53 protein-coding genes (2 of these 53 running past the window's edge) are annotated in these 57,671 nt (G+C 44.1%); 23 read left to right on the top strand and 30 right to left on the bottom strand.

Going from position 1 to position 57,671, the window contains the following annotated elements:
• Positions 1-2,539 carry the 3' portion of an outer membrane lipoprotein-sorting protein gene (locus AAAA78_RS09335; RefSeq protein ID WP_445291978.1) on the top strand. Its footprint begins 344 nt before the window's first position, so the window shows 2,539 of its 2,883 coding nt (coding positions 345-2,883); the start codon falls outside the window, past its left edge; it ends in the stop codon at positions 2,537-2,539.
• On the opposite strand, the gene AAAA78_RS09330 is transcribed toward AAAA78_RS09335, so the two are convergent.
• Positions 2,536-3,033, bottom strand: coding sequence for a TetR/AcrR family transcriptional regulator (locus tag AAAA78_RS09330; RefSeq protein WP_295899243.1), 498 nt, complete (start codon positions 3,031-3,033; stop codon positions 2,536-2,538). The two genes, AAAA78_RS09335 and AAAA78_RS09330, sit on opposite strands and share 4 nt — an antisense overlap.
• Positions 3,034-3,176: 143 nt before the next feature.
• On the opposite strand from AAAA78_RS09330, the gene AAAA78_RS09325 reads away from it, so the two are divergent.
• Genes AAAA78_RS09325 through AAAA78_RS09315 form a run of 3 tightly spaced genes read left to right on the top strand, consistent with a single transcriptional unit; the run spans position 3,177 to position 7,254 of the window.
• Positions 3,177-4,697, top strand: coding sequence for a GH3 family domain-containing protein (locus tag AAAA78_RS09325; RefSeq protein ID WP_340591682.1), 1,521 nt, complete (start codon positions 3,177-3,179; stop codon positions 4,695-4,697).
• Entirely contained in the window at positions 4,694-5,281 is a 588-nt protein-coding gene (locus AAAA78_RS09320) for a LysE family transporter (protein WP_340591679.1), read from the top strand. The genes AAAA78_RS09325 and AAAA78_RS09320 overlap by 4 nt, the downstream gene beginning before the upstream one ends.
• On the top strand, positions 5,278-7,254 hold the full coding sequence (locus tag AAAA78_RS09315) for a C45 family autoproteolytic acyltransferase/hydolase (RefSeq protein WP_340591677.1): 1,977 nt from the start codon (positions 5,278-5,280) through the stop codon (positions 7,252-7,254). The genes AAAA78_RS09320 and AAAA78_RS09315 overlap by 4 nt, the downstream gene beginning before the upstream one ends.
• Before the next feature lie 5 nt (positions 7,255-7,259).
• Here the strand turns inward: AAAA78_RS09315 and AAAA78_RS09310 are convergent, their stop codons facing one another.
• Positions 7,260-7,961 carry a substrate-binding periplasmic protein gene (locus tag AAAA78_RS09310; RefSeq protein ID WP_340591675.1) on the bottom strand — a complete coding sequence of 234 codons (702 nt, stop codon included), beginning with the start codon at positions 7,959-7,961 and terminating at the stop codon, positions 7,260-7,262.
• A 56-nt stretch (positions 7,962-8,017) separates the two neighbouring features.
• Positions 8,018-8,785 carry an MnmC family methyltransferase gene (locus tag AAAA78_RS09305; protein WP_340591674.1) on the bottom strand — a complete coding sequence of 256 codons (768 nt, stop codon included), beginning with the start codon at positions 8,783-8,785 and terminating at the stop codon, positions 8,018-8,020.
• A gap of 40 nt (positions 8,786-8,825) precedes the next feature.
• On the opposite strand from AAAA78_RS09305, the gene AAAA78_RS09300 reads away from it, so the two are divergent.
• From AAAA78_RS09300 to AAAA78_RS09285, 4 genes are all read left to right on the top strand, one after another.
• Positions 8,826-9,833 (top strand): TIGR01212 family radical SAM protein, encoded by a 1,008-nt coding sequence (locus tag AAAA78_RS09300; RefSeq protein ID WP_340591672.1) that lies wholly within the window; start codon positions 8,826-8,828, stop codon positions 9,831-9,833.
• Positions 9,834-10,320: 487 nt separating this feature from the next.
• Positions 10,321-12,738: a ribonucleoside-diphosphate reductase subunit alpha gene (locus tag AAAA78_RS09295; protein ID WP_340591671.1), complete on the top strand. Its 2,418-nt coding sequence runs from the start codon at positions 10,321-10,323 to the stop codon at positions 12,736-12,738.
• 112 nt (positions 12,739-12,850) lie between these two features.
• A complete protein-coding gene (locus tag AAAA78_RS09290; protein WP_340591670.1) occupies positions 12,851-13,849 on the top strand; it encodes a ribonucleotide-diphosphate reductase subunit beta in 999 nt (332 codons plus the stop codon).
• Between the two features lie 48 nt (positions 13,850-13,897).
• Positions 13,898-14,818 (top strand): hypothetical protein, encoded by a 921-nt coding sequence (locus AAAA78_RS09285; protein ID WP_340591669.1) that lies wholly within the window; start codon positions 13,898-13,900, stop codon positions 14,816-14,818.
• A gap of 56 nt (positions 14,819-14,874) precedes the next feature.
• Here AAAA78_RS09285 and AAAA78_RS09280 read toward each other — a convergent pair whose 3' ends face one another.
• The 7 genes from AAAA78_RS09280 to AAAA78_RS09250 are packed head-to-tail and all read right to left on the bottom strand — an operon-like array spanning position 14,875 to position 21,019.
• Positions 14,875-15,363, bottom strand: coding sequence for a hypothetical protein (locus tag AAAA78_RS09280; protein WP_340591668.1), 489 nt, complete (start codon positions 15,361-15,363; stop codon positions 14,875-14,877).
• A 53-nt stretch (positions 15,364-15,416) separates the two neighbouring features.
• Positions 15,417-16,331: an HTTM domain-containing protein gene (locus tag AAAA78_RS09275; protein ID WP_340591666.1), complete on the bottom strand. Its 915-nt coding sequence runs from the start codon at positions 16,329-16,331 to the stop codon at positions 15,417-15,419.
• Positions 16,328-16,822: a hypothetical protein gene (locus AAAA78_RS09270; protein WP_340591665.1), complete on the bottom strand. Its 495-nt coding sequence runs from the start codon at positions 16,820-16,822 to the stop codon at positions 16,328-16,330. Before AAAA78_RS09270 ends, AAAA78_RS09275 begins: the two co-directional genes overlap by 4 nt.
• Positions 16,823-16,862: 40 nt before the next feature.
• Positions 16,863-18,269 carry an SMC-Scp complex subunit ScpB gene (scpB, locus tag AAAA78_RS09265; RefSeq protein WP_340591664.1) on the bottom strand — a complete coding sequence of 469 codons (1,407 nt, stop codon included), beginning with the start codon at positions 18,267-18,269 and terminating at the stop codon, positions 16,863-16,865.
• An 8-nt stretch (positions 18,270-18,277) separates the two neighbouring features.
• Positions 18,278-19,318, bottom strand: a complete 1,041-nt coding sequence (locus AAAA78_RS09260) for a segregation and condensation protein A (RefSeq protein ID WP_340591663.1) — start codon at positions 19,316-19,318, stop codon at positions 18,278-18,280.
• Positions 19,319-19,334: 16 nt separating this feature from the next.
• Positions 19,335-20,360: a tryptophan--tRNA ligase gene (trpS, locus tag AAAA78_RS09255; RefSeq protein ID WP_340591661.1), complete on the bottom strand. Its 1,026-nt coding sequence runs from the start codon at positions 20,358-20,360 to the stop codon at positions 19,335-19,337.
• Entirely contained in the window at positions 20,357-21,019 is a 663-nt protein-coding gene (locus tag AAAA78_RS09250; protein WP_340591660.1) for a site-2 protease family protein, read from the bottom strand. Before AAAA78_RS09250 ends, trpS begins: the two co-directional genes overlap by 4 nt.
• A 185-nt stretch (positions 21,020-21,204) precedes the next feature.
• On the opposite strand from AAAA78_RS09250, the gene AAAA78_RS09245 reads away from it, so the two are divergent.
• The 9 genes from AAAA78_RS09245 to AAAA78_RS09205 all read left to right on the top strand — a co-directional run bounded on the left by AAAA78_RS09245 (position 21,205) and on the right by AAAA78_RS09205 (position 29,136).
• The gene (locus AAAA78_RS09245; protein ID WP_295899193.1) at positions 21,205-22,371 is read left to right on the top strand and encodes an acyl-CoA dehydrogenase; all 1,167 of its coding nucleotides are present in this window, start codon (positions 21,205-21,207) and stop codon (positions 22,369-22,371) included.
• 73 nt (positions 22,372-22,444) lie between these two features.
• Positions 22,445-23,908, top strand: a complete 1,464-nt coding sequence (locus tag AAAA78_RS09240) for a peptide ABC transporter substrate-binding protein (RefSeq protein ID WP_340591657.1) — start codon at positions 22,445-22,447, stop codon at positions 23,906-23,908.
• 10 nt (positions 23,909-23,918) lie between these two features.
• Complete coding sequence (locus AAAA78_RS09235; RefSeq protein ID WP_340591655.1) at positions 23,919-25,121, top strand: EAL domain-containing protein; 1,203 nt, start codon at positions 23,919-23,921, stop codon at positions 25,119-25,121.
• A gap of 157 nt (positions 25,122-25,278) precedes the next feature.
• Complete coding sequence (locus tag AAAA78_RS09230) at positions 25,279-25,497, top strand: hypothetical protein (RefSeq protein ID WP_340591654.1); 219 nt, start codon at positions 25,279-25,281, stop codon at positions 25,495-25,497.
• Positions 25,498-25,711: 214 nt separating this feature from the next.
• Positions 25,712-26,458 (top strand): SDR family NAD(P)-dependent oxidoreductase, encoded by a 747-nt coding sequence (locus AAAA78_RS09225; protein ID WP_340591652.1) that lies wholly within the window; start codon positions 25,712-25,714, stop codon positions 26,456-26,458.
• The gene (locus AAAA78_RS09220; protein ID WP_340591651.1) at positions 26,455-26,844 is read left to right on the top strand and encodes a 6-carboxytetrahydropterin synthase; all 390 of its coding nucleotides are present in this window, start codon (positions 26,455-26,457) and stop codon (positions 26,842-26,844) included. The genes AAAA78_RS09225 and AAAA78_RS09220 overlap by 4 nt, the downstream gene beginning before the upstream one ends.
• Positions 26,841-27,575 (top strand): pseudouridine synthase, encoded by a 735-nt coding sequence (locus AAAA78_RS09215; protein ID WP_340591649.1) that lies wholly within the window; start codon positions 26,841-26,843, stop codon positions 27,573-27,575. The genes AAAA78_RS09220 and AAAA78_RS09215 overlap by 4 nt, the downstream gene beginning before the upstream one ends.
• A gap of 3 nt (positions 27,576-27,578) precedes the next feature.
• A complete protein-coding gene (locus AAAA78_RS09210) occupies positions 27,579-28,616 on the top strand; it encodes a lipid A deacylase LpxR family protein (RefSeq protein ID WP_340591647.1) in 1,038 nt (345 codons plus the stop codon).
• A 166-nt stretch (positions 28,617-28,782) separates the two neighbouring features.
• Positions 28,783-29,136, top strand: coding sequence for a hypothetical protein (locus tag AAAA78_RS09205; RefSeq protein WP_340591645.1), 354 nt, complete (start codon positions 28,783-28,785; stop codon positions 29,134-29,136).
• A gap of 38 nt (positions 29,137-29,174) precedes the next feature.
• On the opposite strand, the gene AAAA78_RS09200 is transcribed toward AAAA78_RS09205, so the two are convergent.
• Positions 29,175-29,954 carry a DUF455 family protein gene (locus AAAA78_RS09200; protein WP_340591643.1) on the bottom strand — a complete coding sequence of 260 codons (780 nt, stop codon included), beginning with the start codon at positions 29,952-29,954 and terminating at the stop codon, positions 29,175-29,177.
• An 85-nt stretch (positions 29,955-30,039) separates the two neighbouring features.
• Between AAAA78_RS09200 and AAAA78_RS09195 the strand changes: the two genes are divergently transcribed.
• Entirely contained in the window at positions 30,040-30,741 is a 702-nt protein-coding gene (locus AAAA78_RS09195; protein WP_340591642.1) for a YebC/PmpR family DNA-binding transcriptional regulator, read from the top strand.
• A gap of 53 nt (positions 30,742-30,794) precedes the next feature.
• Here the strand turns inward: AAAA78_RS09195 and AAAA78_RS09190 are convergent, their stop codons facing one another.
• The gene (locus AAAA78_RS09190; RefSeq protein ID WP_340591640.1) at positions 30,795-32,714 is read right to left on the bottom strand and encodes an acetyl-CoA hydrolase/transferase C-terminal domain-containing protein; all 1,920 of its coding nucleotides are present in this window, start codon (positions 32,712-32,714) and stop codon (positions 30,795-30,797) included.
• Between the two features lie 79 nt (positions 32,715-32,793).
• On the opposite strand from AAAA78_RS09190, the gene AAAA78_RS09185 reads away from it, so the two are divergent.
• Positions 32,794-33,150, top strand: coding sequence for a hypothetical protein (locus tag AAAA78_RS09185; protein ID WP_340591638.1), 357 nt, complete (start codon positions 32,794-32,796; stop codon positions 33,148-33,150).
• A 44-nt stretch (positions 33,151-33,194) separates the two neighbouring features.
• On the opposite strand, the gene AAAA78_RS09180 is transcribed toward AAAA78_RS09185, so the two are convergent.
• The 5 genes from AAAA78_RS09180 to AAAA78_RS09160 all read right to left on the bottom strand — a co-directional run bounded on the left by AAAA78_RS09180 (position 33,195) and on the right by AAAA78_RS09160 (position 36,754).
• Complete coding sequence (locus AAAA78_RS09180; protein ID WP_340591637.1) at positions 33,195-34,064, bottom strand: trypsin-like serine peptidase; 870 nt, start codon at positions 34,062-34,064, stop codon at positions 33,195-33,197.
• 74 nt (positions 34,065-34,138) lie between these two features.
• Positions 34,139-34,576 (bottom strand): SufE family protein, encoded by a 438-nt coding sequence (locus AAAA78_RS09175; RefSeq protein ID WP_340591636.1) that lies wholly within the window; start codon positions 34,574-34,576, stop codon positions 34,139-34,141.
• A gap of 2 nt (positions 34,577-34,578) precedes the next feature.
• The gene (locus tag AAAA78_RS09170) at positions 34,579-35,391 is read right to left on the bottom strand and encodes a hypothetical protein (RefSeq protein ID WP_340591635.1); all 813 of its coding nucleotides are present in this window, start codon (positions 35,389-35,391) and stop codon (positions 34,579-34,581) included.
• 9 nt (positions 35,392-35,400) lie between these two features.
• Complete coding sequence (locus AAAA78_RS09165; protein WP_340591633.1) at positions 35,401-36,204, bottom strand: phosphatase domain-containing protein; 804 nt, start codon at positions 36,202-36,204, stop codon at positions 35,401-35,403.
• Positions 36,205-36,283: 79 nt separating this feature from the next.
• The gene (locus AAAA78_RS09160; protein ID WP_340591632.1) at positions 36,284-36,754 is read right to left on the bottom strand and encodes a hypothetical protein; all 471 of its coding nucleotides are present in this window, start codon (positions 36,752-36,754) and stop codon (positions 36,284-36,286) included.
• A gap of 241 nt (positions 36,755-36,995) precedes the next feature.
• On the opposite strand from AAAA78_RS09160, the gene AAAA78_RS09155 reads away from it, so the two are divergent.
• Complete coding sequence (locus AAAA78_RS09155) at positions 36,996-37,259, top strand: hypothetical protein (protein WP_340591631.1); 264 nt, start codon at positions 36,996-36,998, stop codon at positions 37,257-37,259.
• A gap of 65 nt (positions 37,260-37,324) precedes the next feature.
• Positions 37,325-37,525, top strand: coding sequence for a hypothetical protein (locus AAAA78_RS09150; protein WP_295904034.1), 201 nt, complete (start codon positions 37,325-37,327; stop codon positions 37,523-37,525).
• Here the strand turns inward: AAAA78_RS09150 and AAAA78_RS09145 are convergent.
• The 11 genes from AAAA78_RS09145 to AAAA78_RS09095 all read right to left on the bottom strand — a co-directional run bounded on the left by AAAA78_RS09145 (position 37,522) and on the right by AAAA78_RS09095 (position 54,036).
• The gene (locus AAAA78_RS09145) at positions 37,522-39,834 is read right to left on the bottom strand and encodes an HD domain-containing protein (protein WP_340591628.1); all 2,313 of its coding nucleotides are present in this window, start codon (positions 39,832-39,834) and stop codon (positions 37,522-37,524) included. The genes AAAA78_RS09150 and AAAA78_RS09145 overlap by 4 nt on opposite strands.
• A gap of 5 nt (positions 39,835-39,839) precedes the next feature.
• On the bottom strand, positions 39,840-42,338 hold the full coding sequence (gene mutS / locus AAAA78_RS09140) for a DNA mismatch repair protein MutS (protein ID WP_340591627.1): 2,499 nt from the start codon (positions 42,336-42,338) through the stop codon (positions 39,840-39,842).
• Positions 42,339-42,496: 158 nt separating this feature from the next.
• Complete coding sequence (locus AAAA78_RS09135; RefSeq protein WP_340591625.1) at positions 42,497-43,777, bottom strand: hypothetical protein; 1,281 nt, start codon at positions 43,775-43,777, stop codon at positions 42,497-42,499.
• A gap of 12 nt (positions 43,778-43,789) precedes the next feature.
• Positions 43,790-45,205: a hypothetical protein gene (locus tag AAAA78_RS09130; protein WP_340591623.1), complete on the bottom strand. Its 1,416-nt coding sequence runs from the start codon at positions 45,203-45,205 to the stop codon at positions 43,790-43,792.
• Positions 45,206-45,231: 26 nt separating this feature from the next.
• Positions 45,232-45,909, bottom strand: coding sequence for a hypothetical protein (locus AAAA78_RS09125; RefSeq protein ID WP_340591621.1), 678 nt, complete (start codon positions 45,907-45,909; stop codon positions 45,232-45,234).
• A 3-nt stretch (positions 45,910-45,912) separates the two neighbouring features.
• Positions 45,913-47,769 carry a hypothetical protein gene (locus AAAA78_RS09120; protein ID WP_340591620.1) on the bottom strand — a complete coding sequence of 619 codons (1,857 nt, stop codon included), beginning with the start codon at positions 47,767-47,769 and terminating at the stop codon, positions 45,913-45,915.
• A 269-nt stretch (positions 47,770-48,038) separates the two neighbouring features.
• Positions 48,039-49,448 carry a UDP-N-acetylmuramate:L-alanyl-gamma-D-glutamyl-meso-diaminopimelate ligase gene (mpl, locus tag AAAA78_RS09115; RefSeq protein ID WP_340591618.1) on the bottom strand — a complete coding sequence of 470 codons (1,410 nt, stop codon included), beginning with the start codon at positions 49,446-49,448 and terminating at the stop codon, positions 48,039-48,041.
• A 13-nt stretch (positions 49,449-49,461) separates the two neighbouring features.
• The gene (locus AAAA78_RS09110) at positions 49,462-50,523 is read right to left on the bottom strand and encodes a serine hydrolase domain-containing protein (protein ID WP_340591616.1); all 1,062 of its coding nucleotides are present in this window, start codon (positions 50,521-50,523) and stop codon (positions 49,462-49,464) included.
• Positions 50,520-51,452 (bottom strand): S66 peptidase family protein, encoded by a 933-nt coding sequence (locus AAAA78_RS09105; RefSeq protein ID WP_340591615.1) that lies wholly within the window; start codon positions 51,450-51,452, stop codon positions 50,520-50,522. The genes AAAA78_RS09110 and AAAA78_RS09105 overlap by 4 nt, the downstream gene beginning before the upstream one ends.
• A 2-nt stretch (positions 51,453-51,454) precedes the next feature.
• Positions 51,455-52,738: an adenylosuccinate lyase gene (gene purB / locus AAAA78_RS09100; protein ID WP_413944817.1), complete on the bottom strand. Its 1,284-nt coding sequence runs from the start codon at positions 52,736-52,738 to the stop codon at positions 51,455-51,457.
• On the bottom strand, positions 52,735-54,036 hold the full coding sequence (locus tag AAAA78_RS09095; protein WP_340591613.1) for a hypothetical protein: 1,302 nt from the start codon (positions 54,034-54,036) through the stop codon (positions 52,735-52,737). The genes purB and AAAA78_RS09095 overlap by 4 nt, the downstream gene beginning before the upstream one ends.
• A 164-nt stretch (positions 54,037-54,200) precedes the next feature.
• Between AAAA78_RS09095 and AAAA78_RS09090 the strand changes: the two genes are divergently transcribed.
• Positions 54,201-54,758 carry a glutathione peroxidase gene (locus AAAA78_RS09090; RefSeq protein WP_340591611.1) on the top strand — a complete coding sequence of 186 codons (558 nt, stop codon included), beginning with the start codon at positions 54,201-54,203 and terminating at the stop codon, positions 54,756-54,758.
• A gap of 123 nt (positions 54,759-54,881) precedes the next feature.
• A complete protein-coding gene (locus AAAA78_RS09085; RefSeq protein ID WP_340591609.1) occupies positions 54,882-55,652 on the top strand; it encodes an outer membrane beta-barrel protein in 771 nt (256 codons plus the stop codon).
• Between the two features lie 2 nt (positions 55,653-55,654).
• Here the strand turns inward: AAAA78_RS09085 and AAAA78_RS09080 are convergent, their stop codons facing one another.
• Both AAAA78_RS09080 and der read right to left on the bottom strand, forming a co-directional pair.
• Positions 55,655-57,019 carry a sodium-dependent transporter gene (locus AAAA78_RS09080; RefSeq protein ID WP_340591606.1) on the bottom strand — a complete coding sequence of 455 codons (1,365 nt, stop codon included), beginning with the start codon at positions 57,017-57,019 and terminating at the stop codon, positions 55,655-55,657.
• Positions 57,012-57,671, bottom strand: partial view of a ribosome biogenesis GTPase Der gene (gene der, locus AAAA78_RS09075; RefSeq protein ID WP_340591604.1) — the 3' end only. 690 nt of this gene lie beyond the right edge of the window; only the last 660 of its 1,350 coding nucleotides appear in the window; the start codon falls outside the window, past its right edge; its stop codon occupies positions 57,012-57,014. Before der ends, AAAA78_RS09080 begins: the two co-directional genes overlap by 8 nt.

The following is a 57,671-nucleotide window of genomic DNA, read 5'->3' as shown; positions in this document are numbered from 1 at the left end:
CCAGCCTCTGAATACGCAAGAGCTCTTGCATCTTCGCCAAAACTTGGCTGTGACAGCCAGTGCCTCCGTGCCATTTTCTCACGTTGAAATCGGCGGAACTCCGGCTGTACAAACAGATGTCGGCGTTCTTTTGCAAACCGAAATTCGCAACTTCGTGGTTCTAGGGTTTATCGCATGCTTTTTAGTCTTAGGTCTTATCTTTGCGAACTGGTCGCCTCTGATCATTTCATTTATTGTGATTATTTGCGCGAACATCATGGTGCTTGCGGTGATGGCGCTTGCCGGATATCCGTTCTCAATTCTTTCCAGCACGATTCCTATTTTGACGACTGTGGATGTCGTGTCTTTATGTATTCACACGCTTTTAAGGTTTACGGAAGAAAGAAAAAATCAACCGCATCTAAGTCACCATCAATTGGTGAACTATACTTTTAAAACTCTGTTAGGGCCGAACTTCTTTGCCTCAACAACAACGATGATTGGTTTCTTGGCTTTGCTCACTGTGAAGGTACCCTTAATCCGCGATTACGGTTTAACGGCGGCCATGGCTATTATCATTGGTTGGATTGCAACGACAGCTCTTCTCTTTCCTCTTTTGCATTTCCTGCCTGGACCACGCGCACGCGAATGGGCGTGGAGTAAGGCGCGTTGGGCTTTGTATCTTTTTAGAAGATCCGGTGTGTGGGCGTTCTTAATTATTCTTGTGTGTTCAGGTTTAGCCTTGAAAGGACAAAGCCTTTCATGGTCTGCCCGTCTTTTTGATGATCTTCCAACAAATCATCAGGTGCGTTTATCGACGGAGACGATTGATAAAGAACTCGGTGGCATGATCCCGGTTGATATTGAAATCAAAGGGGCTGCCGATGTATGGAATGATCCAAAGCTTTTAGCAAAGCTTGATCAACTCTTAAGTGATATTCGCGCACTCAATGGTGTTGGCAGCGTCGTGGGCCTTCCGGACTTGGTGGCTGCCGCCAACCTCCATCACTCTCGTCTTCCGGCGAGCCGTTCTTCAACGGCGGAGATTTTCTTTTTGTATTCGCTTTCCAACAACAGTCCTTTAAAGAACTTTTTAAATACGGATTCTTCCAATACACGGGTTTCCGTGCGAACGCGCGATTTGCCAGCTAATGAGCTTCACTCATTGGTTGCGAACATCAAATCTATTACGCAAAACAGTTTTCCGCAGATGACAGTGGAAGTGACCGGAATGGGCTCAACCATTCATCATTTAAACAATGAACTTTCCCATGAATTGATCTTTGGTTTCTGGCAATCAATGGCAGCTATTTGTTTGGTTTTAGTTTTTGTCTTTAGATCTTTGCGCTGGGCCCTGGTGGCTTGTATTCCAAATTTAGTTCCCCCCGCAGCTCTTTTAGGGTTTCTTGCGATTTCACAGACACCGATTAAGCCGAGTGTTGCGATTATCTTTTCAATCGCCTTGGGATTGGCGTTTAACAACACGGTTTATCTTTTAGAGAGGCTGCGCCTGATCCAAAAGGCCTCGAAATCAAAAAATCTTGAGATCGAAAAAACATTGTGGCGTGAAGGAAATCCTTGTTTGATATCAAGCCTAACCCTTCTCGCAGGATTCTCCGTGTTTATGGCGTCTTATTTTGCCATGAATCGCATCTTTGGCTTCTACATGCTTTTGTCGATGCTGGCTGGTCTTGTCGGAGATTTGATTCTTCTCCCAACACTCTTGAAAAGTTGCCCGTGGCTCTTGACTTCAGTACCGTGGAAAAAGGAGAAAGTTATGGCTATAGCGTCTTCATTTGTTCTTGTTCTTGTGATTTCATTTGCACCGCGCTTTGTTCAAGCCGAAGCAACAGCAGCTCCTTCGGTGCAAAAAATTGGCGAGGAGATGAGCAGTCGCTTGCGTTCTCATGATGAAGAGTTCGTTGTGAATATGAAAATCATTGAAGCCGACGGTTCAAGCAAGGATCGTCAGATGCGTATTTGGAGGTTGAGTCCCGAAAAAAAAGAACACTATCTTTTGGTGCGCATGCAAAAGCCGCAAGATCTTAAAGGCACGGCCCTGCTTGCCACTCTGAAAGGCGAACAAGAAGACAAGTGGATTTATCTGCCATCTACTAAACAAACACGAAGATTGACTGGCGAAAGCGGCCAAGGCGGCATTCTTGGTTCTGAACTCAGTGTTGAGGATTTCGATTTTAACCGTGAGCAAGGTGCTCAGAATGCTTTAAAAAAAGAAATCGAAGTCAAAGGGAAGAAGTATTATTTGATTGAGAGCGATGTGAATTCCACATCGGCGAACTATTCAAAAATCGTAAGCTACGTTGCTGCGAGCGACTATCTTCCTGTAAAAGCTGAATGTTTTGATAAGCAAGGAAAACTTTTAAAAGTTCTAGATATCACGGGCTACAAAAAAGTATCCCCGACAAAATGGCGTGCGGGAAAAATTAAAATCCGCAACGTGCAAAACAAGCGCGGAACTGAAATTACTATTTCTCAGGTGAAAATTGATCAAAACATAAAATCCAGCCGCTTTACACCAAAGGCTTTGGCTGAAGACTAAAGATGATCTGCGAAAAGATCCTTCACGCGTTCCGGCGGAAGCTGGAACGTGATCGCTCCTAATTCTTTTAAATAGATTTCTAAGATTTGATTGTCGTTGAGCTTTGGAAATTCTTTTTTCAAAGCCTGCAGCAACATGCCTTCAGCCTCGCGGATCATCAATCCGATCTCCCCGCCTGTATTTCTTTCGAGATAATAAAGAACGAAAAGATAAGGCATCTTTTTTACGTCTTCGAGAACTTTTTTAAGACGTTCACGGATTCCCATGGATTTTGTGCGCTCGATATTAAAGAAATTTGAAAGCACAAATTTGTAAGCCTCTTGCAAGGCTGATTTCTTTTCTTTTCCGAAGTAATAATAAATCAACGATCGCGTGATCCCGGATTCGCGGGAGATATCCGTTAAAGTCCACTTCAAGTGGCCTTTTGCAACTTCCATCTTTAGAATCGCGTTACAGACAGCAAAATAAATATCTTCTTTAGACTGAGTTGCCATACCGCAATTTTGACAAAAACCCTGGAAAAGTGTCAATGGAAGATCGAGTTTTCGACAGATTTGCCCCTTTCCTGTCAACTCGATTCCGCGACATAGGACCTAAACTCAAATAGATTACCTTCATCAAAACAAAGGAGAGTTTTATGTTCGCAATGGATTCTGTCGTACAAAACTTGGGTCAAAAATACTTAAAGACTTATGCAAACTATATAAGCGTGAAGCGCGCCGATCTTTTAACGAAACAAGAAAAGAACTACGCAAGCCTGCGCAGAAATCTTTCAGGCACCCGTTTACACAAAGATCTTCGCCTGTCCCATATTCGCAGCTACGAAGAATTCGTGAACCACGTGCCCGTGCATGGTTATGACGACTATGCTCCTTATGTTGATATGATCGCAGCAGGACACAAGAACATCTTATTTAAAGACAGCGTTGAACACTGCGGTCTTTCATCAGGAACCTCAGGTAAGGACAGTAAACGCGTTCCTTATAACGAGCGAATGATTAAGATGTTCTTAAAATCCCAAAAGCGCATTGCGAGCAAACTCAGCACATTAGAACCTGATATTAATTTTCTTAAAGTCGGTCGCCTGACGTTTGGTTCTGATCCTTATTTGTACTCGCAAAACGGTATTAAATTTGGATATATTTCTGGAATCTTAAGCACGCGTGTTCCAAAGTCTTTGGCAAAAAATACTTTTCCTTCCAGCGAAGTATTGGCGATTTCCAATTGGGATCGCAAAATTGATATGCTTATCAAAGAATCCTTAGAACAAGACATTCAAGTCGTCAGCGGAATTCCAACTTATATCATCAGTATCCTTGAGGCGATCTTACAGAAAACCGGAAAACAACACATCAATGAGATCTGGCCTAATCTTAAAGTTTTTATTTATGCCGCAACACCCATTAAGCAATACCAAGAGCGCATCAACCGTCTTGTGGGTCATGAACTGAACTATTATGGCGTTTATGCCGCCACAGAAGCCGCTATTGGTCTTCCTTATGAAAAATATCAAAATGGTCGTCAACGGTATATTTTAAATCCCGATCTTCTTTACTCTTTTACGCCCGTTGTTGGTGAAAAAAAGAACTTAGGTCTTCATGAAATTGAAATGGGCGTTGCGTATTATATTAACATCGGTGCACCAAATGGGTTTATTCATTACTCCATGAAAGATGTGATCTGCTTTGAAGAATACCAAGGAGATTTGGTATTTGAATTCGTCGGCCGCAAAAGCACCGGAATGAATTTAGCCGCAGAAAAAGTCAGTGATGATGAGATTCTAGATTGTTATTTAGCGACAAAGAATCTCACAAACGTCGATCTTCGCCATTTCTTTTTATCTCCGATAATGAAAGACGGAAAAGCATCTTATCTTTGGACTTTGTTTGTGCCTGCGCACAGCGAAGTGAACACGGAACTTTTAGCGCACACTTTTGAGCAAGAAATGCAAAGACTGAATGGCGACTACAAAGACTGCCGTGATGTCGGAGTTCTAGGTCCTGCGCAAGTGACCCTCATGAGTGCTGATTACTTGCAAAAATACTTTGAACAAAACCGCAGCCGTGGCCAGTTCAAAATGAAAACGACTTTTGAAACGGCGGAAGAATATTTAAATTTCATCCGCGCTCACATCGGTCAGGGCGAGGTTCTCCAATGATTTTGTGGTTGATCCTTGTCGGATTTCTTTCCGCCTTTGCTTTGGGTCCTGCGAGTTTTAATATCATTCGCAGTCTTATTAACAAACGCACTTGGCCTTGGGGTTCTATCGCGGGATTTCTTTTAGGTGATATTTTTTATATCACCTTGGCTTTGCTTTTACTGCAAAGTCCGCTTTTGCAGCTTACTTGGCTTAAAACACTTTTAACGGGACTGACTGTCGCTTCTCTTGTTCTTTATTCCGGGAAAATTCTTTTTCCTTCACTGAAAGACAAAGATCAGGAAGTGAAACCTTTGCAGCAACAACAGCAAGGCTTTAAAAACAGTCTCCTTTTAACTCTTTCAAATTTCCATTTGGTTTTTATTTACGCAGGACTTTTCGTCAACATCAGCCACAGCAGGCATTTTTCTTTGTTTGCCGGAGTGATGGTTTACTTTATGGCCTTCCTTGTGACTTTCTTTGCGCTTCTTTGGGCACTTCGCTCTTTGCAGAGTTCTTTAAAGAATGTTCTTAGAAGAATCGAAATGGTCGCGGCTTTTGGATTTCTAACTTTTTCCGTCTATCTGTCTTTGGAGATATTATGAAACACATCCTTTTTATTTTTTTGCTTCTTCCGTCTTTGTCATGGGCTGACTGTATTCTTAAGCAAGAACTCCACGGGCAAAGGCATTTTATTTGCCAAGCCTCAGGGACCAGCAAAGCGATTCATGTGCTGGACCTGCAAGGCGGATTTGGAGAGACGGCTTACTATCATGGCTATTTTCTTCGCAATGAAATTGAGCAGGGCGTTCTTAAAGGCGTGCAAACTCGTGCAGATCAAGCCTTCGGTGAGCTGAGTGGCAAAGAGCGTGAACAGGTCATGCTTATCAAAAGATGCGTGATGGACAACTATCGCACCAGTGTCTCTGACGATTTCAAATCAGGTTTGCAGAATCTTTATAAGGGTCTTAAAGACGCCGGCAGTCCTGTCGATTGGAAAACTTTTGAAGAGACCAATTATATGGTTGAGTTTTCGATTTTCACAGATGCCATGCAAAGACAACTCAGTGAAAATCCACGCAAGGGAAAAATACAAGTGTTCGCCTCTTGCGCGCCTTATTTTATCGGACATTCACTTTTAAAACCCTTTAAGATTTTAGCAAAGGGCTTACGTTCTATTAAAATGGGATGCACAGGGATTAGTGCCTCTGCCAGCGGTTCCAAGGACGGAGCCCTCGTTCACGGAAGAAATTTTGATACCGGTCTTCTGGGCTTCTATGAGCCCGAACAAGTGGTCGTGATCAATAGACAAAGAAATGGCATTACTTCTGTAGGCTTAGGCTCTGCAGGCCTGCACTATGCCGGTGGCATCAGTGGATTTAATAACTATGGACTTTCCGTAAGTCTTCACGAGTTGCAAACGGAAGGCACAAAGATTCGTTATGAGTCTGGAACATCAGACATTGCTCCTTACCTTCTTCATTCAATCATTATGAAAGCCCACACTTTGGATGAGGCTATCTCCATGATTAAAACAAGAAAAGGCTTTGGCGCATGGACCTTCTTTATTTCAGATTCTAAAACAGATGAAGTCGCATCTATTGAATTAAGCGGAAACACCGTTGTCGTCGCTCGCCGTGCGAAAAATAAATTCTTAGGACAGAGTAATCACTTCTTAGGCGATGCGACCAGTCAAGAGGGCTATGAATACAGTTTGAATAAAACTTTAGAAACCAGAGCCCGCCTTGCTCATGTCTCGCGCACTTTACAAGAGGACTGGGGACACATTGATTATCAATGGGTGATCAATCGTCTTTCAGGACACCAAGATGAACTGGTAGGTCCGCGCAGCTTCGGTCGTACGACAACAAAAGTTTATACAGCAGCCACACACGTGATGGTTCCAGGTCGTCAAGAATGGTGGATGAGTTTGCCAGAAACTTACCCGACAAACCGTTCTCATTTTGTTGGTTTCAGACTGAGCCAAGGCGCCACACCTGTTGAAATCATCGGCGTCACAAAAGCTTGGGAAGATCCCAATAAAACGCGTTGGTATGATTCGATGAGTTCTTACATCCGCGCTTATCTCTCGAATGAAAACGACAGTAAAACAATTGCAGGTATTGATAGAACCTTGGGACTTTTAGAAAATGCGGCTCGCACAGCGGAAGAATCCCAGGTTTACGAGTTCCCTTATCACTTCATGTGGGCTCGTATTAAAGTGTATCGTGCGGCCCGCTTGATTATGCAGGGGCAAAAAGAGATGGCTTACCAGGACCTCGTCGAAGCCCAAGAAAAGTTCGCGGAAATTTCTACTAAGGTCAGTTCAACTTTACATCCTTACGAACAATTCCAATTAAATCTTTGGAACTTTCGCGCAGAGACCTTAAAGCCTCGAGCCAAACAAAACAAATCTTTCCAAGGTTCAGCGCAAGTCCGAGCTCAACAAGTGATTCTGAACTTGATTCAACAGTATCCTCGTCAAAGCGAACTTTATGATTTGCAGTGGAGTTTAGGCGAAAGTGCTCAGCTCTATATCGTGCTTGATGCGGAAATTCGCTTAGGCACCGTCGAATAAGTCCTCTACTCAGTCTCAGCCAAAACACGGCTGAGACTGCCGTCTTTTTTCATGCTTTCGATCGTTTTGGAAAAAATCTCTGCGAGCATTTTTCCTTCTTCGGTATTTTGAAAGGCGTAAAAGACGACTTGCTGGGAAAGAGGTTTATCCTTATCGAACTCAATGTCTTTTTCACCGCTGAGTTGCAAGGCTTTTAGGCCGGATCTTTGCTCGACAACGAAAGCATCAATTGTTCCGCGCCCCAATTTTTTCATATTCAAAACATCATCCGCTGCGAACTCGAATTTGATTTTTTTATTTTGCACAAGTTCCTGAGCATAAGGATAGCGGAACGTAAGCCCCACCTTGCGTCCTTCAAGATCTTTGATTGTTTTAAAAGGATGATTTTTTTTATAAAAAATATAATCGGTTTTATAATAAAAAGGTGCTGTCCTTGCTGAAAGCTTCGGGACATATACGTCGAGCGCCGGAAAAATTCCGTCCACTTTATTATTACTAAACTCCAAAAGAGTTTTTCCCGTAGGATAGACAACAATACTGATGTCACGATTGTTGCGCTTGGCGATTTCTTTGGTGAGATTAATGAAAAGACCTTTTTCCGTATTCTCTACCATTAAAGGAATAGGAAATGTTGCAAGAACCAAAGGCTTTGCAGAGACAAAGAAAGGAAATAGCAAAGCTGCGAAAACGTACCGAATTATTTGCATAACTAAGTAAATGTTTGTTGAAAAAATTAAGCAAGTCTTTTTTGCGGCAGTGAATGTTACAAATTAAGTGCAATATGCCTTACACCCAATGTGGAATTTCGTTTTCCTTGAAAACCCTCACGAACAAAAACTTCAAAACCTTCTCTGCGCAAAGCACGCTTTAAACTCCCCTTGCAGGCATATGTCGAAAGCACACTTTGTTCTGCACTGCCTTCATGAAGCAGCTGCACCAAGAATTCTTCTTCCCAAAGATAAGGAGAAGTCTTCGAGCTAAAAGCGTCATAGAGAATGCAGTGATATTTTGAGGTCAGTTTTACATCCGCCGATAGGGCGAGTTGAATGTCCGCTAAAGACAAGAAATGAAATCTTAAAAACTCTTGAAGCGATTCTTTACTTATATGTGTATCTTGAAGAACGGATTTTGCGACAGCGTCATAAGTCTCGACGACTTCTTTGTTTAAATTTTCAGTTTTTCCATGCAACCACTGATAAAAAAACTCGCGCAGCTCAGGAACGCTCTCATAACTTGTGATAAGTCCGATCTCCTTTGCCGTTTTCCCTAAAAGCAGAGCTTCACGAGCGATCGTCATCTCTATATATCCAAGTCCCAGGCCCACGATTAAAAAGTGAGGATTCTGAACTTTTTTAAGAACGTCATGAATAGGTTTTCCATAGATCAACAACGTCTCAGCACAAGCTCCACCAGAATGATGCATGGACTCACCGCGATCCTTCGTCGGATCCACGGATTCTAATAGGCGCAAGCTCGGGCTTTGGTCTCCTGTGATCTCAATTTCAAATCCAATGTCTTTCCAAGACTTCATTTGATTGACTTCCCGCAGTAAAAACTTGTACAAGCTTCCAATGGAAAAAGGTTGGTTAGGTCTTCCCTATCATACAATTAGTGAGCACTACAATAAGCTCTTTGGAGAAAAGGTCTACAAGGTCCCGGTCTCTGTTGTGGATGATTGCCCTAATCGCCGCGGCCTTAAAGGCATGCAGACTTGCGTGTTTTGCGACGTGTGGGGGTCTGCCGCCAATGCCGAAAGCCTTTCCATGGAGTTGCGTACGCAGATTGAGACTTATCAATCTAAAATCAGTGCGCGCTACAAAGCCAAAGCCTTTTTGATCTACTTCCAAGCTTACACAAACACGTTCACGAAAGTGTCTGCTCTTCGTCACAACTTTGATGTGGCTCTTTCTTATCCTTGGGTGAAGGGTTTCACCGTGGGAACTCGTCCTGACTGTTTGTCGAAAGCAGTTTTGGATTTGTGGCAGGAGTATCACGAAAAATCTTTTGTCGCCGTGGAACTGGGCGTGCAGAGTTTTTTTAATGATCAGCTGGAATTCATGCGCCGGGGTCACACAGCCGAAGCATCGATTGAAGCGGTTCACAAGATTGCTTCGAATACGAAAGTGGATTTAGGAATTCATCTGATCTTTGGAAATCCCGGTGAAACTGACGAGCATATTATTAAGACCGCTGAGATCGTGAACACTCTTCCGATCACGAATGTGAAACTTCACAACCTGCACGTCTTAAAACAGACGCCGCTGGAAGAAATGTATCATCGTGGAGAGTTTATGCCGATTGATCGTGATACCTACGCTCATCGCGTGGAACTCTTCTTACAGCATTTGTCTCCCCGTTTTGCTCTCCACAGGCTGGCGGCTTACTCTTCTCGTTGGGATGAGTTGGTGGCGCCGGAGTGGACAAAGGATAAAATGGGCACGCACCAGTACATCATTGATTATTTGCGCGCGCAAAAGTCGTATCAATCGCAGCATTTCCACGCCCAGAGCGAAGAAGATGTCCTGGCACAAACTGTTTTGCAGAAAAAATCGATTCCTTTGGCCTCAGACCTTGCTTAGTTTCTGCACAATTTAAGATCGTGTAAGATCAGTACAGGAAATTCCTCGTTTAAAACAGCCCTAGACAGACTTTTCAAGCTAGACTTTGGTTTTACGAGGTAAAATGACAAGCTCTTGCCAATTTTGTTTGCATTGGAACTGAGTCAAGCAGATCGCCCGATCTGCTTAATTGATGAGCAACGTCACAAAAAAGTTGGCGTTAATTGAAAAAATATTCTTGCAACTTCAAAGAAAGAATTACAGGATCAGAATTGAGATCGATACCCGCCTTATTGATGAGGCACCCACAAGAGACCCCTAGATATAGGGGTGAGACTTAAGGGAGGTTGACGAGCTACAACTCTGGACCAACAGCTAAGGATTAGCGATTCAGTCTCAAACAATACTTACATTTATATATTGAACCGTGATCTGAATTTTTGCGAGGGGCAAAAATCCGGGTCAGGGATTTTTTTGCCCAAATGGAACGGGGCAGAGGGGATACACCATGTTGGAAACAACAGCTCACATCATGAGAGTTAAAAAGAGAGATGGCACACTTGAGCCCGTCGACGTAACAAAGATCGTTGAACGCGTGACTCGTAACTGCCAAGGCCTGACACAAGTGGATCCACTTCGTGTAGCAACAAAGGCGATCAGCGGTCTTTATGATGGAGCAACAACAAACGAGCTTGATAATCTTTGTATTCAAACAGCGTCTTTGCTGATTGGCGAAGAGCCAGAATATTCTCGTTTGGCGGCCCGTCTTCTTTCTACATATATTGATGAAGAAGTTCGTTCTCAGAAAATTCAATCTTTCGCGGACTCTGTGGCTTTCGGTCACTCTGTAGGTCTATTGTCTGAGACGACTTATAAATTCGTAGAAGCTAACAAAGCAGCTCTTTGCGCGGCGATTGAGCCTTACCGCACAGACCGTTTTGAATACTTCGGTTTGAGAACTGTTTACGATCGTTATCTTTTGAAAAACCCAATGTCACGCCAAGTATTTGAGACTCCTCAATACTTCTTTATGCGTGTGGCTTGCGGTCTTGCTCAATCTGTTGAAGAAGCTATCGAATTCTATCGTTTGATTTCTTCTCACGATTACATGGCTTCCACTCCGACTCTTTTCAACTCTGGAACAACTCGTCCTCAGATGTCTTCTTGCTATCTTTTGGACTCTCCAGATGATGATTTGCAAGCGATCTACAATAAGTACACAGACATTGCTTTGCTTTCTAAATTCGCGGGCGGTATCGGTGTTGCTTACTCTCGCGTTCGTTCCCGCGGTTCTTTGATCAAAGGAACAAACGGTCACTCGAACGGTATCATTCCTTGGTTGAAAACAATGGATTCTTCTGTTGCGGCTGTAAACCAAGGTGGAAAACGTAAAGGGGCTGCCTGCGTTTATCTTGAAACATGGCACGCGGACATCGAGGAATTCCTTGAACTTCGCGACAACACAGGTGACGAAGCAAAACGCACTCACAACTTGAACTTGGCAAACTGGGTTCCAGATTTGTTCATGAAGCGCGTTGAGACAAATGGCATGTGGTCTTTGTTCGACCCACGCGTAGTGCCTCATTTCGTAGACACTTACGGTCCTGAATTCGAAAAAGCTTACGAAGAAGCTGAAGCGAAAAAACTTTATGTAAAACAAATCAAAGCTCAAGACTTGTATGCGCGCATGATGAAAACTTTGGCGCAAACAGGGAATGGCTGGATGACATTTAAAGACGCTGCCAACATGAAAGCCAACCAAACTGGCGAAGCTGGCAACGTGATCCACTTGTCTAACCTTTGTACTGAAATCCTTGAAGTGACTTCAAACAAAGAAACAGCGGTGTGCAACTTGGGTTCTGTGAACTTGGGTCGTCACGTTGAAAACGGTCAATTCAACTTCGAAAAACTGGCGAAATCTGTTCGCACAGCTGTGAAGTACCTCGACCGCGTTGTTGATATCAACTTCTACCCTATCGAAACTGCAAAGGATTCTAACCACAAATGGCGTCCGGTAGGCTTGGGTGTGATGGGTCTTCAAGATGCGTTCTTCCAATTGAAGCTTCCATTTGATTCAGCAGCGGCTCGTGATTTGTCTGCGAAAATCCAAGAAGAGATTTACTACAATGCTCTTTTAACTTCTTGTGAATTGGCTGAAAAACACGGAACTCACGGCGCTTATGAACAAACAAAAGCGGCTAAAGGTTTGTTGCAATACGACCTTTGGGGCGTGACTCCTTCTCAACCAGAGCGTTTCAACGCTTTGAAAGAAAAAATCAAAAAGCACGGTTTGCGCAACTCTTTGATGATCGCGATTGCTCCAACAGCAACTATCGCTTCTATCGTAGGTTGCTACGAAGCAATTGAGCCTCAAGTATCTAACTTGTTTAAACGTGAAACACTTTCTGGTGAGTTCATGCAAATCAACAGATACTTGGTGTCTGAATTGAAAGCGATCGGTCTTTGGAATGAAGACATCCGCAATGAGATCAAACTTCAAGATGGTTCTATCCAAGACGTGGCGGCAATTCCTCCACAATTGAAAGAGTTGTACCGCACAGTTTGGGAAATCCCAATGAAGTCCTTGATCGATATGGCGGCGGATCGTGGAGCTTACATCGACCAAGCTCAATCTTTGAACTTGTTCATGGAAAGCCCCACTATCGGTAAAGTTTCTTCTATGTATATGTATGCATGGAAAAAAGGTGTGAAAACGACTTACTACTTGCGCTCTCGTCCAGCGACAAAGATCGCAAAAACAACTGTGAAGTCTTCTTCTACAGGAGCAGATCTTTCAGCAGCCGCGGCGAATTCTATGGATGCAGCCCCCGTTGCTCAAGAAGCTGCCCCTAAAAAGACTTACACAGACGCTGAAGTGATCGCATGTTCTTTGGAAAACCCAGAGGCTTGTGAAGCTTGTCAGTAGGCGGCGGTAGCCGCGAAGAGTGAAGGCGTCCTTCGGGACGCCGGAACTGAATCAGCGACAGAGGTCGCGTAAATAGCTCCCATGGAGCAAACACTTTTTTTCGGAGTACGTTATGATTCTTGATCCAGGCTTTAACTTAACTTTGCGCCCAATGAAATACCCTGTTTTTTACGAAATGTACAAAAACGGTATTAAAAACACATGGACCGTAGACGAAGTTGACTTCTCTACAGACCTTGTCGACCTTCACTCAAAAATGACTCCGGCAGAGAAACATTTGATCTCTCGCTTGGTGGCATTCTTTGCAACAGGTGACTCTATTGTTGGGAACAATCTTGTATTGAACCTTTACAAGCATGTGAATTCTCCAGAAGGTCGCATGTACTTGTCTCGTCAGCTTTACGAAGAAGCTTTGCACGTTCAATTCTATCTGACTCTTTTGGATAACTATATTCCAAATCCAGATGAAAGAGCGGAAGCTTTCGCTGCCGTTGAAAACATTCCTTCAATCAAAAAGAAAGCGGATTTCTGTTTTAAATGGATTGATTCCATCAACGAACTTGAAGTTCTAAATACAAAAGAAGATCGTCGTCGTTTCTTGATGAACTTGATCTGCTTTGCAACTTGCGTGGAAGGTTTGTTCTTCTATGCAGCGTTTGCTTACGTGTACTTCTTGCGTTCAAAAGGTCTTTTGGCAGGATTGGCGTCTGGAACAAACTGGGTTTTCCGTGACGAATCTATGCACATGGCTTTTGCGATTGAGGTGATCAAAACGGCTCGCCGTGAAGAACCAGATCTTTTCAATTCACAAATGGAAGACATGGTTACGCAAATGCTTGAAGACGCTATCGAGTGTGAGATGGAGTTTGCTAATGACGTTCTTCAATTGGGCGTGGCAGGCTTGTCTCCAAAAGACATGCGCCAATATCTTGAATATTGCGCAGACCAACGCCTTGAGAGCTTGAATATTGCTCCACGATACAACGTGAAAAATCCATTCGCGTTCATGGAGCTTCAAGACATGCAAGAACTTGCTAACTTCTTTGAAAGACGTGTTTCTGCTTACCAGACTGGTATCAGCGGCGCGGTTGCTTTCGACGAGACTTTCTAAGCGCCATTGAAAAACTTCATATTCTGGTTTTTTTTCTTTTTAATTTGCATGGGGGTAGGATTTCTTCACGGAGTTCTCCCCCAAGGTCTTTCTAGAAGCTACTTTATCAGTCCAACTAAAATCCAAGTCCTGACCACGGATGAAATCTTTTTTCCTGAAGACCTTCGTGAAAAACTAGAGGACGAACTTCATGTGAAGTTTTCTGTCACCATCACTCGTGATTGGGATGGAATTTTAGCTAATACGGTTGCCAGCCCCTCTGCGGACTTGATCTTTCTTCCCTCTTTTTGGGCCAACACTTTAGTTCATCAAAACTTGCTTTCTGATATTGCCGGACCTCGCAAAGAACTTTTGCAGAGAGTGGCTTCTGATTTTACCGGGAAAGCTCAAGAAGGATTTTATTTTCTGCCGTTTTATTGGATGAAAACGGGAATTAAAATTCCTCAAGGGGAAACGTTCCCCGACTTCCTTAAAAACAAAAAAGAACCGATTTTATTTTTACTCGCCGATGAAGATCTTTTGTTGAAGCACTTTCAAGTGTGGAAAGAACAAGGTCTTTGGGATCAAGTGGCGCAAAAGAAAATCCTGACTTTGCAATTAGATCAGCTTACCAGAGAACTCCCTAAAGAAGGCGCCATGGAAGCCTCTTTAACTCAAGAGTTTAAGGGAAATTCCTTTCCGCAGCTTTCGGCTCTTTTGATGTGGGGAGCCGCAATTCCGGTCAACTCCAACCAGAAGAAATTAGTTTTGGAAGTTTTGGATACTTTGACGACTCCAGAGTATCAGGAAAAGTTTTTATTAAAAACACCGTTTAATTCGGCCTTCTCGACTGTGACCGGGAATGAAATTCCTCTTCAACGTCGCGCCACTTTTATTCGTGATCTGCAACTTAAAGACACCTTGATCCTTGAAAGCAAAGATCAAGAAGCTAAGAACAAGCTTAAGAATCAGTTTAATTTTATCTTGTAGAGAGCTGCTTCAGCTTGCGCACCCATGGTGCTCCAGCACTGCCGGCGTCCGCCGCATTACTTCGAAAGAGTGACGTTACTAGCGCCTTGAGCGTCGTTAACAACTAAATTGTTATCTTTATCGAAGGCCTGCAAGATGAAGCGAAGAGAATGAACTCCGTTGGCTAATTGCCCTGTATTCAAAGCCAGATTAAAGCGGCCGTTTTTGCAACTGGCAGTGTTTGAATCAACAGGTGAAGTAGGATTTATATCCACAACAAAATTACTTAGCTGAACACCGGATCTTAAGACGATGATAGAATGCCTTGGGTAAGTCGAAAGATAGCATTCACCGGAAACCTCAACACGATCTAAACCTGTAGCTTGAATGGTGGGGTTAAAAACCTTCAAATAAAGTTCTTCAGATTTCGGATTTGGATCTACAGCATTTTTTGAAGACTCTTCTTTTTGATCCGTCAAAAGCGAATTGCCGTTGATCGGCTGACACGCCGATAACAACACAAGAAGACTTGAGATTCCTGCAAGTTTAAACGCTGAAGATTTCATAGATCCCCCACTCTTATAGAATAAATGAGGGAGCCCCAGAGCTAAATGAGTTTTTAAGAAGGTCTAGTTTTGAGACGCTTCAACCATCCCCAATTGCTGCCGATCCGTTCCAAAATGAGAGGGTTTAAGAACAGGAAATATGTCGACACCATGGTCGTCGCAAAAGGTCCTAGCCCCATAAAGATGCCAATTCCCGCGTGGAAGAACAAGCCTAATAACAACCACAGGTTGCGCGTCTTCGGCCAAGCGACCATCGCCGGGAAATAGATCTCAAAAATAATGGTTAAATAAGCAATAACTGGAATGCTCCAAGGAACGCTTCTTAAGAAAGAAAAATCCATGGTGGTCATTTGCGGGTTGGCCATCACACTCCAAAGAGCGGTGCCGTCCCACCAGCTTCCCCCTTTGAGTTTTTCCCAACCGGTGTAAGCGTAAATCACACAGATCTGCACCTGCATCATGCGAATCATCACGGAACTCAACGTATCTGAAAACTTAAAATCCGTTTTCTTACGAAGAAGATTTAAAACACTCAAACGCTCGCATGACTGTGAAAAAGACATATAGAACAAAAACAAGGCCGCGATAATATCCGCACCAAAATTCACCGAATAATTTCGCTGAATAAAGCCCATATCAATGATCCAAGCGATCCACATAATCCAACGGCCGCCGATACCCACAGTTAAAAGAAGCAAAAGCACGACCAAAAGAACATGGATCACTAGATTTAAAGAATCCGGCCAAAAGCTCCACAAAAATAACGGACGATACAGCTCCGGCAAAGCTTCCAAAGCCATCGAGCGAGGCATCCAACCATTGTCGTTATAATAATCCAGATTCAGCAAACGAACGGCATACATATAAAACATCGTTCCACAGAGCAGAACGCGCATAAATGCCAGACCTAAAAGATTTCGCGGAGCAAACCAGAACTGATCCCAAGTCGACCAAAGCTTTTTTATCATAGCGCCACCTCGTCGTTCTCGGCACCGGCGCATGAATAGAATTCGCGAATGTACTGAAGTTCTTGAGATAGATCTTTAAGAGATTCATCTTTCAGCGTCACCACTTGGTCCAACGGTGGCACGGTTTCAATCACGTGCTCCATTTCAATGGAAGTAGAACCTGGATATTGCTTACAAAGCCAGGGTCCTAAGAATAAACGCAAACGCTTTGGATCAATAACCATAAAGCGCATGGCATAGAGTTCTCTTTTACGAGACATCTCGGGAATGCCTTTGTTTTTTTCTTTTGGAAAATAACCTTCAACAGATTCTTTGGTCTCGTTGCCTTCAGTATCGAGATAACGAATGGTGTAGCGAATATACATGGTGTGAGCCGGATCCGGAGAAAAAAAGTTCCAGCTCGCGTTGAGCCCCACTGTATTGGCATACGGAGTGAGAAATCGGGATGTGACCCGCCCAAAGTAGGCAGCTACATTGGGCATCACCAACATGGTCAATATATTATAAACTATCCACAGGCTCAGCAGAGCCTTAAACAGAGGCTTCGCCTTCTTCATCAATATCATCCGCTTCGCCTAGGAATGGCAATTCTTCGGATTCAGCCATTTCCATGGATTCCATTTCTTCCATAGAATTTTCTTCAGAAACTTCGTCCATCATCATTTCAGATTCCTCTAATGAACCTTCTTCAACGGAACCGTCAGTTTCTGACATTGGTTTTTTCATGAAGGCCGCTTTTTTCTCGGCCGCAATCGCAACAAGAGATGTTCCTGCCGCCAAAGCTTCGTCATATTTTTTCAACCAGTTTGCATCACGAGTGGACACCGGCTCACCGAAGGCCAATGCATCACGGATGGTTTGTGCACGGTCTTGATCGCGCTTCTCAGCTTGACGACGTTTTTCTTCTTCAAAGAAATTTGTCGTTGTAGCGATATCTTCAAGCTGCTCTTGAATCTTCATAAGCTCTTCTTCTCCTTGAGAGTAAGAACCTACGAAAGTCTCTGACATTGAATCTGTGATTGTTGCCAAAGTCGGTTTTTCTTCCGCTTGTTGTTCGTCGATACCTTCTGGAAGAAGTTCATCGATTTGTGACAACGTCGGAAGCTCTTTCAAACTTCTCAGACCAAAGATCTCTAGGAATTTTTTCGTTGTTCCGTATTGCATTGGACGACCAGGAAGTTCTGATTTTCCTTCGAAAGCAACCAAGTTCTTTTCCATCAACGCACGCAACAAGTGACCTGATTCCACACCGCGGATTTCATCCACTTCGGCTTTCACAGTCGGTTGTTTGTAAGCCACGATAGAAAGAACTTCCAAAGCAGGACCTGAAAGTTTGAACTGACGAGTTTTCAATGTGCGCTTGAGGAAATCCATATTGTCGATTTTCGTGCGCAATTGATAGCCACCTGGAACTTCTTCCAAAGTCACACCACGGCGTCCACCGGCGTATTCAACAGCCAATTGGTCAAGAGCTCTGCGGATTTTATCACCCTTAATGTTTGTGCCTTTGAAAAGAAGTTTCAAAGAGGCCAAGCTTACGGGACGATCGCTGGCAAAAAGAACGCTCTCAACGATACTTTCAAGACGTTCTTCTTCAACGAATTCAATTTCTTCAATTTCTGCGGAATCAAAATTATCAAGCTCCGTGCCTTCCACAGACACATCGTCTTCAGAAGACATTTCCATTTCTTCAACATCTTCTTCACTGGCTTCAGGTAAGAAACCTTCAGACTCTTCTTCCTCTTGAAGAAAGACAGAGGCGTCGGATTCAATACCGTCTAATTCAGAAGACATCTCTTCAGAAGATTCTTCAGAGGCTTCAAACTCGGTTTCTACTTCAGTTAGATCGTCGTTCGACGATTCCACTCTGTCGGCTTCCGCCGCTAGAACTTCAACTTCAGACTGAACTTCTTCGTTTTTTTTGCGTTTTCTAGCCATGATTTCCTCTAAACTTCTGACACATCATCTTTAAATAATTCATTTTCCATCGCCAAGATTTCTTCATCGCTTGCGATGTCTTGGCTGGCTTCTTCAAGAGAAACCTCTTGTCCGTCCCCTTCGACAAAATCAAGGTTCATGGACATTTGCGGAGATTCTGCGAATTCAAATTCAGCTTCGGACTCCTGGCCTTCTGTGCCGCCGGCTTCCGCTGCATCCGCCAAAAGATCTTCCGTTGGATCAATCTTTTTAGACTCTTCCATCATCTTGGCAGCAACTTCGTCCGCTCTCATAGAGTCGTATTCTTCCACGCGAGACAAAACGTCCGTTTCAATTGGCTTTTTTGTATCAACCCAGATGTCAGAATAAACTTCAGACTGATAAAGGCTAACGAAACCCATTTTACCAAGTTCAAGTAAAGATAAGAATGTGATCAAAGCTTGGCGTGCGCGATCTTCCGTCGCATTCACAAGCTCCATCAATGTGACTTTTTGACCTACGATCAAACGATCTTTGATCTCAAGAACACGGCTGGAGATAGATTGAGCTTTCGCTGCCACCTGATGGATTTTCTTTTTCACCGATCGAAGCATTTTACGGTAAGTCGAAATCAACGAGAACAAAGCGTTCTCTTCAAGAATAATTTCTTCTTCCTTTTGATCGAGAGATTCACGAGTTCCGCGAAGCCATACGTCACGACCCACCAAAGGACGGTCGTAAAGAAGTTTCGAAGCTTCTTGATATTTTTGGTACTCAAGAAGTTTTTGCACAAGTTCTTTGCGCGGATCTTCTTGCTCGATCACTTCCCCATTTTCATCGTACTGAGGAAGAAGCATGCGGGATTTGATTTGAATCAATGTCGAAGCCATGGCGACAAACTCGCCGGCCACTTCAAGATCCAATTCTTTCATCAACTTGATATATTCAAGGTACTGCTTGGTGATCTCATGAACTTTGATATCCATGATATCCATTTCTTCTTTACGGATAAGGTAAAGAAGAAGCCCTAGAGGTCCTTCAAATTTAGGCAACTGAACTGTAATACTCATGAAAGATGGTCCCCTCTTACCATTTCATACTCGAGCGCACGATTTCCAAAGTTTTTTGGGCTTCCTTGCGCGCTTTGTCGCATCCAGCGTCGATGATTGAATCAAGGCGACCTGGATTATTCAACAACTCTTTTTTCTTTTCTCGCGGCTCTAGCGAAATCTTTTCGATATTCGCCGCCAAACGTCCTTTGCAGTCCCCACAACCGATTCCTGCAGAGCGACATCCAGCCTCCACCCACTGTAGATCTTCCGCAGAAGAATACAGTTTGTGATAGCCATAGACAGAACATTTTGTTGGCTCACCGACATCTTCGCGACGAACGCGGGCTGGATCAGTGACCATCATATTTACTTTTTTCTTTAAATCTTTTTCGGAATCCTCTGTGAGATACAAAGTGTTGCCATAAGACTTCGACATCTTTCTGCCATCAAGTCCTGGAACCAAAGGAATTTCCGTCAAGAGATGATTCATCTCTGGAAGTTTTGCTTTATATAAATTATTAAAGCGACGAACGATCTCACGAGAAATTTCCAAGTGAGAAATCTGGTCAGCGCCCACCGGAACTTTGTGCGCACGGTAAATCGCGATATCGGCCGCTTGCAAAACTGGATACGCAAAGCGTCCCAAGTTGTGCGTGTCATTCGCCTTCATTTCTTCAACGGCGTCTTTCCACGTGTTCACACGCTCAAGCCAGCCCATCGGAGTTAGATTTGCGAAGATCATAAAAAGTTCAATATGCTCAGGAATGCGGCTTTGAATAAACAAAGTTACTTTTTCTGGATCGACTCCCCAAGCAAGAAACTCAGCGATCATTTCGCGCGTCCACGGAGCGATTTCTTTGGGAGATTTGTAGGCCGTGGTCATCCCGTGCCAATCCATCGCCCCAAAGAAGCATTCATACTCGTCTTGAAGTTTCACCCAGTTTTGCAGAGCCCCCCAGTAGTGACCGATATGCAGACGTCCCGTCACTCTCATACCAGACATTACGCGCAGTTTTTTAGCAGGTGGGGCTTGAACGACTCCGTTGACTTCAGAACTCATATTCCAAAGCCTCCCAAAGCCAAGGTCACAAGATTGTTATATCCCCAGATCACAGGAACTGCGAGAACGCGCAAAGCTCCAGTTAAAACCAAGGCCATTAAGATCATGCTTGTGATGTGTTCGTTCTGTTCCAATTTGTAGTTGAGTTGTGCCGGTAAAAAACGCGCCAAAACTTTTCCGCCATCCAGTGGATGAAGAGGTAAGATATTGAAAACCGCTAAGAACAAATTCGTGATGATAAATGTTTTGAGGATTTCGATCAGACCGCCCGCATAACTAAGAGCGATGAAATACTTTGCGACGACGGCGATTAAAATCGAACCGACAATCGCCAAAAGAATATTAGAAAGAGGTCCTGCCAAAGCAATCCAAAACATATCCACTCTTGGATTTTTCAAATTGCGCGTATTGACCGGAACTGGTTTTGCCCAACCAAAAAAGATCGGTGTCGCCAACACGATAGAAACGATTGGAAGAATCAATGTTCCGATCATATCCATGTGCGCGAGAGGGTTCATCGTCAGACGTCCCATCACCTCCGCCGTGTTGTCACCGCGACGACGCGCCACCCAACCGTGAGCGTACTCATGGAAACAGAGTGCAAAAAGAAACGGAATAAAATAAATGCCAATCTTGGCGCCAATCTCGACGAAATCCATATCACCTCACGCTAAAGCACGCCTAGACTCTTGTCTAGCATGTCGAATCACTTGCTTATATAAAGTGCAAACAGTGTAACACAGCTTGTTAAGAGAAAAGCTCTCGTCTTTCCAAGACCTTGAATAAATTCTTTGAACCATATACTTTCAGGCGCACTGTTATAACCAAACTGAATGGAGTGACCATGTCTGACGTATCTAACGCTCGTCCAGCTTTGACGATGCTATCTGAAGACGAAGCCGCGTTCCGCGATGCTGTTCGTGCTTTTGCTGAATCTGAAATCAAACCTCATGTGACACACATGGACGAAAAAGCAGAGATGGATCCTGCTATCGTTAAAAAACTTTTCGAAATGGGCTTGATGGGTATCGAGACTCCAGAGAAATACGGCGGAGCGGGTTCGACTTTCACAATGGCTTGCTTAGCTGTTGAAGAAATCGGTCGCGTTGACGGCTCTGTTTCTGTTCTTGTTGACGTTCAAAACACTTTGACGACAAACGCGTTCCTTAAATGGGGAACAGAAGCTCAAAAAGAAAAATACTTGGGCAAAATGGCGACAGAGTGGGTTGGCGCTTACGCTCTTTCTGAATCTTCTTCTGGCTCTGATGCTTTCGCATTGAAACTTAAAGCAGAAGATAAAGGTGATAAATGGGTTTTGAACGGTTCAAAACTTTGGATCACAAACGGTAAAGAAGCCAATGTGTTTATCGTTTTCGCAAACATCGACCACGGTAAAGGCTACAAAGGCATCACAGCGTTCGTAGTTGAAAAATCATTCCCAGGTTTCAAAGTCGGTAAGAAAGAAGATAAGTTGGGCATCCGCGCTTCCTCTACTTGCGAACTTCTTTTTGAAAACTGCGAAGTGCCTAAAGCCAACGTTCTAGGTGAAGTCGGTAAAGGTTATAAAATTGCTATCGAGACTTTGAATGAAGGTCGTATCGGTATCGGCGCACAAATGATCGGTATCGCTCAAGGCGCTTATGAAGCAGCTCTTGGCTATGTTAAAGGTCGTGAGCAATTCGGAAAACCTATCGCTCACTTCCAAGGCGTTCAATTCCAATTGGCAGAAATGCGCACGGAATTAGAAGCGGCTCGTTTGATGGTTTACAATGCTGCTCGCCTTAAAGACGCGGGCCAAGACTTCATCGAAGCGGCTGCTATGGCAAAACTTTATGCTTCTCGCGCTGCTGAAAAGATCACTTCTAAAGCGATCGACCTTTTCGGCGGTAACGGATTCACTAAAGAGTATCCTGTAGAAAAATTCTGGCGCGACGCTAAGATCGGCCAGATCTACGAAGGAACAACAAACATGCAATTGCAAACAATTGCGAAAATGGAACTTGATAAATAGTTCTGACAAAAAGGCCTCCCCACGGAGGCCTTTTTTATTTCGTTTCCCGTAAATTCTGGTTAAGCTTAAAGCTATGAAAATCATCTTGGCATTTCTTCTTTTATTTTCTTCGGGAACTTTTGCGGCGGAAAAGGTTTTTCGTCTTCACCTTTCCAATGAACCTGGTGGGCTTGATCCGAACAAACAGCGCACTTCTTCTTCAAGCTATGTTTTAGGAAATCTTTATCGCAATATTTTTAGTTATGACGACAGCAAAGGTCTTGTTCCTGATTTAGGAACAGGATGTAAGCGCGATAAAAAACAAAGCCTTATCTGCTCTCTTAAAAAAGATCTTGTGTGGAGTGATGGTTCGCCTCTGACTTCCGAAGATTTTCTTCGCACCTATAAAAAAATTCTAAATCCAAAAAACGCCACTCCCCGCGCGGATCTGCTTTTTAAAATTAAAAATGCGGAAGACATCTTTGCTGGCAAAAAGGGTCTGGAAACTTTAGGTGTTTCGGCTCCGGATAAACTTACTTTGAAATTTGAATTTCAAACTTCCGATCCTGATTTCGAATACAATCTGGCGAATTTTCTTTTAGCGCCGACGAAAGAAGATCTTTCTGCTTACAATGGTCCTTACAAGCTTAAAGAATGGAAAAAGGGACAGAAAATCATTCTGGAAGCCAATGCCCTTTACAAAGGCGGTCATCCGCAACGCCCGCAGGTCGAATTTCTTTTTATTGAAGAAGACACTGTGGCTTTGCAACTTTATGAAAAGAACGAATTGCAGTTTTTAAGACGCCTTCCCACTCTTTTTATTCCTTCTCATAAAACTCGCAAAGACTTCTACTGGTATCCCGTGATTCGTTTGGACTATCTTGGATTTGGTCCAGAATTAGCGACACAAGAAGATGTGCGCAAAGCTTTCACTTATTCTCTTAACTACGTTGAATTGCAAAAGATTTTTTCTTCCGAAGGAAAACCTGGTTGTATTGGACTTCCCGACTCTTGGTTCCCAGAAAAAGCACCGTGCTTCGATTATGATCTTAAGAAGGTTCCCAAAATCACAAGCACTAAAACTTACACATTGATGTTCTCAGCACTTGGTGGCGAAGATCACAAACGTGCGACCGAGTGGTTGCAAAATCAATGGTCTAAAAATGCGGGGCTTAAAACGCATCTTGAAGTGAAAGAAAACAAGGTCTTTCTACAAATCCTTCAACAGAACCCTCCAGCCCTGTTCCGTAAAGGTGTGTCTCCGGATCGACCCACCTGCCTTGCGGCTTTAGAAACTTTCGCGCCAACAAGCCCTGAGAACTATCTTCGTATTAAATCGCCAGAATACGAAAAGATTTTGTCCTCACTTGCGCAGACGAAAAAGCCCGCAGAGCAAAAGAAATGGTGCCTTGCCGGAGCTGATTATCTGATGAAGAACCATTTGATGATTCCACTGGGAGCCATTCACTTCTCAATTCTCGTAAAACCTGAATTTATTGGATGGAAATTGAATCAAATGAATCAGCTGGACTTGTCGGACCTGCACTTAAGACCCTAAAATGGTTTCTATGAATTCAGCAACTCAGTCCGTCGACATTCACAAAGATCAAATCATTTTTAGCGAAGGCGATGCCGGTGATTGTGCCTATATCATCGAAAAGGGCCGCGTGCTGATTTACATCACTAAAGACAAAGAGGAAATTCCTCTGACGATCTTAGGTGAAGGCGAAATCTTTGGTGAGATGGCTTTAATCGACAATCAAAATCGCTCCGCCTCCGTGCGCGCTCTTGAAGATGTGCGCCTGGCTATCGTCACAAAACAACAAGTTCTTGAGCGTGTTTCAACAGCCGATAAAGTCGTGCAGCTTTTAATGCGTGTTCTTCTTAAAAGACTGCGCCGTAAAAACTTAACCACTCCGACAGGCACGCGCGTGACGGACGTCGAGTTTGATAACTCCGGTGCTGGTGATGACGGGACTCAAAGTGCCTTAGATCAAATCAAATTGGAAAATCAAATTTTCCAGGCTTTTCAAAATAAAGAATTCGAACTTTTCTATCAGCCGATCGTGAATTTAAAAACCAAACAAATCACAGGCTGCGAGGCTTTGCTTCGCTGGAACAGTCCTTTGCATGGCTTGGTGTCTCCGAATCTTTTCATCGATGTGATTGAAAATTCTTCGATGGTGATTCCGATTGGACACTGGATTATCAATCAGGCTTTAAAAGATTTGCGCACAATTCAGGATCAATTGCGCTTAAACAAAAAAGACAAAATGGCTGACGAGTTTATGATGAGTATCAATATCTCGGGCCGTCAGTTCACGCACTCTGATTTCGTGAACAACTTAGAAGACCTTCGCGAAAAACACGACCTGCAAACAAAGAACATCAAACTTGAAATGACTGAAAGAATCATGATGGACGGCGCGATCGCTCTTGAAGCGCTAAATCAGTGCCGTAATCAGGGTTATGCAATCTCCATTGATGACTTCGGAACAGGTTTCTCAAGCCTGCAATACCTAACACAAATGCCGATCAGCTTCCTTAAGATTGACCGTTGCTTTGTGATGAAGGTTTTAACCGATCCAAAATCCAAAGCCGTTGTGAGTTCGATCATCCACTTGGCCCACGCCATGGGAATTGAAATCATCGCGGAAGGTATTGAGAACAACGAAGAATCACTGGTTCTAGAAACTCTAGGCGCCCGCTATGGCCAAGGGTACCTGTTCTCGAAACCCGTCGACATGGGCCGCTTCCTTAAATTGATTTAAAAGGTACCAGGTACCTTTTTCCCGGATCAAAATGAGACTGTCTAGGTACGTCGTACCTTTTTTCGTTTAGGTCCTTAAGTCCAAATGACCTCCTCCGATAAGTCTTATGTCTTAAGACAATCAACCAGCTTAAGATTTCAACTGGAGGTCACTCAAGATGGCTGACAAAAAATTCGAAAAACAAATCCCAAACAATGTAGTTTCCTTGGAATCGGCTCGCTGCTGCGGCGAAGGCTGCAAGAAAAAGTCTGAAAAGGCGGGTTTCTGCGCTGAACACTTTGATTGGTTCAAAGCAGGCTTGATCACGAAGGAAGGGATGAAAGCTCCTGACTTTGATAAGAAGTATTATCACTACGTCGCGAAAAAAGCGGCTTAGTTCGTTTGCATTTCAAATTTCTACCGTTAAAGAGAGCCGGGACCCAACCCGGCTTTCTGCTTTTTAAGGAAGCTGTCCCCAAAATACAGAAAATAGGATAAGGCCTACAAAGAAGAATTTTATTCCGACGGAAAACGCTTCGCGCATGGACATGACTTCTCTTCGGTCCCCGCCTTTGCTAGTATAAGTCCAGTTTAACCACAGGGGATGTGCCATGAAGAAAGCCGCTTTAATTACCGGAGCTAGTAGCGGGATCGGTGCTGCGACAGCTATTGAATACGCTAAAAACGGCTATTTCGTTTACCTCATGGCTCGCAATAAAGAACGTCTGCAAGAAGTCGCAGCCAAGTGCCGTAGCGGTGCTTCGATTGTCTCTTGTGATGTCACCGATGTCACAGCCTTGAACAAACGCCTTGATGAAATGCTCACCGCAAAAATCCATCGTATTGAAGTCGTTGTGAACAACGCCGGAATTTATCAAACGCATTCCACGGAAGAAGGCACTGACGAGATTTGGATGAAACAGTTTGAAGTAAATCTCTTAGGACCTGTGCGTATTGCCCGTGCTTTTTTTCCTTACTTTAAAGAGCAAGGCGGCGGAAGCATTGTGAATATTTCTTCCACGCTTGGACTTCGCCCTGCGGGACCAACCTCTTCTTACTCTGCCAGCAAAGCGGCGATGGTAAACTGGACTCAGTGTCTGGCTCTTGAAGGTGGACCTTTTAAAATTCGTGCAAACTGTGTGTGCCCTGGAATTGTCGACACACCCATTCATGGTTTCCATAGTTTAGACGCCGACAAAAAAGCGGCGGCTTTAGATAAAATGAAATCGCTGCAACCTCTAGGGCGGATTGGTACACCTGAAGACGTCGCGAAAGCGGCTTACTTCCTGGGTTCGGATCTTTCAAGCTGGACAACGGGAGCTATCCTGACTGTGGATGGAGGAATCAGCCTCACATGATTCTGACTTTAAAAAGCTCATTTAGCAGCGCTCATTTTTATGCTCAGCCTCTTTGGGATAAAACTCAAAACGAGAATACTTTTGGCCGTTGCTACACACAGTACGGCCATGGACACAACTACACTCTGGAAGTCGGTTTTGTTCTTCATAACTCTCAAGAACTTTCTAGAAGATCAGAATACCAAAATCTTTTAACTCAACTGACGACGCGCTTGGATCACGAACATCTTAATTTTGTGATTCCAGAGTTTAAAGACAAAGTTCCGACTACGGAAAACATCGCACTTTATTTTTTAGACAAATTAAAATCATCTGTTTCAGAAAAAGATCTTTCTTATATCAAGCTTTATGAAATGGACACTCTTTGGACGGAGATCCGCCTATGAGCGAAGAAAAAGTACGTTTATCAAAACTCATGGCTGAAAGAGGCATTTGTTCCCGTCGTGAAGCGGATGAATACATTGCTAAGGGTCTTGTTCTTGTTGACGGTATTAAAATTGATCAATTGGGAACAAAAGTAGATCCCAACGTTAAAATCACCTTGGAAGCGGAAGCTTTAAAAAAACAAAAGCGTTTAGCGACGATTATTTTGAACAAACCGATTGGTTACGTGTCAGCGCAACCTGAACCACCCTATCAGCCTGCGATCAAACTGATCACGCCAGAAAATCAGTTTGGCGATTCCAAACAGCGTTTACGTCAGGAACACTTTCAAGGATTGGCTGTCGCCGGGCGTTTGGATATCGACTCTCAAGGTCTTTTGCTTTTCACGCAAGACGGTCGTATTGCCAAAAAAATCATCGGTGAAGAAACCAAACTGGAAAAAGAATACATCGTGCGTGTGCAAGGCACTTTGCCTGACGACAAATTAAAGCTGCTCAATCATGGGCTTTCTTTAGATGGAAAAGCCTTAAAGCCTGCGAAAGTGGAATGGCTCAATCAAGACCAATTGCGCTTTATTTTACGTGAAGGAAAAAAACGTCAGATCCGTCGCATGTGTGAAGCTGTCGGACTTAAAGTGACCGGATTAAAACGCGTGCGCATCGGGAAACTTCGCTTGGGTCAATTGCCAGAAGGTAAATGGCGCTTTCTGGAAGATGACGAGACACTTGATTAATCTATGAAAAAGATTTTTCTTTTCCTGTTTCTGATTTCGCTAAAAACTTTTGGACAAGCTCCAAACGCGACGGAAACAGTAAAACCTCATGGAGAGTCTTTCACCGTTTACGTTGAGAACGACACCCGTCGCTTGGGTGGTCCTAACTCAGATCAAGGTTATACCAATGGAATTCGTTTTTCTTACGTGTATGCGGAAAACAAAATTCCTGGGTGGATTCCGCCTCTAACAGGTTGGTCGGAGCGACTGAATAAAGAATTTAATAAATCCACGACAAACTTCGGTATTTCTTTAGCTCAACAAATTTACACTCCTAACAACAAGAACACAACGGAGCTTATTAAGAACGATCGTCCTTATGCGGGTTGGCTCTATTTAGGTTTTACGGCGAACTTTAAAACGCCAACACACAGTCATTCTTTGGAGTTAGATATCGGCATGATCGGCCCTGAAGCCATGGGCGAAAAAGTACAAAATAGTTTTCACGATATGATCAATGTTCCAGACGCAAAGGGGTGGAAGAATCAGCTTTCTACCGAGCCGACTTTGCAAGCTTCCTACTTTCAAAAAATTCGTTTCTTTGAATTAGAAAACGAATCAGGACGAAGTTTTGATTTTATTCCTTACGGGGGAGCTTCTTTTGGCAACGTTCTTGTCGCCGGTCATATCGGCGCTATAGCTCGCGTGGGCGTCCGTCTTCCCGATGACTTTGGTCCTTCCCGCCTTTCTTCCGCCGACGGTGATGCTATTGTGAATTTTGATGGCAAGCCTCATCATATTCCTTGGCGTGTGTATGGCTTTGCCGGCATTCGTGGAAATGCCATTGCTCGAAATATTTTCTTAGACGGAAACACTTTTCGTGAAAGCCATCGAGTTAAAAAATATCCCTTCACGGCGGAAACTGAAGTGGGTTATGCCGTGCAGATCTCTCACTGGAGTTACTCTTGGCGCTTTGTCACAGTGTCACCTGAGTTTGAAGAAAAAAGTGAATTTAGCAGTTATGCTTCGATCTCGCTTTCTTACTTCCGGGATTTTGAATAAACCCACCGTTCACCTTCTGTGAACATTTATCGATAAACTTATCGTTCAGATATTTTCATCCGGCCTTTCCTTGTAAAATCAAACACCGTCGTCTTGGCTTATAAAAAACAAGGCATACAGCTTGCTTTCTTTGGTTTCACAACAAAATCAAAGAAAGGAGATTTTTGTGAAGTCAGTTATTATTGCGGTTATTTTCCTAAGCTCGTCGTTTGCATCGGCGGGTCAGGGCGACACTCCACCCGAAGAGCTCTCTCTTCAAATGGTGTGCAATGCCATCTTTAGCATCCTTGAGGAGAAAGACATGTTGGCCTGTCGAGATATCGGGATCGCTGCCGGTATTGATTTTAGAACGGATTCAGTTCTAGAAGGTTACAATCAGGCTTTAGATCTTTGCACCTTTGGCGATACATCTCAGAACATCAAAGATTTAAGACAAGATGCTTTGAACGGTCTTCGCCGCGTTCGTGATGCGAAGGTAAAAGCTATTGGCAGCACCAATTCTTTGTGTGATTTGCTGTAAACGTCTTTGGTTTCCTCCTGTCGCCTGACGGGAGGAAACTACATCGGTTTTAAGAAATCCAAACGCAGTTTTTCGTAGTACTGAATTTCTTCTTCAGTGAACCCCGCTTTGATTCTTAAATCGCGATTCAAAGGTTCAATACGTTTGGGGAGCCTTTTTCTTAAGGAGTCCATTCTCTCTGGAAAATCCTGAGAGGGATCAAGTTTTTCTTTGTTGCAAATTTCGCGATACCATCTTGAGCCAAAATCAACGTGACCGATCTCTTCGTAATTGATCTGCTTCACGATTTTTTGAATGGTGTTCTTTCCGTCTGTTCCTTCTAAGCGACGGATCAAGGTGTCTCCCGCATCAAGGCCACTGCCCTCAAGATAGCGGTGCACAATCAAGATACGATCTAAGAGCGAGTCTTCAACGCTCACCGCTCGCCACAAGGCCATGTGCACGGGCCAATCTCCCCATTTAAAGCCAAGATCTGCGATGCCCTCTAAGCACATGCGCAAATGTTGAGCTTCCGAGACAGTCACAGCCAAAAGTTCTTCGCGGAATCCCTGCGGCGCATCCGGATACTCCACCAAGGTGCGAACTCCGAGTTCCATGGCCTGAAGTTCGATGCTGGCCAAGTCATGAAGCATGCGGGCCTGACCTTCAAGGGTCGAAAAACCTTTTTTAGGAGGATGAAATTTAGGGTGCAAAACGGGGACATCCCGGGCCGGTTCTTCGGGCACAAGATAAGGAGAGCTCAATTTAAGAGCCTCTTCACAATATTTTTCGATATTTTGAATCTTTTCCCAGACGTCCGGGGTGGAAAAACTGAACATATCCCCTTTTACATCCTGCTCCCATTCTTGCCAAATATTTCCTGATTTGCTGCAATATATATCCTCAAGGCGAAGAAGGAGACATATGGGAAAATCATGGAAAACCGCCGGTAAAGTTGAGAAAGCTCAACAAAAAGGCCAAATATTCACCAAACTTGCGCGCGAAATCGCAGTCGCTTCAAAAGCTGGTGGCCCTGATCCCAATGCCAATGCCCGTCTTCGCATGGCGATCGATGCGGCGAAAAAAGTATCTTGCCCGAATGACACCATCGAACGCGCCATCAAAAAAGGTGCGGGTCTTTTGGATGACGGCAAAATCATCGAAGAGATCACTTACGAGGGCTACGGTCCTCACGGTGTGGGTGTGATCGTGGAATGCCAAACAGACAACAAACACCGAACAGCTCCGGACATGCGTCATGCGTTTAAATCTCATGAAGGCAATATGGGCGAGGTGGGCTCTGTGGCGTGGATGTTTGATCGCGTGGGTCTTATCGAAGGAACTAAAGAAGGTAAATTCGATCCGGACGAAGAAGCGATTGAAGCGGGAGCCAACGAAGTTTATGCGGATGAATCCGGAGCGTATGAGTTCTACACAAACGCAGACGACTTAGATGCAGTTCGCGACGCTCTTATGAAGCGTGGCTGGAAGATCACAAAGGGTGAGCTTTCATTCAAAGCAAAGAACATCACTGAGCTTTCTGATGAACAAAGAAAAGACGTTGAGGAGTTCCTAAATTACCTTGACGATATGGACGACACGCACCGCGTGCACGCAACTATTTAATCTTTTTTGAGAATGAAATAAGAAGACGCCGCTTTAAAAGAGCGGCGTCTTTTTTATTTTCCTAAAGCACCTAAAATCAGTCTCTGGTAAAAGAAGTCTTTAGCAGTTCTGGTTTTATAAAGCTCCATGCGCTCTAATTCCGCACTGTATTTATTTTTAGAAACACCAAGCCCTTTTACAAAGAAGCCGAGAAGTTTCTCAGTGTGAGCCTTCTTAAGCTGATTCAGAGATTTCCCCAAATTGATTTCTTCAATCGTAAAATCACTGCCAAAAGGAAAAAGTTTAAACTCGTCTTTATAAGATTGAACAAACTCTTTTACTCTCTTGAGTGAATTGTCTTTCGCATAAGAAGGAATTTTATACTCTTTCGAAAGCTTGCCATTTCTTTGAGCCGTTTCGACAAGTTCTTCTTGAAACTCACTATCAGCAATTTCAATCAATCGACGGATCACGGTGTCGTCACTTTCCCCTTTTAGAAAAGCTATGCCATACTCCGTGATCACGACATCCCGCAGATGGCGAGGAATCGTAGCGTGACCATGGACTTCCAGGATGTTGGAGGCTTTATGATTGTTTTTTAGATTCGTACTTCGCAACATCAAAACCGATTGTGCGTCTTCAAGTTCATGTGCCATTGCAACGAAGTTATATTGACCGCCCACCCCACTCACCACCTGGCCATTTTCAAGAGTGTCCGAAGCCGCCGCCCCCAGATAAGTGACTGCCATACAAGTATTAAAAAAGCGTGCATTTTTTCTTTGCTTTCGGATGGCCAGTTCGTGGGGATCATAGAGATCATTGACCTTTGAGACCTTCGTCATCGAAAGCCCTTCATAGTCCGCACCGGAAAGTGATCTCAACCAGTGATAAAAATCTTTAGATCCCAGAAAAAAAGCCCCATGCAAATATCTTCTTGCGGATTCATCATGATCAAAGATTTCGCGCTTTAAAATACCGGCCTTTCGTAAATGCATAAAACCATCCATTAACATTTCACTCGTTCCATAAAGGCCTTCTTGCAAAACGTTTAAATGAATTTTCTGATGCAGATCCGCGCGTCCCTTCCACAGATGTTCGGAGATTTTACGATAAAGAGCATTGTTCTTTTGTCGCATGATCATTGCATTCACCAAGGCATCTGAAAGAGACCCTATACCTATCTGCAAAGTTCCGGAATCCACGACGAGTTGGCTTGCATAAAAGCCAATAAGGTGCTCGGCTTCATCTACTGACACGCGAGGAACGGCAAAAAGAGAATGGCGAACTTCTTCACTTTCAACAATGAAATCAAAAAACGAAGCATCGACCTCAGCATCTCCTCCCAGATAAGGTAAATCCGGGTGGATTATCCCGATCATAAGAAGTGGTTTCTGGGATTTTTTATAAAGCTCCATCACATCCAAAGTTAAATCGGGATTGCAGCTCAAACTGATTTTGCTGCGGTCTTTAGAAAGAGCGACCATTTGTACAATCACATTGATATCGTGATCCAAAACCGCTCTTGCCACGTGGGTGTAATTAAGGCTGATGTAGGACTGCTGGGCGTTTTCATTTTTTAAAAGAGTGCCTGCCTGAAAATAAAATTCATGCAGATGAATATTCGATGGTACTTGCTTCTTGTGAAGATCTTCCAGATAAGTGAGATGAGGATAGTCATCTCCAAAATGTCTGGAGTAAAAAGGACCTAAAAAACGTTTTTCCAATTCGTTCTTAGGATTTTCAAAATCCAAAGAAAGAGCCGTAAATATCTTAAGTGAAATCCGTGAGTCTTTTTTAGCTCTTTCATAGATACGATTCACAAGCTGATTTGGTTTTCCCAATCCCAAGGGAGTGGCCAGCCTGATCGAAGATCCCAAACGCGAAAAAATAAAATTTTCGGCTTCCGCTAAAGATTTCGCAAACTTCATGTCTTTCATCATTTCGCTCTTTAAGATTGAAGTCAAAGAACCCCAAGGTCCAGCGTTAGACGACACTTCGCTTTTTACCCGTTTATTCCATGCTAGAATAAAGTTGTCAGTTGATGACAGACCATTACACAAAAGGAGGTAGTTTATGAGAACAGCTCTTTTGGCAGCCCTTCTCTTAATCATTCCTCATCTAGTTCAAGGCGTTCCTTACACAGATAAAATGCAGGTCAACGGAGAAAGTTCCGCAGCCACGCGAATCGTAGAACGTAAAGAGAAACAAGAAATGTTGAAACAGCAAACACAGCGTGAACCCGCGAGCGACATGAAGAAAGATCCCTCACTTGTCCCCTGCCCTGCAGGTCCACAAGTCAGAGAAGGCAAACTACGTGATTTAGCGAAAGTCGAAACTCATAGTACGACATGTCCTGGTGATGGAGAACTTCCCGATCATCCAAGCACCCATAATATGGATAAATCCGGAGTGCCCATCGATGTCGAATAAAAAAAGGGAGCTTGTGCTCCCTTTTTTTCTAGGCTTTCGATCTTTTATTTTTTCAAAGCATCCACGATGTAAGAAATATTTGTAACATCCTCACCACGACAACCGCCGTCAGCGCATTTGTTACTCATTGTGCATTTTCTTGCTCTGTCATAAGTGAAATCACTTGCGCCACGAACAAGAATTCCTACGACTTCATTTGTTCTTGCATTGAAGACCGCAGAACCCGAGTTTCCACCGTAAGTATCCAAGTTCGCTTGAAAGTAAGCGCCTTGTTGGCTACGAACATTGGCACCATCGGCATACTTTGTCGGCAGACCTGATGGATGGCCGACAACATATATCCCGTCACCGGCTTGCACAGGAGTGCGCTGCAAAGTCAAAGGTCTGTGCCCACGGACAGGACGATCCAAACGAACAAGGGCGTAGTCTTGAGCGCTTGTGTATTCACGCGCTACGATTTCCTTACAGTTATAAACTTCAGAAGCCGACAATGACTCCGGAGCTGTTTTCGCGTCAGCCATTTTAAAACCAAATACAAATGCATAAGCAGAACAATCCGCATTGCTGACGCAGTGACCGGCTGTTGCGATCAAATCGTCTCCGACAAGAGAACCTGAGCAATTCGCTGCCGTTGGTTGATCAAAGAATGGTTCATCAGAGCACAGGTTCATTTCTTTTCCGAACTGAGAAGAAAGAATTTTTACGAGGCCATTTCCGCTATTCACGATACTTCTTGTCGGAATCAAAGCGACTGTCGAATCAGCGACATCACGGATGTCCGCTCTTTCCACTTGATACACATCAACACGATTGTCGTCGCCGTAGATTACTTTGGGTGTGATATTGACAAAGCCAACTGAAAACGTTGCTGCAACAGCGACACTGACGGCCGCCACGAATGAATTCCTTTTCACTTTTTCCCCTCTGAACGTTCTTCCTGAACATTCCCCTCTAAAAAAGTCTCTGTAAATTGACAGGGAAAAACAAACTATTTTTTAGTTTTTAGTAGATAGTCGAAGGCCGTTGCATAGAGTTTGATTTGCTTAAGCATCGAGTGCAAGCCGTTGGCCCTGCTAGGAGAAAGGTTTCCTTCGAATCCCAAAGCTTTCAAAAACTCCGGCGGAGTCGCAAGAATTTCACTCGGAGATGCCCCTGAATACACGGACAATAATAAACCCACTAGACCCTTCACAATCAGCGCATCACTGTCGCCTTGAAGAATCATCTGACCTTGTTCGTTCAGATTCGCTGAAAGCCAGACTTGTGACTGGCATCCTTTCACCGCATTCTGTTCAGTCTTCAAATTTTCCGGCATCTCAGGAAGAGCTTTTCCCATCTCGATGATTTTTTTATAGCGATCTTCCCACTGTGTGAGCGCTGAAAAATCTTGGATAATTTTATTCTGTCTTTCTTGGATGCTTGCCATGTCTAGTTCACTTTCAATGTCGGAATGATCGAAAACAAATCTTCTTCCAACGATTGACCTTGTTCACCGATCAACTCGTGGAAAGATTTTTTATTCATGTTAGAGATAACTTCAAAACATTTTTTATAAAAGCCTTCTTGGTCTTCATAGTAGCCATTCCAAAGTTCTTTGGCTTTGGTTTCGGGCATGACCCAGGATTTTTTCTCGGCCGCCGTTCCATCGTGACGATTGTGATAATCCAGCAACGTCATAATCTGGCGCGGTGAAAAATCCAGCATAACTAAAGCTTCTTCCAGCAACGCCAGCTCCACATACCAAAGATAGCTTCCTAACTTTTCCCAGAATTTCAATCCCGGTTTTCCGTAAGAGCTTTTGCAGAAAAATGTCGTGCACACCACACCGCGATTTCTCCACACGTTGCAGTTTTGTTTTTCTTTATTGTAGTAAGGGCAAAGCCAGTCTTCTCTTTGACCAAAATCCCCTTCTTCGCGGTGATTGAACTCCACCTGATAACGAACGGGTGCCACAAGGCCAATCGGCAAAGCGTACTCACGGCGGGAAATCTTATCGCGGAAAATGCGATGTGCTTCCGTTGAAGAACTTTCGTTAAAAAGAGCTCCGACCATGTAATTGGGAAGAAACGGATGAAATGTGCAGCACTTCAGATCTTCGCGGTAATGGATTTTGCCGCGATGTCTGGGACGAGACATCGCGCAGGTATCACAAGTGGCTTTTGTTTCTTGTGGAGAGAAATCTAAAATTTCCCGAGGCAGAATATTTTCGTAAACACGAGGCAGCTGGTACTTTAATAACATGAAACTATCTTACGGCTTAATTCGGCAGCGATCTACAATACGAGCCTTAAGTAGTGTCATAATGTCGAAACGAGAAAGACTGTCATCCCATTTCCACACAAAATCGCTGCAGTTCACGAAATACGGAAACGCGACGATTCCTTCAGATCCATAAGCTTTGGATTTGACGATATCCACGGCCACCGTGCTCATCATTGTTTGCACGGCTTGTGTGCTTAGCAGATGTTCTTTTTCCATTTCCAAAGCGATTTCAATCGGAGTTACAAAGCCGATTTGATCTTCAAAAAGCTTCGCTCCCCATTCCACAAAGAAAGATTTCGAGTACACGATGCGAATAAATTGGTGAAACTCGATACCTTGATTCGCGTATTCTTTCACGATGGTGTTATAAACCTCGGGGTCTTGCTCACCGTTATCACCGATGAAAACAACTTTGCGAGGCTTGATGTCGTTCATAAGCTTGCGCAAGTTTTTAAGCTTGTGCACATCCGCATCGTAATTCGTGCGGCCGATGTAAGTTCCCGCCGGAAATTTTCCATTCACTAAAAAACTCTTATGAGTTCCCTTCATGAACCATTCAGGAGCTTTTGAAAGATATACGATCGATACATCAGATTGTTCTTGCGCGAAGAGATTATAAAGCTCGCTCATTCCGATAAAGCGGCTTTTGTCATCGAAAGCGTAACGAGCGGCTTCGGAAATATCCTGAACATTGGCCAGCTTGATCGTGTCATCCACATCACTGACAAAAAGAGTTTGTGCGTGCGCTGAAAGCGAAAAAATGAACAGAACTAATGCGATGAAATGCTTCATGGAACCCCCTCCCCACGGAGAGGTTTGTATAGCACAAATATGACAATCATCCATTAATTCTGAATAAGGAAGGGCCTCTTTAGAGACCCTGAGCGTTAAACTTCATCACGAATATATCGGGTGTTGCTTCAATCGAGAACATCGACATTTCGTCACGATAAGAAAAACGATCGTTTTGCGTATGGAACTGTTCGAAAATAGCCTTAGCGTCTGCGCCACGGGCTACGAATTGAGCTTTTCCTGGGCCGATAGAGGCGAAATTAGATCTGTGAATTGTAATGGAGCACTGGTAATTATTCTCGCCTTTTTTAGCACAGATAAAATTCAAAACTTTCTGAGGTGTATCAAGAACCTTTCCACGACCCACCATTGAATCCTGCTCAGGACGATCCATCGCTTCAAATAAAACTTGCGGAGAGCCATCTACCGAGCCGTCATAGGACGTCGACCAGATATTTACGAGCATCTGCAATCCCACGAACTGCCCACGCGTGGTTGCGAAAGATGTTGAGAAGGAAAGACTCAAAAGAGCAAATAAAAGAAATCTCATCCGACACGTCCTTGTTTGATTTATTTGAGCTTAGCGAGTGTCTAAAACATATTCAACCGCATTCCCAAACCTGTCATGTGAGGGCCCTAACACCCCTTTTCTGGCATGACCCATTCTGAGACTGTTTTATCTAGTTATTTCAAGTATTTATGACGCATTGCGGGCGGGTATTTTGAGCCCTTCTGGCACCTGCCTTGCTCCTATAAAAGACAAAGACTGAAACCTGAAAAAGGGGGACCTTATGAAAACACTTCTAACAATCGCACTCTTGGCTTTCTCGTGCACCTCATTTGCTTGGTCAAGCAAGGGCACTCCAGAAAAAGAATTCACCTTCAAATACAAACTCTCGGGCCAAACACTTGAAATCAAGAGAACGGCAGCGAGTTATGAGGACGCTTACGAAGGCGCGGCTCAACAATGCTTTAATTTCTATAAAGGTGCTGGCAAAGTCTCTGAAGACCGTGGTCTTGACATCATCGACGTGTGCGCAAATCCTCGTTCTTAATTTAGGCCTTCCCTTCAGGTCACTCCTCGCTTATATTAAAACCGTTATTTAAGGAGCGGTTTTAAATGGGAATTCTCAAAGCCATTGGCGATTTTTTAGTAGGAAAAGATCCAGACATTTTCGACGAAAAAGGAAATGTGTCACACAAACTTCCAAAGAAAAAATGGGAAGCTTGGCACAACCGTACTAAAACAGACCCTCAATACAACTGGCGCAATCACACTGGCATGGCCGGTGGTGCAAAAAAGAAAAACAACAGCAACTAATTCAAATCGTATTTCTGCCTCAAGGCTGCCAGCAGTTCTTGAGGCTCACGATCCGCCTTCACAAAAAAGATATCGTCAACCTGACGACCCCATGTGTGCACACGAGCGGATTTCACACTTACACCCAAATCACTTAAAGATTTCGCAGCAGAGGCCAACAACCCCGTCTGATCCGGCGCTTTAAAACTAATCACAAGTTCCTTGTCATCGGCACTGATCAATTGAATCGCATCAAACTTTACCGCAGGAATCGGTTTTGATTGTACTTGCGCGTTTTCTAAAACTTTTGCCAGTTGTTGGATGTTTTTTGAAGTCGCTACCTGGAACCAATCGTAAACACCGACCTTCGAGATGGTGTGAATCGAAGCGTGACGGATTCCCAAGCCCAATGAATACAATTGCCCCACATAATCCGCTAAAAGCCCTTTACGGTCTTTTTTCTCATGGAAGCGAATCCAAAGATCCCCTTTGCGAGTTTTATGAACCCAAGGCTTTAAAGACGTTTCACTGAGTTCGGCTTTCTTCATGTCATCAACAAGATCTTTCACTGCAAGACTGTCGAGCAGGACTGGACCCAGCTCTTCGACGATCTCCGATGGAATTTGCAATTTCTTACGCAAACGCAGAGTTTGGAAATCGAAATAGTCTTGAGCTTTTTTGGATTCAAGACTGATCACAAGTTCCTTTAAGAGTTTTGCTTTCCATTCATTCCAAGCTTCCGGATTGGTCGCACGGATATCGATGGCGGTGAAAAGAGCTAAGCGATAAAGCCTTGCACCTTCGACTCCTCTTTGACGAAGTTCCTGCCACACTTTCGGGTCTTTAGGATTTTTTCTGAAAGCAGCTTGTGAAAGCTCCAGATGGTTTTTCACCATCCACTTTACCTCTTCAGTTAAAGCTTTACTTAAACCGTAAGATTTAAAATCTCTCTCGGTGATGGTCACACCAAGGTCGGAGTGATGTTCAGAACTTTCCAAACCTTTTGCAAGATCGTGATACAAACAACTCCAGGAAAGAATGCGCCAGTCTTCTTGCGTGAGATTCTTATGAATGAATTTGAGAGGTCCCAATTCGGATGGCTTTTTATAGATACGTTTTACTTCACGACAGGCTTGCATGATGTGCGAATCGGCCGTGAAACGATGATATTGATCGTGTTGAACATAGCCCACTAAGCGACGGATTTCTGGAACTAATTTATCAATCAATCGCGAGCGGAAAACGCTGACTAAAAGTTCATCCTCTGCTTGAACATTGAGAACTTGTTCTAAAGCAGCCCCTCTTCGTTTCGCCGTCGTTTTAACTTTCTTATCAGGCAAAAAAGTGTCGAGGTTTTCACGGACTTTTTTCTGGACTAAAACGCTGGAATTTTTATGTAACGCATTCGTAAGATCTTCGATCTTCTTAAATTCCAATTGTTCAATTTGCTTAAGCTCTTTTTCAGAAGCTTCGGCCACTTCAACAATCCAATCCGAATAAAAATGCACACGCGAAAGACCGCGCTGCAAATCACGCATAAAATCTTTATGGCTTTTAAAACCCATCCATTTACCAAGATCAAATTGAATGGCACTGGACAAAATATCACCATGACCTTCCAAATGAAGCTTCTGACGGATGTTCAGGAAATAACTGCGATAGTATTGAAGAACATTGAGCGCATGTCCTGGGTGCGTGAACTTTTCAGCGAAGAGTTCATAAATTTGCAGACCTTGCTCAAGATCGCGCAGACCTCCTGGACCATATTTGATATTCGGCTCAAGATAGTTCGTGATCGAATCAAAACGTTTCGCACGGTTTTTACGTTCGTCTTTTACAGCCTTTAGCAAAATACGACGGTAGTGTTTTTTCTTGGCCCAGATTTTTTTCTGTTGTTCAAAAAGTTTTTTGGCCGCCTCCGGAGTCCATGGACGGGCCTTCAGCAATGCCAAGATATCAAATGCTTCGACGTTCTCAGTCCAATCCTCCGGATTATGAGGCATGCGGTAGCGAAGTTTTAAACCTCGCTCTTGAACGGCATCGACAAACTTTTTTACTTTTTCTTCGTCACCACAGAAAAGAACATCGATATCGGATTTGGGACTGAGTTCTTCACGAGCCCAAGATCCCAAGATGACCGGATGACAGTCTTCCCAATCCTTTGAAGATTTAAAAATATCTTCCAGGCGTGCACCCAGCCAGTTCGAAAAGTTCTCAGTTGAAAAGCAAAACACCTGACGAACATCTCCGTCAGGTGTCATAAGAGGTGGATTCAACACTTCTTTAGCTTGCTCCCACTGTTCAGAACTTAAGAACGACTTTTGCGCCATAAGTTTTAAACTTCCGTTCCGGCGCGAGCGACAATCTCTTTCCACTTCGCGATCTGATTCATCGCCTCAAGAGGACTCATTTGCATGAGCGGATACTTTTCAACTTCCGCCATCAAGCTCTTGATTTCTTCAGGAACTTTTGGAGTTTCAATTTCAACCGGAGCCGCATCATCAAGTGCAAAAGAATCTAAAAGTGATAACTGACTTGTGGCCTGCACGCGTTTTGATTCCACTTCACGAAGAAGGCTTTTCGCACGCTTCGTGACTGAAGGCGGAAGTCCCGCCAGCTCTGCCACTTGCACCCCGTAAGATTTCAAAGCAGGACCTTTCACCAATGTATGCAAGAAACGAATTTCGCCGTTTCTTTCAGCCACTGTCATATGCGCATTCGTGATTTGGCCAAAGCTTTGATCTAAGGACGTCAACTCATGATAGTGAGTCGCAAAGAACGTTAACGCTTTCACATCACTTAAAAGATGCTCAAGGATTGATTGCGCTAAACACATTCCATCAAATGTGCTTGTTCCGCGTCCCACTTCATCCAGAATCACCAAAGATTCTTTTGTGGCATTTCTAAGCATCGCCGAAGTCTCAGTCATCTCAACCATGAATGTTGAAAGACCTTCAGACAACTGGTCACTTGCTCCGATACGCGTGAAGATCGCATCAAAGATTGGCAAAGAAGCTTCATCGCAAGGAACAAAAGATCCCATTTGCGCCATGATCGCGATCAAAGCGACTTGTCTCATCAAAGTCGACTTACCGGCCATATTCGGTCCTGTAAGAAGCAAACAAGAATGCGGACGAAGTTCAATATCATTCGCCACGAAATTCTTTTTCACTGTTTGTTCAACAACCGGGTGACGGCTGGCTCTTAATTTCAAAGAACCATCTTGAGTGAATTGCGGGCGCACGTATTTTTCTTCAAGACTTAACCAAGCAAGAGCAGAAACCACATCCACTTCGCTGCACTCATGCGCAAGATTCAACAAGGAAGGACATTGCGCAAGAATCTGCTTACGAAGAGCTTCAAAGAATTCAAACTCAAGATCGGCACGTTTGGTATTAGCGCTAAGAACTTTTCTTTCAAGCTCGACCAATTCATCTGTGCAATAACGTTCCGCATTTGTAAGCGTCTGCTTTCTTTGATAGTGCGCAGGCGCTTTATCTTTATGCGTGTTTGTGATCTCGATGTAATAACCAAAAACATTGTTATAGCGGATTTTAAGACTGGAAATTCCGGTCTTTTCTTTTTCTTCCGCTTCCATACGAGCAACCAACGCTTGAGAATGCGTTGAAAGCTCAATCAAATCATCAAGCTCTGCGGAAACACCCTGACGAATGAGGTAACCTTGTTTTGTTGCAAGAGGTGGTTCCTCAACGATGGTGTGCTCAATTTTATAAGCCAATTCACGGAGAGAATCAAAGTTCGCCGTTCCACCTGAAGCGTGAACTAAAACTTCCAAAGCACTGATACCCGCATGAACACTTCCCGCCAACGCCAGAAGATCACGACCGTTGCACTGAGGTTGAGAGATTTTTCCCAGACGACGTTCAATATCGCCCATTTGTCCCAAGATTTGACGAACGCGTTTTAATTCGACAACGTGACTGCGCCAGAACTCCACAGAGCTAAGACGGCTTTCGATGGCCTTCGGATCACGCAAGGGGAAACTCAACCACTGACGAAGGAGACGGCTTCCCGCAGAAGTCTGCGTGCGATTGATCGCGTGGAATAAGCTTCCAAGACCTTCGCCTTTATACGTTGAGAAAATTTCTAAATGACGAAGCACTGTTCCTGAAATTTCAAGACGATGTTCTAGATCTCTTTCAACAAACGGAGACAAAGTCGCTAGCGACTCTTCTCCAGAAAGACTTTTTACGTATGAAACCAGACGGGCCGCTGACATTGGCGCTTCATTTTTCAAAAGGTCATGAAGCATATCCGGAAGTTCATCATGACGGCTGATCAAAATGCCTTCGACACCTACAAGCAAAGACTCATCTTCACTTGCGATCACGATCTCTGCGACAGGAAGGATTTGCAAGAAACGCAAAAGTTCAGATGTCTTTTGTGATTTAAAAAAGAAAGCCTCGCCCGTTGTTGCATCCAAGAAGCTGATCGACTCTTTATCAAGACCCACTAGGTAGTGAGGCTTTGTCCCATCCAAAGTGTCGGAATCATAAACCATTCCCGGAGTCAGAACGCGCGTCACTCCACGCTTCACAATTCCCTTGGCCATTTTGGGATCTTCCAACTGATCACAGATCGCAACTTTAAAGCCAGCTGCTAAAAGTTTATTGATAGGTCCCGCGATCGAGTGATGAGGCACTCCGCACATCGGCGTTTCGTCCTGGGATTTTTTATTTCTTTGAGTCAGAGCAATACCGATCACCGGCGCTGCTTTCACAGCATCATCAAAGAACATTTCGAAGAAATCCCCCATGCGGAAAAGGAGAATTTTATCTTGGTGAACGGACTTAATGTCCCAGAACTGCTTCATGAGTGGAGTTTGATTCGACATAGCTGAAAAAAGTATCGAAGGCGGCACGGCGTTTCACTCAAAAACGCATCGCATCTGAGAGGGAAAATGAAGGTTTAAAAAAGAAAACCGCACCCTTTAGAGATGCGGCGCGTTAGTTGATTATTTTAGAGTCACTTTTAGTTCTGCGGAGTGCCCGTCGTCACCCATTTTTCTACGATGGCTCTCATTTGCGATGACATCAAACCTGAACGAGGCATCGGGCTTCCGGCATCGTTGATACGAGTGAGGATCTTGCTCGCGGCATTTTTTGAAGCCGTGTAGTTGCTAAGATCAAGACCGCCATTAGCTCCCGCACCTGTGTGACAACTGAAGCATTGAGTTCTAAACACATTCAGCGTTCCTGTGGTTGCGGTTAACTGCGCGAAGCTCACTGTGGCAGGTGTGTTATCAATTGGAGCTGCGTCTGTAGAACCTGTACCGCACTTCGCCGTGGATTCCGCTTTTTCAATCGAAGTGAACTGCAACGCAAACTTGTCTGTATTTTTGATTGGCGACATTACAAGAAGCTGTGCATTTCCGACTGGCGCCAAATTCAACGGGGTACCAGGGCACACAACTGCATTGATATTACGATAGACCGTTGCTGAATCTAAAAGCTTGCTATTCACGTAAAAGAACAATGCCTTCACGCGATACTTCGCTGTCCCCGAAGTGATGGACATTGTTGGATTACGAACCGCATACCCGACTTCGTTGCCACTCACTTTAGCCACTTGCGCTTCCACCGTCATTTGCAGAGGAAATTTCGGCATGTTCGCTGCGACTTCCGTATTCAAATTCCAAGCCAAAGTCGTCCAAGTCGCCGAGTTGGCTTTTGATGCAATGATGTTTGCATCCGTTTTATTTACTGTCACGATCGACTTATCTTGCGCATCAGATCCCTTACACTGCAACCACGCCGCCTGCGCCGATTCCCATTCTTGTTTCAAACTGCTGATGGCACCGTTATTATGCGCGCCTGTCGCTGGAGGATTGTGTTTCTCGCTCACAGCATTGTTTGAAATCGCCAAATAACCTTTGTCTTTAAAAACTTGATAAGAAGCGAGAACGTTTTTTGAAGCAAATGCCGGTGCCTCATGATTTCCATCATGGCAACCTGCACAGTTCTGCTTCAAGAAGACGTGATAGCCGGATCCAAATTTCGCCAGCAGCTGATCTTCACAAAGATCTCCGGTGCTCGCCTCACCTAAGTCTTCATCACCGTCACCAGCAGGAGTCTTTGTTCCTGTATCGACATTCCCTAAAGAATTTCCTTGGCTATTCAACTGAACAGACTTGGTGTCGATTTGGAAACCTTCCCCTAATTGCTGCCCGCAGTTTTGAAACGCCAACAAAAGCAAAACCGTTCCTGAAACTGTGCCTAAAATTTTAAGAGCCTGAGGTTTACTCATTCTCATCGTCATCCCCTCTTAAGCAACGTGCAATTTAACTACTTTTTCAACGTCGTCCGCTTGCAATGTCGCAGGAGCAAGCTGTTTAAACATTCCTAATTTTTTATTTAAATTAAGATAGTTCGCAAGAACCGCTGCCGCAACATAATCAGGACGAGACCCCACTAATGTGGTTGTATCCACGCTTTGATCATCCAAGTAGTGACCGATTTGAGTTCCACTTGAAGCGACTTTACCATTCGGATCAAAGGCAATAATAAACTGCAATGAAGATGAATAGTCACTGGACCAGATGCTCGTTGCTGACTCAGAAGTTTCTGAAACGCAGGCGCCATCTGTCGTCACAAGAATGAACAATGGTTTTTTCATTTTCAATGCAAGCTCCAACATACGGCCGATTTGCACGCCCGCTGTGAAATCCTTAGCATCCGCTTGAGTTCTTAAACCCGGAGCATGATAGTCATAGCCACCCATTGTGATGCGACCATGAGAAATATTTCCATTCAAAGCATTATAAACAACACCCGCAGCCATCGCCGTGGCATCATTTGCCGCCGTCGTTGCCGTGATTTTATAAACGGCTTGAGTCATGGCGTCTTTACGCGGATCCACGCCAGAAGCACCACCGGCCTTGATGATTTCACCGGATTTAATACCTGCTTCTTGCAAAACAGTTTTTAAACCATCGTCTTTGGAATTGAGCTTGGCAATTTGTGAACGAGTCATCTTCGACACAAAAGAACTCAAAGCTTCTTTTTGTTTTTTACTTAAAAGACCATTATCCGCAAGAACACTTGAATAATTCAAGGCACCGAACATTGAATCAAGGCTCGCCATTTCTAATGTCGAGTTAGGGGCACCAAATACAGGTTTTAAGTTTTCTGCAGAACTTCCTAAATGCACCGTCGGAAGAACTTTGCCGATAAGACCCGCTTTTTCTAGAGGACCCGACAAATCATAAAAGGGACGTTGCGCCACTAAGGCATTCGTGTCGTTGGCTGTATTCGTACAAAGAGCAACCAGACGTGATTTAGAAAGCGCTTCGTTTGAAGCTACAGATTTAATTCCTTTATGAAGCTGCGCCGTTGCCGCAAAATCAGCACCTAACAATTTCTCAGTCGAGAATCCCGCATTACCCAGACCTAGTTTTGTATAAGCACTGAGTAAATCTCCGCCGGCATTTTTCACGACGAAATTGCCGTGAAGAGCGGCGCCACCGCTGAGACTTAAAGTCACGAATGGCATCATCGATCCCGCAGCAGCTTGCGCTTCGGCTTTTTGAGTCATTGTTAAAATAGAAGTGACTGCTCCTGGAACTGCAATACGAGCCGCGAATGAAATCACGCCCGCTTCAAGAAGTTCACGACGAGATAGGCGAAGGCCCGGCAAATCCGTCTTAGCGTCCAAGACTTTTTTTAGTTTGTCGTTTTTCATGATTCCCCCAATTCCCCTCGCGCTAATCAAAGAAGATAAGATTCAGGAACAGCTAACATGCCCGTGCAAATAAAAATCGCTAGCTTATCAGACTCAGCAGCTTTCCCCATCGCTGTCGAGTCCAATGTACTGAAATACTCGTCCACCGCTTCTGTGATCGCTTGCAATTCCTCTTTTGAAGGCTTGCGCATCCACAGACGGTCTACCAACGAAATATAAGTATTGATTGCACCCATTTTTCCGTAAGCCTTAGGACCTTGAGAAAAATCGATGAACTTAAAAATATCGCGAGTTCCCTTTTTCTCTTTATTCACCGCCTGCTTACAAACCACGCCAGCCAAAGAGGTCATGGCAATGATTGAAGGTGAATTTAAAAGAGTGATATCGTTCTGAGGAACAAGCAAATTACGACGATAGTTGATCTCGCTATTCACTTCATTCATATTGATATCCTTCGGAGTTAAACCTAATAAAGACATCATTGATTCAAGTGATTGCTTCGCATCTGTCGGCGACACACCTAGATCACTTTCCACTTTGGTAACTGGAGTGTCCGTGCCACCCATTGAACTGCCATTCACGCTGTCGTTGGCCTCAAGGCTTGCCATATCGACTTGTTGCGCACAGTTTTGAAACCCCAGACCGACAATCAGGAAAGAAAAAGTAAGACCAATGAATGCACCAATTTTATTTTTTGTCTTCATGGTTTACTCCCCCTTCATCACGCCACAGACTGGGTCTAGAGCGATTTCCTGATAGAGATTTTTAAGATTGTAGTTTAATGCTTCAAAGCGGTCGCCTAAACGAACCAATGTCGTGTACTGAGTTGATTCCAGTTTTTTAAGGCAAACACTTTCGTACACACGTTTAGCCATACACTGACTGAATCTGCGCGAATCGCCCAGCATACGACCGAAATCTTTAAGGCCGTTACCGCCAGACTTGTTCGGTCCTCTCCAGCCAAAGAAAGTGGATTTACTTCCCAATACCGCGTTGTTCACGAAAGAATCGCTTTTCACAACGAAACCATAAGGATAACTTCCCTTATTCATTTTCGTAGCAACACCCGTTTCAGAGTCAAAAGCATTGCGCGCATAAAGCTTTGAAATGTCTTTCGCTTGAAGATACGGAATGATCATATTTCCATTTGATGCGCGACCTCTATTGATCAACTTACCTAAAAGGCGGTCTTTTTCGGCATCCGCAGTTTTACTTGCTGTCAAAGCATTAGAGTAATGCGCGTAGATTAAAGACATGTCTTTTTTATTGTCGAGGTTGCAAAGTAAAAACTTTTCTTCTTGTTGTTGCTGAGTCAAAGCCGTATTGCTGAAATGATCCAAGCACGCCTTAACGTAAGTTGCTCTGTAAGTCGTGTTGTTTCTGTTTGTTTTAAGATCCGCCAAAAGCGTCGTGTTTTTAGCACGGAAATCGGCAATCAAGTCTGTCGCAATTTTGGGATCACGAACCGTATTTAAAACCGCGTCTAAGCTGGATTTCGCTGAAGCTGCGGCCGTTCCACGAGCAATCAAGAAATCATAGCGAGTTTTATAATAGATTGAATTTGCCTGATTCACTTCAAGATCCGGAATCACGGCATTTGTTGTAGGTGTCACGACATCCGTCACGTACTTAGAATAGGCGTTGGCAATGTCTTGATCTTTAAAGAAATCACCATGCATTTGCGAATAAACACCTGTCGCTGCCGAATTGGTAAAGTTATCGTAATCCATTTTTGCAAAAGCGCCACGCATACCGTCCATCACAGAGTGACAGCTCTTACAGCTTGTGAGGTACTTATTATAGTCACCGGCAGGAAAGCGTTCAACGTCACGACCGACATATTGGTCGGAAGCACTTGAATCCGCCGCTTCCGCCATAGAAACACAAAGAAACTGTTTCAAAGAAAATTCCACCGCACGACGGTTTGAACCTCCACCCAGATTTCTTTCAGCAAATGTTCTGGTTGTAAAAACACCCGCCGCATCTTTGTTAGGTTTTGTCACCATAAGAGGATAGGACTTTTGATTTTGCATGTAAGGTGTATCGTATGCCACCGTGACCATTTGTTGCTGACCTCTGAAAGTCAAAGCCTTCATCAAATCAACATAAGCCGTTTCAACGGCTGCAAAATTGTTTTGATTAAAGTATCTTGTTCTTAAGTCATCGTCATTCGCAACACCTGTGATGTCGTAGTAATAATCCGAAGTTAAGATTTCACGGAAGTCTTTGTTGTCACGAACAACACCCACGATCAACGCAGAAAAATCGTTGAACGGAACTTTCACGGATTCATCTTTATTGGAAAGACGAAGTGAAAGATTTTTGACCTGCACATTTAAAAAATCAGACGTGGTTGTAATATACTTAGCTGCTTCTGCATTTTTACCTAGCGCCAATAGATCCGCGACAGTTTTAAGCTCCGGTTTCTTTGATGAAACCTTCACCCCTGTCATACGTTCATAAAGTCGCTTTGCATTGCGCATATCCGCTTCTGAAGCTGCTGCACTGGCATTAACTGACGAAAATACCAATGAAGCCACAACTAGCAACTTGTAGCCCCTCATATTTCACTCCCCCGAGTGAATACATTATCGTCTAAATTTCCAAAAAAGGTGACTCGCGATAGCCCCTTCTGAGAGAGCGTTTGGGGACATTTCGCTAATGAACATCACAGAATGAAACGATTTTTATCAAGCAACAGTGTTAAGTATTTGATAAGAGGTCATGAAGTGCCTCAGAACAAGATGGAACACTTCATAACAAACTGTTTCCTCACTCCAGGAAAACACTCTGAGGAACACCAAAAGTGAACCACTTTGAGACCAAGAGCCCTCTATGCGAGGGCCTTTAGCAATTTTCCATAGATGCCGTCAAAGCCGCCGTTGCTCATGATCAAAATCACATCACCGGTTTTTGCGCGCGATTTCAAAGCTGCCACGATATCATCAGCCGTATCGAAATCCGCCGCCGTGACTCCGGACTTTTTAAGATCCTCAATAAGCTCATGAGAAGAAAAACGGTTTTCTTCATCAATTTTAGATTGATCAAAAGCCTTCGCTAATAGCACTTCATGCGATCCTTTAAAGGCATCCACATAGTCTTGCTGGAAAACTTTACGACGAGACGTCGCACTTCGAGGTTCAAACACCGAGAACACCTTGCGGTTTGGATATTTTTTCTGAATCCCCTTCACCGTCTCACGCACCGCTGTTGGATGGTGGGCAAAGTCTTCAATCACAAGGACACCGTTTGGTTCTCCCAAGATCTCCTGACGGCGTTTAACACCTTCAAAAGACTCCAACGCGATTTGAATTCTATTTTCAGAGAATCCCAAGATCTTCGACATCGCAACAACAGCCGTGGCATTAAGAACATTGTAATCGCCGGTGATTTGCATGGCATAAGGTCCTAGGATTTCACCCTTGTGGTGAACTTCAAATCCCAAACCTTTTTCATTTTGGAAAAGCACTTTAGCGCGGAAGTCCGCGTTGCTGTTAAATCCATAAGTGAAAGAGTTTTTGCACTTAGCCAGCTTACGAAGCTCCATCACGTTGGCGTCTTCTGCGCACGCCAACAACGTTCCATTTTCTGGAATCAAAGTCATCAAACGCGCAAAAGCGTCTTTCACCGCTTGCAAGTCTTTGTAAATATCGGCGTGATCAAACTCAACAGAGGTCAAAATCACATGCTTTGGTTTGTAGTGAATAAACTTAGGCACTTTATCAAAGAAAGCGGTGTCGTACTCGTCCCCTTCGATAATAAAGTAATTGCCTTCAGGATTTTTAAAGGACTGAGAGAAGTTCTTTGGAATCCCACCAATCAAAAAGCCCGGCTTCACACCCGCGTTTTCCGCAACCCACGACATCATGGATGTCGTTGTCGTTTTCCCGTGAGTTCCAGAGATCACAACGCTTTCGCGATCTGCAATGATAAATTCACCCATCGCTTTAGGAAGTGATGCGTATGGAATTTCCAGTTTCTTAAGCTCCTGGGCTTCTTCATTGTTTGCAGAAATCACGTTTCCAACAATCACGAAGTCTGGTTTTGGATGAAGATTTTCAGCCTTATAACCTTTCATGATGTTGATGCCCAAGCTTTCAAGCTGAGTCGACATTGGAGGATAAGGATTTAAGTCACTGCCCGTAATTTTAAAGCCACGGTCCTTAAGAAGACCGGCCAAAGAAGCCATGGCTGTGCCACAAATACCCATCAAATGAATATGACTGCCTGGTTTTAAATTCATAAACTCTCCCGCGCTACACTCCGCTACGTCTGTAATTTTCGACAATCCAATTATGTATCTCAGGACGCAATTTTCCAAAGGCTTTGTTATCGGCCCCGTAAAGAACTCGATTGGAAAGAATGATTACACTCATATCCATCTTGGGATCATACCAAATGGACGTTCCTGTAAAGCCCGTGTGCCCAATAGAATCCAACGAGAAATAAGTTCCGCAGCTTGCTGAGCCCGGTGTCGGCATCATATATCCCATCGCCCAATCGCCTTTTCCTTCCGGAAGAGCCCGCTTAGCAAAAAGTTGCGCGGTCTTTTGACGAATAGAATAACGGGCAATCCCCATGAGCTGCGAACGCAAATGCAACGAGAACCAACCTGTATCATCGATACTTCCGAAAAGACCTGCGTGGGTCGAAACCCCACCCAAAGACCAGCAGTTCAGATCATGAACTTCGCCTTGGATGAGTTTTTTACGCACAGGGCACTCTTCAGTTGGTGCAAACAAAGCCGCTCTGGTTGTGAATTGATTTTCGGGATGGAACTCCAATGTCGTTCCCAAATAAAATTTATTTTTTACTTCCTCCCAAACATCCAAAAGAGGTTTGTCGAAGAATTTTTCTAAAATAAACCCAAGGACCAAAAAGCCAACATCGGAATACACGGCCGTTTCTTGTTTTTCAATTTTAAGGCCTTTAAGAATATCTTGAAGCTGCTCACGACGCTTTTCCGTCGAAAGCTGCGTATTGATTTCCTGGTACAAAGGAAGCCACCACGCGAGGCCTGAGCTGTGTGTAAGAAGTTCTGTTATTTTTGTTTCCTTATGCGGAAACCAAGAAAGAAAATCAGAAACCTTCGTTTCAAAATTCCACTTCCCCTGTTCATAAGCATACATCATCGCTTGGGTCGTAAAAATAACTTTCGTGAGACTCGCAAGATCATAATACGCATACGTATTTCCCACAGCGACGTCACAGATAATACGACCGCCTTGATAAGCCCGCACCATCACGCCCGGAGTGGTGTCGCGAATACGCTCTTCAAGCTGTTTAATAAGGTTTTTTTCTAAGACTGAAAATTTCATTTACGCCCTCCGGTTTGAATCACCAAATGGCCCTTTCCTTTTGTTACATCCAAAACACACGGTGTATTAAAAGGAACAGGTCGTTGAATCACAGCGTGGCCTGCTTGCAGTCCCTGAAACAAAGGAATCTCAAGATCCTGGGCCCAACGCTTAAATACTAATTTAAAATTATTTTTTTGAGTGGCGGGCTCTTCGCCGCCGATAAAATCACCTAGAATGATGCCATCACATTGTTTAAACAATCCCGCCTGGCGGAACTGTTCAAACATACGGTCAATACGATAACCGCGCTCACCAATGTCTTCCACAAAGAGCAAAGACTTTTTCGTCTGCAATTGCCAAGGTGTTCCCATAGAAGATTGAAGAACCGTGAGATTTCCGCCGACAATTTTTGATTTGAGGCTCTTTACCTTGCGAGCGGCTTCGTTGAGCGGTTTTAAATTCTTAAACACCACATCAGTCTCTTGACCAAAAAGAATGTCATGCAATTCTTTTTCAAACTTTGGTGCCACCAGGTTTCTTCCCAAACGATCCAAAAGCGGAGCGTGCAAAGTCGACCAACCCCACTCCTGAATAAAAAAGCTATGCAAGGAAGTGATATCACTGATGCCGATAAGAAGTTTTGGCTCTTTTGGTTTTTTAAGTTTTGCCAGCATCGGGATCAAACGATTGCTGCCGTAACCACCACGCAAACACCAGATCACGCGCGAGTCTTTAGATTCGATCGCCGCCTTTAAAAACGCAAAGCGCGCCTCATCTTCGTGAGCGTGCAAAAAATGCGGCTTGATAAGACCTTTAGGAATGCGCGGATGCAATTTCCATTTCAAAAGAAAATCGTGAGCGCCCTCAACTTCATGAGGCTTTGACGGGTAACCTGGAGCTACCACATCAACAATGTCACCTTCGTTAAAAAACTTCCAATTCGCCACGATTAAACTCTTTTGATAATTTCTTTGATCGATTTCTTATGTTTTTTCCCTGTGAAGATCTCATCGATCTCTTTGGGTTTTAAAAGTCCGCGAACTTCGTCATCCACCATGAGCTTGTCTCTTAAATGCTCACCGTAACCAAGCGAGTGACAAAGGCGTTGCACCAAAACGTAAGCATCTTCACGACGCATGCCTTTTTGTACAAGTCCCAGCAAAACATGCGAACTGAAAATCTGTCCTTGAGAACTTTCGATATTGTCGAGCATGCGTTTTTTATTCACATCCAGACCATCTAACAAAATGCTCATGCGGTTTAGAGCATAGTCTGCCACGATAAACGCATCCGGAAACACCACGCGCTCTACGGAAGAATGACTGATGTCACGCTCGTGCCACAAAGCCACGTTTTCAAGTCCCGCAATCGCGTAACCGCGAAGCAAGCGGGAAAGTCCGGTGATGTTCTCAGCACTGATCGGATTTTTCTTATGAGGCATTGCCGAAGAACCCTTTTGACCCTTCGTAAATCCTTCTGTCACTTCCGCCACATCACTTCTTTGCAAGTGGCGAAGTTCGATTGCCAAACGCTCTAGTCCCGTCCCTAAAATCGCCAAGGCATTTAACATCTCAGCATGGCGATCGCGCGGAATCACTTGTGTCGCGATTGTTTCCGCTTTCAATTTAAGCTTCTTTGCAACAGCCGCTTCCACTTTTGGAGATTGGCTGGAGTAAGTTCCCACCGCCCCGCTAAGCTTGCAAATCATCATGTTATCCAGCGCGGCCTTCACGCGTTTTTTATTGCGTTCCGTCTCCGCTAGGAAACCCGCCATTTTAAAACCAAATGTTGTCGGCTCTGCAAACATGCCGTGTGTGCGACCAGCACACAAAGTATCCGCATGTTTATTCACTAAAGACTTTAAAGATTTCTCAAGACCTTCGATAGATTTCATCAACACAGCGCCCGCTTCGCGCACTTGCAAGCTAAAGGCTGTATCCAAAACATCTGACGACGTCAGACCGTAGTGAATGAATTTTCCTTGAGGACCAACGTTTTCAGCCATGTTCGAAACAAAGGCGATCACATCGTGCTTCGTTTCTTTCTCAATTTCCGAAATACGTTTGACGTTGAAGCGAGCTTTTTGCGCAATCACCTTGGCTGCATTCTTAGGGATGATGCCCATTTGCGCTTGCACTTGAGCCACGGCGATTTCGACTTCCATCATTTTTCCGAATCTATGATCTGCGTGCCACAAAAGGCCCATTTCAGGTCGGGTGTATCTTTCGATCACGGAACTTGTTCCTTTCTCTTTTCTTTTTGCTCTTTCAACAATTTTTCTTTCCACCAGCTTACAAGCTGACTCAAAATCATTTCGTGACGTTCAAAGTAAGAACCCCACGCATAATGAGGCCACTCTTCAGGCCCATCGAGTTGTAAATTGCTGTAAAGAACTTTTCCGCGACGGGAGCTTTGCTTTTCTCCGAAAACCGGGAAGCGCGCAGCCCCAAGTTGTGCATAAGTATAATAATACTCTTGCGGAAAACTTAAAACTTGAGGATCTGACAAAGACATACGTTCGACCAGATTTGCTTTCATGCGCAGACTGCGAACTGTGAGGTATTCTTTGTTAAAGCGTTGCACCGTCGGGATTCTCATCCACACATCAAACTGGTCCGGTAATGTCGTTCTTTGCAGGACCATCATATTTTCATGAGTCCAGGGAGAATAAAGATCATCCATCACCAGTGTGTGCGCCGGAAGGTGATCGCGCTCAAAGCACTGCTGAAGACTCACACGGTAGCGAACCCAGCACCACTCCGGCTCTAGAGGTCCTTCCGGGAAAAAGTATTTTCCTAGGCGTTCATTTAAGAAATAACTTTCCTCACTTGTGAGCATCCATACGATTTGCTCAAGACGGAACAGACCTTGCTTCTCTCCGGAAAGCTCAAGACCCGTGATGGATTTTCCTCCACCAAAAGAGGCATCGACGATCTGCTGAGGTCGGATGACTTCCACACCTTTTGTCGCGAGCCATTCCAAAGATTGCTCGAGTCCGTTGCGTGTGGCCTGACGAACCAAGAAAGAAGAAAAAAGCGGAACCGCTTCCCCGGCCCTTGCGCCTTGAGCATTGGGCTTGTAAGTCGTCCCCGCCCACTGATGAGCGAGATGCAAAAGCCAGCTTTGTTCAAAATTAAACGCATCCAGATTTTTATATAAAGCTTTTGTATTTTTATTGCCGGTGCCGCTTAAAAGAAAATCTTTGATGTGTGAAGACAAAGACGTTTTTTCGATTTTAAATTTTGTCGTCGGACCTTTGAATTCAAAAGGACCTTGCTTCTGCCACAGAGTAAATCCGTTGGGAACTTCATCGTAAGGATCGTCGGCGTACAAACGTTCCATCTGCGATTCAGAAATTTTTTCGTTACGAAAAAAACCAAAAGGACCTTCCACGTCTTCCGAAGGCCACACACCCAACTTCGAAGACACGTCCACGAGAGTTGTCTTGATACCTTCTTGCGCCAAGGCCGCCGCCAACCAGTGACCGCGCCCAAAAGCAGAAATCAAGATGACCGGATTTCCCAACTCCATCGCTATTTTACTCCTCAGACAAAGAACGACCTAACTTGAAGTAATAATTAGAAAATCAGGCCCTCGCAAAGTCAAAGCCGCGCACTGCATCTAAACACTCCTTCAGGGCTTTTTCTTGTGATTTTTCGAAGTCCCTCTTAGACTCTCTTGAGGACGAGGTGAGTATGCGTTTTCTCTTCATTTTTGCCCTGATTTTTGGCTTGCACACAGCAGGCTTCGCTAAAGACGCGACAGAGAACTTCTTTGATCTTTCTGCGGCAACCTTGACGGGAAAAAAGATTAATTTTTCCACCTACAGAGGCAAAGTCGTCCTTGTGGTTAACACAGCCTCCCAATGCGGCTTCACTCCGCAATTGAAAGAACTTGAAGAATTGTACAAAAAATACGCAGACCGTGGTTTCGTCGTTCTTGCCTTTCCTTCCAATGACTTCAAACAAGAAAAAGCAGACGGTGCCGCCATTCAGAAATTCGCTGAAAAAGAATACGGCATCACCTTTCCATTTTTTGAAAAAGCTCCTGTGAAAGGTCCTGACAAACAGCCGGTTTACGAATTTTTGACTCGTAAGAAACCAGGCCTTCTTTTCGCCGATGTCAGTTGGAATTTTGAAAAATTTCTGGTGAATCGCAAGGGCGACGTTATCGAAAGATGGAGCTCGATCACGAAACCTTCTTCCGATTCGATTGTTAGAGAAATTGAAAAAGCTTTAGCCGAACCCCTCTAAACACGACCTTCACCAGAGGGAAGTGTTTCAGCTTGAGACAAAGCATGAAGTCTGGACTTCGTTTTGATACTTTTTTTTGAAGTTTTGCCCTCTTTTATTCGATAATACTCAGAGGGGGAACTTGTGAAAACCGCAGCACCACTATTTCAGTTTATTCTTCTGGCTTTCCTGCTGGGAATTAGCTTTTTACCTACTCACGTCCAAGCGCAATCTGACCACAAATCTTATCTTATCTCTCAAGTGGACCCCGATGAGGCTTATGACCCCTTCACCGACTACAGTGAATTCGACGAAGAGTCTGATGAAGAGGCCGATATTAACTTTTTCCGTAACGGTCGTTTCTTTACAGTGGGTCTTGCCGGTGGCTATCGCGGCTTTACTGGGAACTTTGCCGACGCCTACGAAAGTGCGCCAACTTTCGGTATTTTCTTAAGCTACTTCTTTGACCTTCGTGTGGCGATGAGCCTGGGTTTCCAAACTGGTGATCACGCCGTGAAATTCACGGTGAACAATGAATCCAAAACTTACACTGGTAATGTGTCTATCACTTCCGTGAACTTCGACTTAAAATATTACTTAAACACGCAAAACGTAACGCGTGGTCTAGCGGACCTCAATCCTTACCTCCTCGGCGGCCTTGGGCAATTCTACCGCACGTACACCATCGCGGGTCTTGATGGATTCAGCCGTGACTCAACAATGGGTTTTGATTTGGGTGCGGGCTTAGAGATTCCCTTGATGCGTAAAAAAGCTTATTTGGGAATTCAGGGAACGTATCACTACGTGAACTTCAGTGACGAAAACAAATCCTACGTGGATGGTTCTGAAAAACTAGATAAAAACCTGACGGGGGATTTTTATAACTTCCTCGTGATTCTCGGAATGAACTTCTAAATCTACTTTAAGAAAACGCCAAGGACTTGAAGAACAAGTCCTAACACAATCACGGCTGGCGCAGCCCATTTCAAAGTAAAACTCCAGTGTGGATACATTGTATAGCTGACAAATTTATCTTTATCGACAAAGCTCAGCTCCTTTTCTTTTTCCGTCGTACCACGATTATAGGCGATAAGAATTCCCAACGCCACCATAGGCAAGAACCAGTTGATCAACAACGAATCCAAAGACTCAATCAACGATCTTCCTAATACACGAATGTCTTTAAAGACCGAGCTTGAAAGAGCCGGAAGAATCGTCAGCACCAAGGCAAAAATACCTGAGTACCAAGTTGCTCTGCCGCGATCCATTTTCTTTTGCGCATCCACCCAGTTTGAAACGACAACCTCTAACAAACCGATGCTGGCATTCAGTGCCGCCATATAAAGACACGCAAAGAAAGCCAAACCAAATAATGTTCCACCGCGAATACCTAAAAGATACTTCGGTAAAACTTCAAACATCAAAGCCGGATCTGTTAAAGGCACATTCGACGCTTGAAACGCAACAGGAAAAATCATCACGACCGCGATCAAGGAAATCGCTGTATCCACCAACGTCACACGGAATCCCGCTGTCGGCGCGTGATCAGACTCACGCATATACGAACCAAACGTCACCATGGTTCCAAAGCCCACAGACAAAGTGAAGAACACGTGACCTAAAGCATGATTTAAAGAAGACCAAGTCAATTTTGAAAAGTCAGGATAAAAAAGAAAACGTAAAACCTCTGGTGTAGAAGGCATCGAAAAAGATTTTACGACCAGAATTCCCACAAGCACTGCAAAGAGCGGCATCGTGTAACCGATCCATCTCTCTAGACCTTCTTGCACACCCTTCACAACAACGACCACGGTGATAAGTAAATGCGCACTGGCAAGCATCAACTGCAACCAACCATTGGACATCAATGCTGCAAGATTCGTTTTTGCCGTGACCATTTCAGGAGGACTAAAGAATGAAATCAGGAATTGCGTCATAAAGTGTAAAACCCAACCACTGATCACGGCGTAATACGACAAAACAACAATACTTAAGATCACCGCAAAGCGACCGGCCCAGCGAAAACCACGACCGGCTTTTTGACCCAACTGCTGAGTCGCCACAATCACCGAACGACGGCTATTTTTACCAACCATCAATTCGGCAATCAACATCGGCGCACCAATCGCCAGAGCCATGAAAACGTAAATCAGGATAAACGCCCCGCCTCCGTTTTCACCCACCACGTAGGGAAAACGCCATAGATTTCCCAGACCACAGGCAGAGCCAATGGCCAAAAGGTAAAATCCAAAGCGAGTTCTCCACGAGCCGCGTTTATTCATTATCTCCACCACCACGACGAGACTTCATACAGAAAATACGAATTGGCAGACCATGAAGATCCCAGCGCTCTTTGATATTCTTAATCAAGAAACGACGATACGAATTCGTCACGCCGTCAGGATGATTCGCAAAGGCAATAAATGCCGGAGGTCTTTGATAAGTTTGTGTGAGGTAATAGAACTTCACATTCGTTGTTCCCCAAACCGGAGCTGGAGCTTTACGAATGGTCTCAAAGAAGAAGTCATTCAACTCGGATGTTGGAACTCGGAAGTTCATCTGACCAGATACCTTCGCGATCATTTCAAAAAGATCGTCGATCCCTTGACCTGTTTTCGCACTTGTAAAGACGATATGAACGTCTTTAAAGAAGTGGAATACGCGCTCAACCTGTTCACGGAAAGTCTTACGATATTCTGGAACTTCTTTACCACCAAGATCAGATTTATTGGCAACCAAGATCACACCTTTGTGATCCTCTAAGATCGCTTGCATGATGCGCGCATCTTGATCCGTCGGTCCTATAGTTCCATCGACCATCAAAAGAACAATATCAGCACGGCGAATGGCTTCCTGAGATTTAAACGCTGAGATGATTTCTAGATCTTCTTCACGACGAGCTGATTTGCGAAGACCTGCAGTATCAACCAACGT

The sequence above is a fragment of the Bdellovibrio sp. BCCA genome, assembly GCF_037996825.1.
In the GTDB taxonomy this organism is placed as follows: domain Bacteria; phylum Bdellovibrionota; class Bdellovibrionia; order Bdellovibrionales; family Bdellovibrionaceae; genus Bdellovibrio.
The sequence above is the reverse complement of the archived record's forward strand: the minus strand, read 5'-3'. Positions and strand labels throughout refer to the sequence as shown.

Bases quoted from the DNA above. Each gene is read 5' to 3' on its own strand.
- AAAA78_RS09240 (WP_340591657.1), top strand. From the start codon at position 22,445: ATGAAAATCATCTTGGCATTTCTTCTTTTATTTTCTTCGGGAACTTTT.
- AAAA78_RS09095 (WP_340591613.1), bottom strand. From the start codon at position 54,036: ATGGAGTTGGGAAATCCGGTCATCTTGATTTCTGCTTTTGGGCGCGGT.
- mpl (WP_340591618.1), bottom strand. From the start codon at position 49,448: ATGAATTTAAAACCAGGCAGTCATATTCATTTGATGGGTATTTGTGGC.
- AAAA78_RS09155 (WP_340591631.1), top strand. From the start codon at position 36,996: ATGAAAACACTTCTAACAATCGCACTCTTGGCTTTCTCGTGCACCTCA.
- AAAA78_RS09305 (WP_340591674.1), bottom strand. From the start codon at position 8,785: ATGAAGTCTTGGAAAGACATTGGATTTGAAATTGAGATCACAGGAGAC.
- AAAA78_RS09090 (WP_340591611.1), top strand. From the start codon at position 54,201: ATGCGTTTTCTCTTCATTTTTGCCCTGATTTTTGGCTTGCACACAGCA.
- mutS (WP_340591627.1), bottom strand. From the start codon at position 42,338: ATGAAGCAGTTCTGGGACATTAAGTCCGTTCACCAAGATAAAATTCTC.
- AAAA78_RS09225 (WP_340591652.1), top strand. From the start codon at position 25,712: ATGAAGAAAGCCGCTTTAATTACCGGAGCTAGTAGCGGGATCGGTGCT.
- AAAA78_RS09165 (WP_340591633.1), bottom strand. From the start codon at position 36,204: ATGAAGCATTTCATCGCATTAGTTCTGTTCATTTTTTCGCTTTCAGCG.
- AAAA78_RS09245 (WP_295899193.1), top strand. From the start codon at position 21,205: ATGTCTGACGTATCTAACGCTCGTCCAGCTTTGACGATGCTATCTGAA.
- AAAA78_RS09170 (WP_340591635.1), bottom strand. From the start codon at position 35,391: ATGTTATTAAAGTACCAGCTGCCTCGTGTTTACGAAAATATTCTGCCT.
- AAAA78_RS09160 (WP_340591632.1), bottom strand. From the start codon at position 36,754: ATGAGATTTCTTTTATTTGCTCTTTTGAGTCTTTCCTTCTCAACATCT.
- AAAA78_RS09285 (WP_340591669.1), top strand. From the start codon at position 13,898: ATGGGGGTAGGATTTCTTCACGGAGTTCTCCCCCAAGGTCTTTCTAGA.
- AAAA78_RS09215 (WP_340591649.1), top strand. From the start codon at position 26,841: ATGAGCGAAGAAAAAGTACGTTTATCAAAACTCATGGCTGAAAGAGGC.
- AAAA78_RS09125 (WP_340591621.1), bottom strand. From the start codon at position 45,909: ATGAAGACAAAAAATAAAATTGGTGCATTCATTGGTCTTACTTTTTCT.
- AAAA78_RS09230 (WP_340591654.1), top strand. From the start codon at position 25,279: ATGGCTGACAAAAAATTCGAAAAACAAATCCCAAACAATGTAGTTTCC.
- AAAA78_RS09310 (WP_340591675.1), bottom strand. From the start codon at position 7,961: ATGCAAATAATTCGGTACGTTTTCGCAGCTTTGCTATTTCCTTTCTTT.
- AAAA78_RS09290 (WP_340591670.1), top strand. From the start codon at position 12,851: ATGATTCTTGATCCAGGCTTTAACTTAACTTTGCGCCCAATGAAATAC.
- AAAA78_RS09295 (WP_340591671.1), top strand. From the start codon at position 10,321: ATGTTGGAAACAACAGCTCACATCATGAGAGTTAAAAAGAGAGATGGC.
- AAAA78_RS09300 (WP_340591672.1), top strand. From the start codon at position 8,826: ATGGAAAAAGGTTGGTTAGGTCTTCCCTATCATACAATTAGTGAGCAC.
- AAAA78_RS09250 (WP_340591660.1), bottom strand. From the start codon at position 21,019: ATGGATTTCGTCGAGATTGGCGCCAAGATTGGCATTTATTTTATTCCG.
- AAAA78_RS09235 (WP_340591655.1), top strand. From the start codon at position 23,919: ATGAATTCAGCAACTCAGTCCGTCGACATTCACAAAGATCAAATCATT.
- AAAA78_RS09195 (WP_340591642.1), top strand. From the start codon at position 30,040: ATGGGAAAATCATGGAAAACCGCCGGTAAAGTTGAGAAAGCTCAACAA.
- AAAA78_RS09150 (WP_295904034.1), top strand. From the start codon at position 37,325: ATGGGAATTCTCAAAGCCATTGGCGATTTTTTAGTAGGAAAAGATCCA.
- AAAA78_RS09175 (WP_340591636.1), bottom strand. From the start codon at position 34,576: ATGGCAAGCATCCAAGAAAGACAGAATAAAATTATCCAAGATTTTTCA.
- AAAA78_RS09260 (WP_340591663.1), bottom strand. From the start codon at position 19,318: ATGAGTATTACAGTTCAGTTGCCTAAATTTGAAGGACCTCTAGGGCTT.
- AAAA78_RS09185 (WP_340591638.1), top strand. From the start codon at position 32,794: ATGAGAACAGCTCTTTTGGCAGCCCTTCTCTTAATCATTCCTCATCTA.
- AAAA78_RS09145 (WP_340591628.1), bottom strand. From the start codon at position 39,834: ATGGCGCAAAAGTCGTTCTTAAGTTCTGAACAGTGGGAGCAAGCTAAA.
- AAAA78_RS09320 (WP_340591679.1), top strand. From the start codon at position 4,694: ATGATTTTGTGGTTGATCCTTGTCGGATTTCTTTCCGCCTTTGCTTTG.
- trpS (WP_340591661.1), bottom strand. From the start codon at position 20,360: ATGAGTTCTGAAGTCAACGGAGTCGTTCAAGCCCCACCTGCTAAAAAA.
- AAAA78_RS09210 (WP_340591647.1), top strand. From the start codon at position 27,579: ATGAAAAAGATTTTTCTTTTCCTGTTTCTGATTTCGCTAAAAACTTTT.
- AAAA78_RS09315 (WP_340591677.1), top strand. From the start codon at position 5,278: ATGAAACACATCCTTTTTATTTTTTTGCTTCTTCCGTCTTTGTCATGG.
- AAAA78_RS09200 (WP_340591643.1), bottom strand. From the start codon at position 29,954: ATGTTCAGTTTTTCCACCCCGGACGTCTGGGAAAAGATTCAAAATATC.
- AAAA78_RS09110 (WP_340591616.1), bottom strand. From the start codon at position 50,523: ATGAAATTTTCAGTCTTAGAAAAAAACCTTATTAAACAGCTTGAAGAG.
- AAAA78_RS09275 (WP_340591666.1), bottom strand. From the start codon at position 16,331: ATGATAAAAAAGCTTTGGTCGACTTGGGATCAGTTCTGGTTTGCTCCG.
- AAAA78_RS09325 (WP_340591682.1), top strand. From the start codon at position 3,177: ATGTTCGCAATGGATTCTGTCGTACAAAACTTGGGTCAAAAATACTTA.
- AAAA78_RS09280 (WP_340591668.1), bottom strand. From the start codon at position 15,363: ATGAAATCTTCAGCGTTTAAACTTGCAGGAATCTCAAGTCTTCTTGTG.
- AAAA78_RS09080 (WP_340591606.1), bottom strand. From the start codon at position 57,019: ATGAATAAACGCGGCTCGTGGAGAACTCGCTTTGGATTTTACCTTTTG.
- AAAA78_RS09130 (WP_340591623.1), bottom strand. From the start codon at position 45,205: ATGAAAAACGACAAACTAAAAAAAGTCTTGGACGCTAAGACGGATTTG.
- AAAA78_RS09270 (WP_340591665.1), bottom strand. From the start codon at position 16,822: ATGTTGGTGATGCCCAATGTAGCTGCCTACTTTGGGCGGGTCACATCC.
- AAAA78_RS09135 (WP_340591625.1), bottom strand. From the start codon at position 43,777: ATGAGAATGAGTAAACCTCAGGCTCTTAAAATTTTAGGCACAGTTTCA.
- AAAA78_RS09220 (WP_340591651.1), top strand. From the start codon at position 26,455: ATGATTCTGACTTTAAAAAGCTCATTTAGCAGCGCTCATTTTTATGCT.
- AAAA78_RS09330 (WP_295899243.1), bottom strand. From the start codon at position 3,033: ATGGCAACTCAGTCTAAAGAAGATATTTATTTTGCTGTCTGTAACGCG.
- scpB (WP_340591664.1), bottom strand. From the start codon at position 18,269: ATGGCTAGAAAACGCAAAAAAAACGAAGAAGTTCAGTCTGAAGTTGAA.
- AAAA78_RS09120 (WP_340591620.1), bottom strand. From the start codon at position 47,769: ATGAGGGGCTACAAGTTGCTAGTTGTGGCTTCATTGGTATTTTCGTCA.